The 40,428-nt window shown below is 25.7% G+C and carries 36 protein-coding genes and 1 riboswitch; of the genes, 4 read left to right on the forward strand and 32 right to left on the reverse strand.

Annotated features, from left to right (window positions below; genetic code table 11):
- The first annotated feature begins 684 nt into the window (after positions 1-684).
- Positions 685-2,142, forward strand: a complete 1,458-nt coding sequence (locus tag Q4E08_RS05625) for a cation:proton antiporter (protein WP_303129253.1) — start codon at positions 685-687, stop codon at positions 2,140-2,142.
- A 33-nt stretch (positions 2,143-2,175) separates the two neighbouring features.
- Here Q4E08_RS05625 and dhaM read toward each other — a convergent pair whose 3' ends face one another.
- The 18 genes from dhaM to Q4E08_RS05715 form a co-directional block, all read right to left on the reverse strand.
- Positions 2,176-2,568 (reverse strand): dihydroxyacetone kinase phosphoryl donor subunit DhaM, encoded by a 393-nt coding sequence (gene dhaM, locus Q4E08_RS05630; RefSeq protein ID WP_303129255.1) that lies wholly within the window; start codon positions 2,566-2,568, stop codon positions 2,176-2,178.
- A 71-nt stretch (positions 2,569-2,639) separates the two neighbouring features.
- A complete protein-coding gene (gene dhaL / locus Q4E08_RS05635) occupies positions 2,640-3,266 on the reverse strand; it encodes a dihydroxyacetone kinase subunit DhaL (RefSeq protein WP_303129310.1) in 627 nt (208 codons plus the stop codon).
- Positions 3,267-3,320: 54 nt separating this feature from the next.
- A complete protein-coding gene (gene dhaK, locus Q4E08_RS05640) occupies positions 3,321-4,319 on the reverse strand; it encodes a dihydroxyacetone kinase subunit DhaK (protein WP_303129256.1) in 999 nt (332 codons plus the stop codon).
- Between the two features lie 94 nt (positions 4,320-4,413).
- Positions 4,414-5,694, reverse strand: coding sequence for a serine dehydratase subunit alpha family protein (locus Q4E08_RS05645; RefSeq protein ID WP_303129259.1), 1,281 nt, complete (start codon positions 5,692-5,694; stop codon positions 4,414-4,416).
- A 154-nt stretch (positions 5,695-5,848) separates the two neighbouring features.
- On the reverse strand, positions 5,849-6,013 hold the full coding sequence (locus tag Q4E08_RS05650) for a hypothetical protein (protein WP_303129263.1): 165 nt from the start codon (positions 6,011-6,013) through the stop codon (positions 5,849-5,851).
- 218 nt (positions 6,014-6,231) lie between these two features.
- Positions 6,232-6,804 (reverse strand): hypothetical protein, encoded by a 573-nt coding sequence (locus tag Q4E08_RS05655; RefSeq protein WP_303129265.1) that lies wholly within the window; start codon positions 6,802-6,804, stop codon positions 6,232-6,234.
- 100 nt (positions 6,805-6,904) lie between these two features.
- A complete protein-coding gene (locus Q4E08_RS05660; protein ID WP_303129266.1) occupies positions 6,905-8,077 on the reverse strand; it encodes an SAM-dependent methyltransferase in 1,173 nt (390 codons plus the stop codon).
- A gap of 184 nt (positions 8,078-8,261) precedes the next feature.
- Positions 8,262-10,013: a GGDEF and EAL domain-containing protein gene (locus tag Q4E08_RS05665; protein ID WP_303129267.1), complete on the reverse strand. Its 1,752-nt coding sequence runs from the start codon at positions 10,011-10,013 to the stop codon at positions 8,262-8,264.
- A 338-nt stretch (positions 10,014-10,351) separates the two neighbouring features.
- A riboswitch (cyclic di-GMP riboswitch) is annotated at positions 10,352-10,443 on the reverse strand.
- Positions 10,444-10,500: 57 nt separating this feature from the next.
- Positions 10,501-11,748, reverse strand: coding sequence for a phosphoribosylamine--glycine ligase (gene purD / locus Q4E08_RS05670; RefSeq protein ID WP_303129268.1), 1,248 nt, complete (start codon positions 11,746-11,748; stop codon positions 10,501-10,503).
- A 39-nt stretch (positions 11,749-11,787) separates the two neighbouring features.
- Complete coding sequence (gene purH / locus Q4E08_RS05675) at positions 11,788-13,290, reverse strand: bifunctional phosphoribosylaminoimidazolecarboxamide formyltransferase/IMP cyclohydrolase (RefSeq protein WP_303129270.1); 1,503 nt, start codon at positions 13,288-13,290, stop codon at positions 11,788-11,790.
- A gap of 4 nt (positions 13,291-13,294) precedes the next feature.
- A complete protein-coding gene (gene purN, locus Q4E08_RS05680; protein WP_303129271.1) occupies positions 13,295-13,918 on the reverse strand; it encodes a phosphoribosylglycinamide formyltransferase in 624 nt (207 codons plus the stop codon).
- Positions 13,906-14,907, reverse strand: a complete 1,002-nt coding sequence (gene purM, locus Q4E08_RS05685) for a phosphoribosylformylglycinamidine cyclo-ligase (RefSeq protein ID WP_303129272.1) — start codon at positions 14,905-14,907, stop codon at positions 13,906-13,908. The genes purN and purM overlap by 13 nt, the downstream gene beginning before the upstream one ends.
- A 10-nt stretch (positions 14,908-14,917) precedes the next feature.
- Complete coding sequence (gene purF / locus Q4E08_RS05690; RefSeq protein ID WP_303129274.1) at positions 14,918-16,357, reverse strand: amidophosphoribosyltransferase; 1,440 nt, start codon at positions 16,355-16,357, stop codon at positions 14,918-14,920.
- A gap of 26 nt (positions 16,358-16,383) precedes the next feature.
- A complete protein-coding gene (purC, locus tag Q4E08_RS05695; protein WP_303129275.1) occupies positions 16,384-17,091 on the reverse strand; it encodes a phosphoribosylaminoimidazolesuccinocarboxamide synthase in 708 nt (235 codons plus the stop codon).
- Positions 17,091-17,570: a 5-(carboxyamino)imidazole ribonucleotide mutase gene (gene purE / locus Q4E08_RS05700; protein WP_303129276.1), complete on the reverse strand. Its 480-nt coding sequence runs from the start codon at positions 17,568-17,570 to the stop codon at positions 17,091-17,093. The genes purC and purE overlap by 1 nt, the downstream gene beginning before the upstream one ends.
- A gap of 16 nt (positions 17,571-17,586) precedes the next feature.
- A complete protein-coding gene (locus Q4E08_RS05705) occupies positions 17,587-21,345 on the reverse strand; it encodes a phosphoribosylformylglycinamidine synthase (RefSeq protein WP_303129277.1) in 3,759 nt (1,252 codons plus the stop codon).
- Between the two features lie 302 nt (positions 21,346-21,647).
- A complete protein-coding gene (locus Q4E08_RS05710; RefSeq protein WP_303129279.1) occupies positions 21,648-24,257 on the reverse strand; it encodes a hypothetical protein in 2,610 nt (869 codons plus the stop codon).
- A gap of 26 nt (positions 24,258-24,283) precedes the next feature.
- On the reverse strand, positions 24,284-26,344 hold the full coding sequence (locus Q4E08_RS05715; RefSeq protein WP_303129283.1) for an RND family transporter: 2,061 nt from the start codon (positions 26,342-26,344) through the stop codon (positions 24,284-24,286).
- 299 nt (positions 26,345-26,643) lie between these two features.
- Here Q4E08_RS05715 and Q4E08_RS05720 point away from each other — a divergent pair, with 299 nt between their 5' ends.
- The 3 genes from Q4E08_RS05720 to Q4E08_RS05730 are packed head-to-tail and all read left to right on the forward strand — an operon-like array spanning position 26,644 to position 28,681.
- Positions 26,644-27,543 carry a DUF5685 family protein gene (locus Q4E08_RS05720; RefSeq protein WP_303129285.1) on the forward strand — a complete coding sequence of 300 codons (900 nt, stop codon included), beginning with the start codon at positions 26,644-26,646 and terminating at the stop codon, positions 27,541-27,543.
- Entirely contained in the window at positions 27,544-28,158 is a 615-nt protein-coding gene (locus Q4E08_RS05725; protein ID WP_303129286.1) for a J domain-containing protein, read from the forward strand.
- 22 nt (positions 28,159-28,180) lie between these two features.
- Positions 28,181-28,681, forward strand: a complete 501-nt coding sequence (locus tag Q4E08_RS05730) for a hypothetical protein (RefSeq protein ID WP_303129288.1) — start codon at positions 28,181-28,183, stop codon at positions 28,679-28,681.
- Between the two features lie 78 nt (positions 28,682-28,759).
- Here Q4E08_RS05730 and Q4E08_RS05735 read toward each other — a convergent pair whose 3' ends face one another.
- The 14 genes from Q4E08_RS05735 to Q4E08_RS05800 all read right to left on the reverse strand — a co-directional run.
- Entirely contained in the window at positions 28,760-29,140 is a 381-nt protein-coding gene (locus tag Q4E08_RS05735; RefSeq protein ID WP_303129289.1) for a hypothetical protein, read from the reverse strand.
- A gap of 134 nt (positions 29,141-29,274) precedes the next feature.
- On the reverse strand, positions 29,275-30,099 hold the full coding sequence (locus Q4E08_RS05740; protein ID WP_303129291.1) for a pyridoxamine kinase: 825 nt from the start codon (positions 30,097-30,099) through the stop codon (positions 29,275-29,277).
- Positions 30,100-30,119: 20 nt separating this feature from the next.
- The gene (locus Q4E08_RS05745; protein WP_303129292.1) at positions 30,120-30,647 is read right to left on the reverse strand and encodes an ECF transporter S component; all 528 of its coding nucleotides are present in this window, start codon (positions 30,645-30,647) and stop codon (positions 30,120-30,122) included.
- 164 nt (positions 30,648-30,811) lie between these two features.
- Entirely contained in the window at positions 30,812-32,182 is a 1,371-nt protein-coding gene (locus Q4E08_RS05750) for a peptide MFS transporter (RefSeq protein WP_303129294.1), read from the reverse strand.
- Positions 32,183-32,745: 563 nt separating this feature from the next.
- Positions 32,746-33,519 (reverse strand): nuclease-related domain-containing protein, encoded by a 774-nt coding sequence (locus Q4E08_RS05755; RefSeq protein ID WP_303129295.1) that lies wholly within the window; start codon positions 33,517-33,519, stop codon positions 32,746-32,748.
- Between the two features lie 101 nt (positions 33,520-33,620).
- A complete protein-coding gene (locus Q4E08_RS05760; RefSeq protein ID WP_303129297.1) occupies positions 33,621-35,210 on the reverse strand; it encodes a ClC family H(+)/Cl(-) exchange transporter in 1,590 nt (529 codons plus the stop codon).
- Positions 35,211-35,481: 271 nt separating this feature from the next.
- Positions 35,482-36,117, reverse strand: coding sequence for a DUF3793 family protein (locus Q4E08_RS05765; protein WP_303129298.1), 636 nt, complete (start codon positions 36,115-36,117; stop codon positions 35,482-35,484).
- An 18-nt stretch (positions 36,118-36,135) separates the two neighbouring features.
- A complete protein-coding gene (locus Q4E08_RS05770; RefSeq protein ID WP_303129300.1) occupies positions 36,136-36,561 on the reverse strand; it encodes a flavodoxin in 426 nt (141 codons plus the stop codon).
- Between the two features lie 146 nt (positions 36,562-36,707).
- The gene (locus Q4E08_RS05775) at positions 36,708-37,133 is read right to left on the reverse strand and encodes a flavodoxin (protein ID WP_303129313.1); all 426 of its coding nucleotides are present in this window, start codon (positions 37,131-37,133) and stop codon (positions 36,708-36,710) included.
- 103 nt (positions 37,134-37,236) lie between these two features.
- Positions 37,237-37,899: an amino acid ABC transporter ATP-binding protein gene (locus Q4E08_RS05780; RefSeq protein ID WP_303129302.1), complete on the reverse strand. Its 663-nt coding sequence runs from the start codon at positions 37,897-37,899 to the stop codon at positions 37,237-37,239.
- Between the two features lie 12 nt (positions 37,900-37,911).
- Positions 37,912-38,550, reverse strand: a complete 639-nt coding sequence (locus Q4E08_RS05785; protein WP_303129304.1) for an amino acid ABC transporter permease — start codon at positions 38,548-38,550, stop codon at positions 37,912-37,914.
- A 1-nt stretch (position 38,551) separates the two neighbouring features.
- On the reverse strand, positions 38,552-39,361 hold the full coding sequence (locus Q4E08_RS05790; RefSeq protein WP_303129305.1) for an amino acid ABC transporter substrate-binding protein: 810 nt from the start codon (positions 39,359-39,361) through the stop codon (positions 38,552-38,554).
- Positions 39,362-39,459: 98 nt separating this feature from the next.
- Positions 39,460-39,792: a hypothetical protein gene (locus Q4E08_RS05795; RefSeq protein ID WP_303129306.1), complete on the reverse strand. Its 333-nt coding sequence runs from the start codon at positions 39,790-39,792 to the stop codon at positions 39,460-39,462.
- Positions 39,793-39,936: 144 nt separating this feature from the next.
- A partial coding sequence (locus tag Q4E08_RS05800) for an SPFH domain-containing protein (protein WP_303129307.1) occupies positions 39,937-40,428 on the reverse strand: 492 nt, incomplete at its 5' end.

A 40,428-nucleotide genomic window follows, 5' to 3' on the forward strand; every position in this document is an offset into this window, starting at 1 on the left:
CTGGAATAGCTATTAAATCTCTCAAAAACTTTGTCATTTGAGGTTCGTATTCCTTTGATAATTTTTTAATTCTTTCGAAATCCATAATTTCTCCCCCTTATTCGTAAAAATCTTTATCTTTTTTTCTCACTTATTTATATCAGCAATATCTGTGCCAAGTTTTTTATTATAAAAAAGATTATAGTATATGTTTTAACACAAATTTTTACCTATTTTTTATTAAATTTATATATTTTATTTATAAAAAAAATGAAGATTATCAAATTGATAATCTCTTTCTCAATTTGATAATCTTCAAAAATCATTTTATAAGCCACTTTTATGGAAAAAATCACTTTTTTATCATTTTGATAATTAAAATTTCTAGCATTTGCTTTAAATTTTTATGTTAAACCATTTAAAAATAATATATTTTAAAATTTATATTCACTTTTTATTCTATTAGTGGTAAAATAAACCTGTTGTTTGATTCTCATTATTTGAGGATTATTTTCATTTTTACATTCTTTTATTTTTGTTTTAGTTTTAAGGTAACCTAGAATATTCTTCTAGGTTACCTTTTAATTTTATTGAATATTTTTATATAATATTATTTTAATGTACTACTCTCCTTGATAAATTTATTTTTTATTATTAAAATTAAACAAAACAATATTATAAAACTTAGGAAAAGAGGACATTAAAATGGAAGAACATTTAATTAATTATGATTCTTTAATGATTCTAGCTATCGTAGCTTTCTTCACGCCATTTTTAGTGGCAAAATTAAAAAAACTAAAAGTTCCTTATCAAGTTGGCGAAATATTTATAGGTATAATACTTGGTAAAAGTTTTTTAAACATAATACATCCAGATGTATGGATTATATTTTTATCTGATTTAGGTCTTGCTTATTTAATGTTTTTAAGTGGACTTGAAATAAACTTTGATGACTTAAAATTGGTTGAAGGTGAAACTTTAAAAGATTCCAAAATTTTTGTAAGTATAAAAATGTTTGTAATTTCAATTGTTATATCATTTATTTTATGTTTTATATTAAGATTTGTTGGAATATCTAACGGAAGATTATTTTTCACCTTCTTATTTACAGCAGCAGCTCCTGGGCTACTTGTTCCAATTTTAAAAAATAAACAAATTATAAGTAGTGAATTTGGTCAATCTTTATTGATTTTTGGTATTATAGCTGAATTTGTATGTTTAATAGGAATTTCATTTATTTCTTCAGTTTCTATTTATGGATTATCTTTAAAAAGCTTTGAATTTTTAATAATATTTTTAGCAGCTATATTTATATATTTACTTACTAAATTTATATTTAAAAAAAGAGATATTTCTTTAGTAGCATTTAAAAATTTACATTTAAGTGTTAGAGGTGCCTTTGTACTTGTTTTAGTACTTGTTGCAATATCTCAAAAAGCTGGTAGTGAAATAATACTTGGTTCATTTTTAGCTGGAATAATATTTTCTCTTTTAGCTGGAAAAGCAAAAGAAGAAATTTCTCACCAATTAGATGTTATTGGTTACGGATTTTTAATTCCAATATTTTTTATAATGGTTGGTGTAAATATAGATTTACGTTCTATAATTGAAAACCCAAGTTCTATAGCTAAAATACCTGTATTTTTAATAATATTATTTTTAGTAAAATTAATACCTTCCTTATTACTTAAGAAAAAGTATGGTATAAGAAATGCTATAGCATCATCAATGATACTTACAGCACAACTTAGTTTAACTATAGTTGGATCTCAAATGGCTATGCAACTTGGTTATATTAATGAAGCAGATTATTCTGCATTTATAGTTACTACTGTTATTTCATGTATTATATTCCCTATATTATTTGAGAAACTTTTAATTTTAGATAAAAATACAGCTAAAACATCTGAAAAATCAGATAAAATAATAATACGTGAACTTGTTTTAAGTAGTGAATACTTTATAGGTAAGTCACTTAAAGAATGTAAATTACCTATAGGATGTAGAATATTTTCTATTGTTAGAAATAACGAAGAAATTATGCCAAATGCAGATACTATTCTAAAAAAAGATGATATTATCATAATAGCTGGAATTAAAAATTCTGTTGAAGATACTTTAAATATGCTTACTGTTTGTGATCTTCATTTGCCTGAAAATTAAAAGATAAGGAGTTTTTAAACTCCTTATCTTTTTTTATAAAATTTTATTTAAACTTAAATCCTTTAAAGCATTTTTTATATTTTCAATATTTTCTTCTAAACTACTTTGTACAGCTGCTGTTATAGCACCTTCAACAAGAGCACAATCTGTAATTTGAATTTTTTCTTTATCAAATTCTTCATCTAAAAAATCTATTGCCATTTCAGTATTCATATAAGCACTTCCTAAATCAAAAAGAATTAAAACACCATCTTCTGAATATACTTTTTTAATTCCTTCTGATATCTTTTCCATATCAGTACCTATTCTTCCATCAGAAGTACCACCAGCATCTATAATAGGAACATTAGGTGCCATTTGAGCAGCCATTTCTACTACCCCTTTTGCAATATTTTCACTATGTGATATTATAACTAATCCTACCATATATTATTAATCTTCCTCTCAAAACTTAATTTAAAATTTATAAAAAATTGTTTTGTAATTGTCTAATTCTCTTATATTTCTTCATATATAGTTTCTAATATATAATACATTGATGTTGCACCTGCATCTTGGTGTCCAATACTTCTATCGCCTAGATAACTTGCTCTTCCTTTTGTAGCTTTTATTTCCTTTGTAAATTCAACACCTTTTTTTGCAGCATTCTTACCTTTTTCTAAAACAATCTTTGGATTGTCAGAGTTTTTTAATTCTTCTTCCATAGCTTTTATTGCTGGTTCTAAAGCATCTATCATTGTTTTTTCGCCTTCTACTGCTTTACCTCTTTGTTTAATTCCATCAAGAGCTGCCTTAAGAACATTTATAAAATCATATATATCAATATTATCTTTATTATTAACCATCATGGAACCTTTCATAAATGCAGTTCCATAAAGTGGTCCTGATGCCCCTCCTACATTAGATACTAATGCCATTCCTGTCTTTTTAAATATATTGCCTATATTACTTCCATCATCATCTTTAAGTTTATCTACAACAGCATTAAATCCTTTACTCATATTTAATCCGTGATCACCATCTCCTATAGCTGCATCAAGTTCTGTAAGATATTCTTTTTTTAAATCTATTTTTTCGTTTATTTTTCCTATTACTTCTATAACCCTTTTACCATTCATTTTTATTCCTCCATAAAACCTTATATTATATATTTATCTTAAGTGTTTTTATAATATTTTTTAAAATACTTTAAATGCAGGTGTATCTGCTTTTGAATCTAAAAGTTCTTTTAATTCTTCATCAAGCTTTAATATTGATACTGAACATCCAGCCATTTCCAAAGAAGTCATATATTCACCTACAAGAGTTTTATAAACCTTAATTCCTTTTTCATTAAGCATTTCTCTAACTTTTTTATTAATTATATATAATTCCATAAGTGGTGTTCCAGAAAGTCCATTTACCATAACTGCAACTTCTGAATTTTTTTCTATAGGCATATCAGATAATATCTTATTTACTAACTGCTCAGCTATATTATCTGCTGATGAAATTTTTTCTCTATGTGTTCCTGGCTCACCATGAATACCCATTCCTATTTCAATTTCATCTTCTCCTAAAGTAAAATTTGCTTTTCCAGCAGCAGGAACTATACAAGATGTTAATGCCATTCCCATACTTCTTATATTTTTTATTACTTTCTCTGCAACATTTTTTACTTCCTTAAGACTTGCTCCCTTTTCAGCTTTTGCTCCAGCAATTTTATGAACAAAAATAGTTCCAGCAATTCCCCTTCTTCCTGCTGTGTAAAGACTATCTTCAACAGCAACATCATCATTTACAACAACATAATCAACATTTATTCCTTCCATTTCAGCCATTTCTTTTGCCATATCAAAATTCATAACATCACCAGTATAATTTTTTATTATAAGTAATGTTCCAGATCCATTATCTACAGCTTTTATAGCTTCATATACTTGATCTGGAGTTGGTGATGTAAATACAGCTCCACAAACTGCTGCATCAAGCATTCCATAACCTACATATCCCCCATGTGCAGGTTCATGACCACTTCCTCCTCCACTTACTAAAGCTACTTTTCCCTTGTCTTTAGAATTTTTTCTAACTAACACATCAAAACCATCTAATTTTTCTAAATAATCTTCATGCGCATAAACAATTCCTTGTAACATATCCTCTAAAACATTGCTTGGATCATTTATTAACTTTTTCATATATATTCTCCCCTTTTTATATATTATAAATTTTAATATTTAACTTTAAAAAATATTTTTAAATATAAAAACTATAAAATTTTTATTTTATCTATTAACCATTTTTCTTATTAAGCATTATATCTAATATTGTATTATCAACATTTTTAAGACCATTTTTTATTAACTTTTCTATACTCTCAATAGTTTTTTCTACATCTTGTGATACAATTCCATCATTTGATGTTGCAGTAATTCCATTCATAGCAAGATTTGCACATTGAATTGCTGCATTTGTACCAGTAGCTATTTTAAGAGCGCATGTTTGCTTAGCTCCATCACATATCATTCCTGAAACATCTGATAGCATATTATTTATACAATATTTTATATTTTGCAAGTTTCCTCCAAGTAAATATGTTATCCCACATGAAGCCCCTGTTGCACCTGCAATTCCTGCACCACAAAGTGGTGATAATCTTCCCATATGCTTTTTTATACGAATAGTTACTAAATTACTTAATACTAAAGCTCTTGCTAATTCTTCATCTGACTTTTTCAAAATATATGCCGTTTCTGCAACAGGCATAGAACAAGCTATTCCTTGATTTCCACTACCAGCTGTTGTCATAATAGGCATAGTACAACCATCCATTCTGGCATCTGATGCTGCTGCTGATGCTGCAATTATTTTATTTGATGCATCATTTGAAAATAAATTAAAATTTCCTTTTTCAATAATTTTATTTCCAACTTCTAACCCATATCCGCCTTTTAAACCTTCCGCTGAAACTTTACCATTCATCTTGGCACTTTCTAAAATAAATTTTATATCTTCAAAATTGCAATTTTTTGCAAAGTTATAAATTGACTCTATTTTAAATAAATTATAATCTTCATCTTCTTCATTATTTAAATTATCTATTTTCTTATCAAGTAATATTTCTTCATCTTTTTTTATTAAAGTTACATTTGTATGTATGTCCTCAATAACTACTACACACTTTGATTTTTCACCTATAACTTCTACTTCTATATAAAGACTTTTATCTGTATCTTTTTGTGTTATATTTATAATATTTTCTTTTACTATTTTATTAGCTTCTTCAAGCTCTTCTTTTTTAAAATTTGATAAAATAGTTAACTTTTTATAAGATTTTTTTATTACAACACCTAGTGCTGCTGCTATTTCTATACCAACTTGTCCAGTTCCAGGTATCCCAACTCCTAATGCATTTTTTATTACATTAGCACTTAATTTTATGTTTATAAATTTTATTTTTTCATCTAAATTTTCAGATGCTATAGAAGCTGCATAAGCTATAGCAATTGGTTCTGTACAACCTTCTGATGGTATAACTTCTCTCTTTAATGTTTTTATATATAGGTCTCTCATAAAATGCCCTCCAGTTAAAATTAGAAATTGGTCTTTTATATTTTTATTATATCATTATAATCTTAATTTTTGTAATCAATTACATTAATATTTTATTATAAACTTATAATATAAATAAAGTTTTACACCAAATTTTTTTATATTTATAATTATTTTAATCATCACTGCAAACACACATAGAATTCATAATTTCAATTATTTCTTCCTTTGATAATGATTTATAATACTTATCATAATGGTCTTCTGAACAAAAACTTCCTATTTTATTTTCATATCCATTATCTTTAATCTCTTTTTTACAATATAAACATCTTTTCATATTAAAGTCCTCCCTTTCATGATATTACTTTAACATTTTTTATTTTAATTAATATACTACTTTAAGATATTGTTTACAATCTTAATAAAAAAAATATTTTTATAACCTTTATAGAATTTTATTTTATTAAAAATATATTATTAAATAACCTTAATTATTTTTTATTACAAAAACTCTACTAATTATCATTAGTAGAGTTTAATTTAATCATATAAAAATTATTTAATTTTATCTAAAACATATTGTTTATATTCATTAAAAGTCATATTTTCTATAGTTGCACCTTTATTAACTTTTCCACTTACAAAGTTATATTCTGCAGAACCATAATTAAAAGATGGACTTAAAACAGAAATACTTGATTCTGTTGTTCTATAAGTTACCTTATAACTTAACACTTCTTCACAGAAATTAAGTATTTCTAAATAATTTTTTATATATCCTGCACTTATCATTTTAACAACAAAAGAAAATAAGTTATATCCTCCAAGTAATTGTTTCATATTTCCACCATGCATATTAAATACTTTATCTGTGCTATAAAAGTACTTCATATCTCCAAATGTAAGTGTTTTAAATTCATTATTTATTTCTAATCTATCATCTTTTATTTCTTCTAAATCTTTTTCTATAGTTTCCCAAGGAATTGATTTTAATATTGCATTATTATTTATTGTTTGTGTAAAATTATCTATTGCATTATCTATATATTTATTTACGCTTATTACTTTTTCATCTATATATAAAGTGTATTTTCCATTTTCATATACTAAACTTATTTTATTATCCATATATTACCCTCACTTCTTATGTTACTTAATAATAATTATTATATAATATTAAACTATTTTAGTCCATAATTTATTTTAATTAATACCTTACTAAAATTTATTATATTAACTTATCTTCTTTTAATAACTTATATAAAGTTGGATTTAAATTAAACTCTTTCATTAATTTTTCCACTTCATTTAATGACTTAAGCTTTTTATCTTTTGATATATTAGACTTTGATGCTCTAATTAAAATATTTTTTGGTGAATGTGCTATATCAATAAATTCTAAAAGCTGAGTTTTATAACCTAAAGTTTCTAAAAGATTTCCTCTTACTGCATCTGTCATAAGTGCAGCTACCCTCTCTTGTATTATTCCATACTTTGTTAATATTTTTAAATTATCTGTTTCTATTTGACTATTAAACTCATGTTGGCAGCAAGGAACTGAAAATATCATTTTAGTATTCCACTTTATTGCATTATAAAGTGCATAATCTGTAGCTGTATCACAAGCATGTAATGTAATTACCATATCAACTTTATTATTATATTTAAATCCATTTATATCACCAAGTTCAAAGTGCAAATTAGTATAATTATATTTTTTAGCTATATCATTACACTTTTTAATAACATCTTTTTTAAGGTCTAATCCTATCATTTTTACATTTATATTTTTAATTTTTACGAAATAATAATAAAGTACAAATGTTAAATATGATTTACCACAACCAAAATCTAATATTGTAAGATCCTTATATTCATTTTTCTTTATCTCATCATCAATTATTTCTATAAATCTATTTATTTGCTTATACTTATCATATTTTGATTTAACTACTTTTCCTTCTTTAGTGAATATACCTAAATCTATTAAAGGTTCTATTATCATTCCTTCTTTAAGAATATAATTTTTTTCTTTATTATGTGATTTATTACATGATTCACATAACTTTTTATTATCAACTTTTTTCTTTCCTAAAAATACTTTCCCCTTTTTAGAAATCTTAATATTTATATTACAATTTTCACTAAAAGCATCAACTTGCTTATAATTGTCTTCTATTATTTCTAAAAGCTTACCTTCAAACTTATCTTTCTCAATATTTTCATGAAAAACTTGTTTATCTGTATATTTTTCTATTTGATAATATTCTTTATTGTTTTTTTCTTTTAATTCAATATTTATCTTTTTATATTCTATTTCTTTGTTCATCTTATTACTTATAACTATTTTAAAAGCTTTTTCATTTGTAATTTCTTTTATAGCTCTTTTTAATTCTTCCATTAAGTTCACACCTTACTTTTTGTTTTCTCTCTAAAATAAATTATGTCTATACATAATTAAATTTATTATATTAAAATAATACAACACTCTAAGAAAAAAATATATAAAAATAAAGTCTTATTATAAAACAAAAGATGCTGCAAAAAATTTATAGCATCTTTTTTAAAATTTATATCCAAAGCTTTTATTTCAATTTATGAATTAATTTTTTAGCATCTTTTTCGCATAAAGGTTTTGAAAATAAATATCCTTGTATATATTCAACATTCATTTCTTTTAATATGTGAAGTTGCTTATATGTTTCAACTCCTTCTGCAACAACTTGAATTTCTAATGACTGTCCTATATCTACAGCTAACTTTACTAATTTTTTGTAATCATCACTTTTACTCATATTTTGTATAAATTCTTTATCTATTTTTATACCCGATATAGGTAATTTAATTAAATAATTTAATGATGAGTATCCTTTTCCAAAGTCATCTAAATAAACCTTAACTCCAAATTTTTTTAACTTTTTAAGTTTCTTTATATTAAACTTTATATTTTTAATTAAAGTGTTTTCTGTAATCTCTATACCTAAAAGATTTGGATTTATATTTATTTCTTTTAATAAATTTTCAATTATATCTGTAAAATTTTCATACATTATTTGTATTTCCGAAATATTTGCAGATACAATTATAGGATCTTCTCTATTTTTATTTATTTCCTTTGAAAATACTAATGCTTTTCTTAATATATATTTTCCAAATATATTTATCATATTAACTTGTTCTATATAACTGATTATTTTTTCAACAGGAACATTCTTAAATTTTTCATTATTCCATCTTAGTAAAGCTTCAAATCCTATTATTTTTTTATTATAAGTATATTGTGGCTGATAATATAATTCTAATTCATTATTTTTTAAAGCTCTTTTAAGTTCTCTCTCTATTTCTAATTTAAATAATCTTTCTTTCTCAAATTCTTTAGTGTAAAAGGCATATTGATTTTTACCTCTAATTTTAGCTTTATATAAAGCAAAATCTGCTTTTTTTAATAAATCTTCAATTTTATTATCTTTAATTTTATCCGTTAAAATTCCAAAGCTTGCTGATATTGAATTTATTTTTTCTCTTTTTCTAAACTGATAATTTAAAGTCTTTATAATTTCTTTAACCTTTTTTATTAAAAACTTTTCGTTAGTTACATCTTTATAAATAATTATAAATTCATCTCCACTAATTCGTGCTACAAAAGCATCATTACAAACCCGTTTAAATATATTAGAAATCAATACTAAAACTTTATCTCCCCAATAATGCCCAAAGGTATCGTTTACCTTTTTGAAATCATCAATATCTATGGAAATTAATGAAGCATACTCTGTATCTTTCTTAATTTTTTTTAAATATGTATATATACTTCGTCTATTATTTAATCCCGTAAGTGAATCAGTAAATATTAACTTTCTTAATTCATCACTATAACCTTCAAAATTAACTATATCCATGTAAATAACAACTATTCCTATAACATTATTTTTATTGTCCCAAACTGGAATTTTATGAACTTCTATTGTTCTCAATTCTCCATTTATTATTTTTTCTCTAATAAATTGAATATTATCCCTTTTATTAATAACCATTTTATCTTCTAATATTATTTTCTCTATGAGTTCTTTTTTAAATTCATATCTCCAATTTTGCCCAATAATATCCTCTCTTTTAATATTATAATAATTCAAAAAATTATCATTTACTTCAAGTATTGAACTATTATTATCTTTTAAGATAATAGCAAATGGTATATTTTTTATTATAATATTCAAATTATTTTTATCCTTTTTTACTTTATATAATTCTTGTAATATTTCAATATTTTCAATTCTCTCTAAATACTTTCTAGCCTCTTTAGAATTAATTATATTCTTTAGACTTTTTTTACTCATATACTAAATTTACATCTCCTTATTATATTTAATTAAATAATATTTTTAATTAAATAATAAAATATACAAAAATTACTAATCTATTTTATTTTCGTACTAATACATATATTAATCAAGTATATATTTTTAAATAATACATTAATAATAAAAGCGATAAAAACTATTAATATTAGTTTTATCGCTTTTATTAATTATATATAAATATTTAAATTGTTGGGCATATCTAAAAAATTATAAAAAAAAACCACTCAAAATAAGAGTAGCCAAAATCTAAACTAAAATAAATATATTGTGTATTTACATATATTCTGAATTAAAAACAAAAAGTATGTTTACTTTTTGGCAACTGGCTAACATAGTTTTTAAAATAAAAACCTTAGTCCCTATAGCTTTGCGTCCTTAAATTTCTCTAAGTTTGCCTATTTATTTTTACTATTAAATAGTACTATATTTTTATAAGCTTTTCAAGTATTTATTTTAACTAACATTATTTTATTATTCCTAAATCAGTTCTGAAATAAGCTCCTTTAAAAATTATATTTTCTACATTTTTGTAAGCTTTATATCTTGCTTCTTCAATATTATTTCCTATTCCTAAAACAGATAAAACTCTTCCACCACTTGTAACTAAGTTACCACTTTCAAGTTTAGCTCCTGCAATAAACACTTTATCATCAACATTTCCAATACTTATATTATATCCAGTTTCGTATTCTAAAGGATATCCTTCTGACGCCATAACTACATTTATACAAGTTTCATCTGAAAATTCTATATTTAAACTTTCTAAATTTTCATTCATAGCTGAATATATTATATCTAAAAAATCACTTTTCATAAGAGCTAAAACTGATTGTGTTTCAGGATCTCCCATTCTTACATTATATTCTAAAAGTTTTACACCATCATTAGTTATCATTACCCCAAAGAATATTATTCCTTTAAAATTAAATCCTTCTTCTTTTATTCCTTCTAGTGTTTTATCCATAATATTTTCTTTAAAATCTCTTAATACCTCATCTGTAACATATGGATTAGGACAAATAACTCCCATTCCACCTGTATTTGGACCTCTATTTTCATCATATATTTGTTTATGATCTTTAGCAGAGATAAATGGCACAATAGTATTACCATCAGTTATAGAAAGAATTGATGCTTCAATCCCTTCTAAAAATTCTTCTATTACTACTTTTTTACCTGCTCCATTGAATACATCTAATACCATAAAATCTTCAATTGACTTTAAAGCTTCACATTTATTGTTACATATAACAACACCTTTTCCAGCTGCAACTCCATCTGCCTTAATTACTACTGGATATTTACAATTATTTAAATATTCTTTTGCCTTATACACATCATAAAATACATTATATTCTGCTGTTTTCACTCCATATTTTTTCATAAAGTCCTTTGAAAAAGCTTTACTCCCCTCAAGCATTGCAGCAGCCTTATTAGGTCCAAAAATTTTTAATCCTTCTTCTTCAAATCTATCTACTATTCCATTTATAAGAGGCTCTTCTGGTCCAACTATAGTTAAATCTATATTATTTTCTTTTGAAAACTTTATTAGATTTTCTATATCAGTTATATTTACATTTTCACATTTATCCTCAATTGCAGTACCCCCATTACCTGGAGCTACATATATTTTATTTACCTTTTTATTTTTTGATATTTTCCATGCTATTGCATGTTCTCTTCCACCTGAACCAACTAAAAGTATATTCATATTTTAAAACCCCTTTTACTATATTCTAAAAAGCTTTAATTAATGTTTAAAATGCCTAATACCTGTAAACACCATTGATATACCATGTTCATTACATGCATCTATAGATTCTTGATCTCTTAAAGAACCTCCTGGTTGTATTATTGCTTTTATTCCATACTTAGCTGCTTTATCTACAACATCTCTAAAAGGGAAAAATGCATCTGATGCCAAAATTGTTGCTCCCTTTCCTCTTCTTAGAGCATCTTCTGTTGGCCAAATTCTATTAACTTGTCCTCCCCCAATACCTAATGCAATTCCATCATGTGCTACTACAATAGCATTTGATTTAACATATTTTACAACCTTCATTCCAAATATTAAATCATTCATTTCTTCTGAAGTTGGTTTTACTTGTGTAACAACTTTTAATTCATTAAAAAGATTTTTATCTTCTTCTTGTACTAATATTCCTCCATCAACTGTAACCATATACTTATCATCTTTTGGAAGATTTTTAAATTCAAGAACTCTTAAATTTTTCTTTTGCTTTAATATTTCTAATGCATCATCATCATATTCTGGTGCAGCAATAACTTCTAAGAAAATTTTAATCATCTCTTCAGCTGTTCTCTTATCAACTTTTTTATTAAAAGCTACTATTCCTCCAAATATTGATGTAGGATCAACTTCATAAGCTTTAATATAAGCTTCGTAAGTATCTTTTCCAACTGCCACTCCACATGGTGTATTATGCTTTAATGCACAACATGATGGTTCATCAAATTCATTAGCACATTTCCAAGCTATATCTACATCTTTAAAATTGTTGTATGAGAGTTCTTTTCCGTTTAAAACATTAAATGTATTCATAGCTCCATCTAGCATAGTTGATTCATAAAAAGCAGCACTTTGATGAGAATTTTCACCGTATCTTAATTGTTGTTTTTTTCTAAACGAAACTGAAAGATATTCCGGATATTCTATATCATCTAATAAAAAGTTTGAAATTGCAGCATCATAAGCGCTCATTAAATTAAATACTCTTCCTGCTAGTTTTTTTCTAAGTTTATAAGAAACATCATTATTTTTTTCCATTTCATCCATTACAATTTTATAATCATTTTTATCAGATATAACTACTACATCTTTAAAATTTTTAGCAGCAGCTCTAAGCATTGTTGGGCCACCAATATCAATAAATTCTACTTTTTCATCAAACTCTAAATTTTCACGAACTTTTTCAAAAAATGGATATAAATTTACAACAACATAATCTATTGTACTTATTTCTTTTTTGTTTAGCGTATTCATATGTTCTTCATTTTCTCTTATTGCTAATATACCTGCATGTATATTAGGATGTAATGTTTTAACTCTTCCATCTAACATTTCTGGAAAATCAGTAATTTCATTAACTTCAATTACTGAAATTCCATTTTCCTTTAAATACTTATATGTTCCACCAGTTGATATTATTTCAACATCTCTATTGATTAAAAACTTTGCAAATTCTAATATTCCCTCTTTATCAAACACGCTAATTAAAGCTCTCTTTTTCATTAAATTATTCCTCTCCTTTTAAAATATTTACTTTACCCTCTTTAATTTTCACTTTTCCTTCGCTTATATATTTAATAGCTAAAGGAAGTAATTTATGTTCTTTCTTCAAAACTCTATTTTGAAGTATTTCTGGAGTATCATTAAAATAAACTTTAACAGCTTCTTGTAATATTATTTCTCCACCATCTATCTCATTATTTACAAAATGGACTGTACATCCAGATATCTTTACTCCACTTTGTATAACTTTTTTATGAACATTTAATCCATACATTCTCTCACCACAAAATGAAGGAATTAATGATGGATGTATATTTATTATTTTGTCTTTATATTCTTCTAATAATTTTCCTTCCAATATAGAAAGATATCCTGCAAGAACTATTAAATCAATTTCTTTCTTTTTTACTAATTCTAATATTTTATAAGAAACTTTATCTCCAAATTCTTTTTTAGATACAATAAACGTATCTATATTATGTTTTTTAGCCCTTTCTATTGCATATATACCTTCACGACTTCCTATAACCATCTCTATTTTACAATTCAAAAAACCATTTTCCACACTATCTATTATTGATTGAAGATTACTTCCACTTCCTGATGCCAGTATTGCTATTTTAAACAAATCCCTTCACCTCCAGAAGTTATACTTCCTATTTCATAAGCAACTTCTCCCATCTCTAATAAATCTCTTAAAATATTTTCAGTATCCTCTTTATCAATACAAATTACAAAACCTATTCCCATATTAAAGGTATTGTACATATGACTTTTTTCTACTCCACGATTAATTATTTCCTCAAATATTTTAGGTAATGGATAACTGTCAGTTTTTATAACAGCAGTTAATTCTCTTCCATTAAACATTCTAGGAATATTTTCTATAAAGCCACCACCAGTTATATGTGCCATACCTTTTATTTCATATTTTTCAAGAAGAGAAAGTATTGGTCTTACATATATTTTTGTTGGTTTAAGTAAAGTTTTCCATATAGACTGTCCATCAAAATTTTCATCTAAATCTTTAAATAATTTTCTAACTAATGAATATCCATTAGAGTGTATTCCTGATGATGCAATTCCTATAAGACTGTCACCAGCTTTTATATTTTTTCCACTTATTATTTTGTCTTTCTCTACAATCCCAACAGCAAATCCTGCTATATCATATTCTCCATCTCTATAAAACCCTGGCATCTCAGCAGTTTCACCACCTATTAAAGAAGTATCAGATAACATACATCCTTCTGCAACTCCTTTTACTAAGTCAGATGAAACTCTAGAATCTAATTTTCCACAAGCAATATAATCTAAGAAAAATAATGGTTTTGCTCCATGACATAAAATATCATTTACACACATAGCTACACAGTCAATTCCAACAGTATCATATTTTTTAGTTTTAAAGGCTATATCAAGTTTAGTTCCAACTCCATCTGTTCCTGATACTAAAACAGGCTTTTTATATCCTTCAGGAAGTTCAAACATTCCAGCAAATGAACCTAAACCATTTAAAACTAATTCCCCCATAGTTTTATTTGCATATTCTTTTATAAGCTTAACTGATTTGTATCCTTCTTCAATATTTACTCCACTTTCTTTGTAAGTTATCATTGCTCAAACCCTACCTTTCAAGATTATCTTCTATATCTTCCATAGGTGCTGAAACTGGATAAATTCCATTAAAACATCCAACACAAAAATTTCTTCTTCCATTAAAACTATCATACATTCCTTCTAAACTTAAATATCCCAAATAATCACAACCAATATCATCTTTTATTTCTTCTAAAGATTTATTTGCGCCTATAAGTTCACTTCTATATGGAGTGTCTATTCCAAAATAACAAGGATATTTAACTACTGGTGAAGCAACTAAAAAATATACTTCCTTAGCTCCAGCCCTTCTTAATGATTCAATTAAATATTTTGATGTTGTTCCTCTAACTATAGAATCATCTATAAGAACAACTCTTTTTCCTTTAACATTTACTTTTAAAGGATTAAGTTTTACAGCAACAGCTCTTTCTCTCATTTCTTGTGAAGGAGTTATAAAAGTTCTTCCTATATATCTGTTTTTAACAAATCCAATATTATAAGGTATATTAGAAGCCTTTGCATACCCCATAGCTGCTGGTATTCCTGAATCAGGAACTGCAATAACAACATCAGCTTCTAATTGATGCTCCTTATAAAGTTTTTCTCCTTGCTTAACTCTACAACTATAAACATCAAGACCATCCATTGTAGAATCAGGTCTTGCAAAATATATATACTCAAATGAGCAAGTTTGACAAACAGTATTTTCTGAATATCTATAACTTTTAATTCCACTATTATCTATTATTATTATTTCACCTGGATTTACATCTCTTATAAATTCTGCCCCTACTGAATCTAATGCACAACTTTCTGAAGATAATATATAATTCTCTTTATATTTACCAATACATAAAGGCCTTATTCCATTTGGATCTCTAACTCCTATAAGCTTATCTTTTGTCATAATAACCATAGCGAAAGAACCTCTAACTGCTGATATAGCATTGATTACAGCTTTTTCTATACCTCTTTTTGCTCCTCTTGCTATAAGACTTGTAATAACTTCTGAATCTACTGAGGTATGAAAAACATGTCCACCATCTTCTAAAAGTTCTCTTATAACATTAGCATTTACTATATTTCCATTATGAGCTGTTGCTATTTGACCTAATTTTGTACTACTTAAAAGAGGCTGTGAATTTTCAATTGTTTTAGCTCCTGCAGTTGAATATCTAACATGACCTATTGCTATATTTCCTTTTTTTTCTCTTAAAAATTCTATATCATCATTTTTAAAAGCATCCGTGATTATTCCAAGCCCCTTATGTGCAATAATTTCCTCTCCATTTGCTACTGCAATTCCTGTGCTCTCTTGCCCTCTATGTTGAAGTGCATAAAGACCATAATAAGTTAATTCTGAAACATCTATCCCATCTTTTGAATAAACCCCAAATACTCCACACTCATCTTTAAATTTATCGTTTTGAGGATCTATAATATATTCTTCTCTAGAATTAATCATAAAATAATACCTCTCTTTTTTTAAAATTACCCTTTAATTCTATTTAATATTTCTTTGTATGCTTCCTCTACATTTCCTAAATCTCTTCTAAATCTATCTTTATCTAATTTTTCTCCTGTTGTTGCATCCCAAAATCTACATGTATCTGGTGAAATTTCATCAGCAAGTAAAATTTCTCCTTTTTCATCTCTTCCAAATTCTATTTTAAAATCTATTAAATTTATATTTTGTTTCTTAAAAAATTCTTTTAATAAGTCATTTATCTTATTTGTCATATCATAAATCTTATTAAGCTCTTCAAAAGTTGTAGCTCCAATTGCTACTGCATGATAATCATTTATAAGTGGATCTCCTAAAGAATCATCTTTATATGATAGTTCAAAAACTGTAGTTTTAAGATTAAATCCTTCTTCAATTCCTAATCTCTTTGCCATACTTCCAGCTGCCACATTTCTAACTATTACTTCAAGTGGAATTATAGAAACTTTTTTACAAAGCTGATCTCTATCATTTATTTTTTTTATAAAATGAGTCTTTATTCCAGATTCATTTAACATTTGAAAAATTGTTGATGTTATTGAATTATTTAAAATACCTTTGTTATTTATTTGAGATTTTTTTTCTCCATTAAAAGCTGTTGCATCATCTTTGTAATGAACTATAACTTCATTTTCATTTTTGCTTTTAAATATTTGTTTTGCCTTTCCTTCATATAACATTTCTAATTTTTCCATTATAAATCAACTCCTTTTGAATTTTCTTCTATAAACCTTTTTTTCATTCTTCTTCTAAAGTCAACTAAATCGTCTTTTATATTAGGATATTTAAGTGAAAGCATTTGTACAGCAAGCATTCCTGCATTATAACTATTATTTATACCAACTGTTGCAACCGGTATTCCCTTTGGCATTTGAACGATTGATAGAAGTGCATCCATCCCCTCAAGTGCTGCCTTAACCGGAACTCCAATAACTGGAATTGTTGTATGACTTGCAATAACTCCAGGAAGATGTGCCGCTAGACCTGCTCCCGCAATAATTATTTCACACCCTTTATCTTCTATTTCTTTTAATGTTTCAATTAACTTTTCTGGTACTCTATGTGCTGATAAAATAAACGCTTCATATTCAACATTAAATTCTTTTAAAGCATTGGCAGCTCCTCTCATAATCTCTATATCTGATTTACTCCCAAAAAATATAGCTACTTTCATTTATAAAACACCTCTTTTATTTAAAATAATTTACTCCTGCTTTAAATATTTTTTGATCAAAGTTTCCTAATATATTTTTATAAAGATTTTCCCCAACTCTTTCTGAGTGCCCCATCTTACCAAAGATTCTTCCATCTTTACTTGTTATACCTTCAATTGCAAAAACTGAACCATTTGGATTAAATGGCATATCCATTGTAGGTTCTCCATTTAAATCAACATACTGAGTTGCAACTTGTCCATTATCTACAAGTTCTTTTATAAGATTTTCATTTGCTACAAATTTACCTTCACCATGAGATATTGGAATTTGATGAATATCTGAAACTTCTACTTCACTAAGCCAAGGAGACTTATTTGAAACTATTTTTGTATTTACTATAGTTGACACATGCCTATTTATATCGTTATAAGTTAATGTTGCTGAATCTTCATCTATATCTCTTATCTCCCCATAAGGAAGTAATCCTAATTTTATAAGTGCTTGAAAGCCGTTACAAATCCCTAAAATTAATCCATCTCTATTATTTAAAAAATTCATAACACTATTCTTTATTTTTTCATTTCTAAATATAGTTGCTATAAATTTAGCTGATCCATCTGGTTCATCTCCAGCTGAAAAACCTCCTGGTATCATTATTATTTGAGCTTTATCAATTTCTTCTTTCAATTTATCAATGGATTCTAATAACATCTCTTTATTTAAATTTCTTATAAGTACTTCAGTAACAATTGCTCCTTCTTTTTCAAAAGCTTTTTTGCAATCATACTCGCAGTTTGTACCAGGAAATACTGGAATTACAACTTTAGGATTTTTAATTTTAACTTTTGATGATTTTATTTTAAAATTATTTTTTTCTTCTATTTTTATACCGCTTATATCGCTATTTTTACTATTTATTTTTGATTTAAATACATTTTCTAACTTTTCTTCATATACTTCTTGTAAATAATTCAAATTAAATTCTAAGTCATATTCGTTACATCTAATATAATTACTTTCTAATGTTTTACCTATTACTTTATAATTTGTTCCTTCAAAATCTTTCTCTATATTTATATCTTTTTTAACTTCTAAAATTAAACTTCCATAGTTAAAACCAAATAACTCATCTTTAGAAACATTACTAAATTCTACTCCAATTTTATTTCCTAATGCCATCTTTGTTATTCCTTCAGCCACTCCACCAAACTTAATTGAATATGCTGAAATTACTTTTTTATCACATATTAATTCATGTAATTTATTAAAATTATTTTTTAATGTATTTATATTTAATGTTCCGTCTTCTAATTTTTTAGATTTTAACATTATAATTGTTGAGTTCTTCTCCTTAAACTCTGGTGAAATAATATTTTTAGCTTTCTCAACAGTTACTGCAAATGAAATAAGACTTGGTGGAACATCAATATTTTTAAAAGTTCCTGACATAGAATCTTTTCCACCTATTGCTGGAATTTCTAAATCTTTTTGTGCTTTAAATGCCCCAAGTAATGCACTAAATGGCTTTCCCCATCTTTCTTCATTATTTCCTAACTTCTCAAAATATTCTTGAAGAGTTAACCTTATTTTTTTATAGTCTCCACCCATAGCTACAACCTTTGTAACTGATTCTATTACAGAATAATATGCCATATGAAACGGACTCCAAGTTCCAAGATAAGGATTAAATCCATATGTCATAATTGATGCATCTTTACTTTCTCCATTTAACACTGGAATTTTTGCTGCCATTCCTTCTGCTGGAGTAATTTGATACTTCCCTCCAAGTGGCATAAGAACTGTATTTCCACCAATAGTTGAATCAAATCTTTCTATAAGCCCCTTTTTGCTACATACATTTAAACTTTTTAATACATTAATCCATTTTTCTTTTATATCTACATTTTCTACATCATATGGATATTCTTCTATTTTATTAATCTTTATATTAGTTTCTTGAGTTTTTCCATTTGTATCCAAAAAACTTCTTTTTATATCAACTATTGTTTTACCTCTCCAAGTCATTTTAAGTCTTTCATCATCTGTAACTTCTGCAACAACTCTAGCTTCCAAATTTTCTTCTTCTGAAAGCTCTATAAACCTTTTAGCATTTTCCCTTTTTACTACAACAGCCATTCTTTCTTGTGATTCTGATATAGCAATTTCAGTTCCATCTAATCCTTCATATTTTTTTGTTACTTTATCTAAATCTATATTAATACCTCTACAAAGCTCCCCTATTGCAACCGATACTCCACCAGCTCCAAAATCATTACACCTTTTAATCATTTTAGAAACTTCTTTATTTCTAAATAATCTTTGTATTTTTCTTTCAATTACTGGATTTCCTTTTTGCACTTCAGCACCTGAAGTTTCTATTGAATCTTCTGTATGTTCCTTTGAAGAACCAGTCGCCCCACCAATTCCATCTCTTCCAGTTCTTCCACCAACAAGTATTACTACATCAGAAGCATTTGGCGTTTCTCTAACAACATTTTCTTTTGGAGCCGCTGCAATTACTGCTCCAATTTCCATTCTCTTTGCCACATAATTTGGATGATATACCTCATCAACTTGACCTGTTGCAAGTCCTATTTGATTTCCATAAGAACTATATCCATTAGCTGCCCCTAGTGTTATAGTTCTTTGTGGAAGTTTACCTTTTAAAGTTTCTTGTATGCTAACTGTAGGATCAGAAGCTCCTGTAATTCTCATTGCTTGATATACATACGTTCTTCCAGATAAAGGATCCCTTATAGCTCCTCCAAGGCAAGTTGCTGCTCCTCCAAAAGGTTCTATTTCCGTTGGATGATTATGTGTTTCATTTTTAAACATTAAAAGATATTCTTCTATACCTTTATCAGTTTCAACATTTACTTTTATTGAGCAAGCATTTATTTCATCTGATAAATCTAAATCATCAAGTAATCCCTTAAGCTTAAGCTCCTTCATTGATAAAGTTGCTATATCCATAAGGCTTATTTTTCTATTTGTATTTTCACCATATACAAATTCTCTTGATTTTATGTAATTTTCATATGATTTTTTTATTGGGTTTGTATATTTACTTTCTTCTATTTGGATTTTTTTGATAGATGTTTCAAAGGTAGTATGTCTACAGTGATCAGACCAATAAGTATCTATTACTTTAATTTCAGTAATACTAGGATTTCTATTTTCTTCTTTAAAATAATCTCTAATCATAATTAAATCTTCAAAACTCATTGCAAGTCCTTGAGTTTTATGAAAATTTTTCAATTCATTATCCTTTTTAGTTATAAAATCATTCAATATTTCAATATCTTTAGGAATAATTGTATTATTTACCAATTCATTTGAATATAAAGAAACTTCTCTAGAATCTACTGGATTTATATAATATTTTTTTATTTTTTCTATTTCATTCTTTGAAAGATTTCCTTTTAAAACAATAACTTTTGAAGATTTAACCTCTGAATTGTTATTAGATGTTAATAGCATTATACATTCTTTTGCAGAATCTGCACGTTGATCATATTGCCCTGGCAAATATTCAACACAAAAAGCAATCTCATCTTCTTTTAACTTTATAATATCTTCATAAACATTATCAACTGGTGGTTCTCTAAAAATAGTGTTTAATGCCTCTTTATAATAAATTTCTTCTAAATTTCCTATTACATATTTATTTAACACTCTTACATTAATTAAATTATCTACTTTTAAATTTTCCTTAAAATCTTTTAAAAGTATATTTGCCTCTATATCAAAGCCATCTTTTTTTTCAACAAATATTATTTTATTATTAACCATCTTATCCCTCCACCATATTTTTATTAATCCTTTTATAAATACCTCTTTTTGTAAATTCAGAATATCACTCCGCAGCAAAAAAGTCAACATTATTCATTTTATTTATTTTAATATTCGTATTATAATCCGTATATTAATTTAATATATTCTTTTTAAAATACGTATTTAATACATTTTTTATTTTAAAATAAAAAAAAGCTGGTGATATCACCAGCAAGTTTCAACCTACGTAACCTCCTCTTTATGTAGAAGGTCATTTTTATTATAAACAAATTTAAAATTATTTATGCTAATAAGATAATTTAAAATATATTTTTAATTATCTTTTTAATCCATGCAATAAATCCTGTTTCTTCTTCTTGATTATTTTCTTTAACTTCCTTTGTTTCTGGGGCCTTTATTTCATTTGTTTTCATAATGAATTTTACACTACCATCCATTTTATTATTTTTTCCTGTAAAAGTATCATATTCAGTAGATAATTTTACAAGCTCATCTTTAACTTCAATTACATCTTCAACCTTTTCTGTTGCCTCTTCTCCTTTATTACTTAAAGTTTTTATTCCCTTTTCATTAAATTCCTTCATACCATTATTTAATTTTTGACTTCCATCAGCAAGTTGATTTACTCCATCCTCTAATTGTGGTAAACTCTTTATTAACTCTCTTGCTCTTTGTACATTTCCTTTTTCTAATGATGATCTAGTTATTCGAAGTATATCTTCACTATCTTTTAAATCCTGTTGCATTGAAAGTAATTTATTACCCAAATATTTTACTTCCTTAATATTTAATTCTCCATTTCCACTACTTAATACAGCCTTAATACTATCTATTGTTTTTTGTGAAGAATCTAAATCATTATAAAATTTATTTATACTTTCTATTAAATTTTTATTTTCTTTTATTCCATTAATCATTTTATTTATTGATTCTATATTATTTTTATTTAATTTTATATCTTCTGATAATAAATTTAAGTTATTCTTTAATCCTTCTATAGCTTTTATATCATTTTCATTTAAACTTAAAATACTATCTCCAATTCCTTTTATTATTTTTTGATTATTATTGTCTTTATAGCTTGAATAAAATTTCGCTATATTAGCTCTTGAGCTTTCATTTGAAAGAACACTACTAGTTGAATTTAATATTGGATCTAATTCTTTTAAATCCTTTATACTTGCCATAATGCCTTTCATATTTTCTCCATATCCATTTATTTTTTTAGCATCTAATTGTATTTGATCTTTTGTAAAATCTTTTTCTGTTAGACTATTTATTACATTTTTTAATTGAGCCCCTTGACTTCCATAGACTCCATCAATATATTTATTCACCTTTGCTTTTGCTTCTGCTAATGGTATTTTATTTTGATTCATTTCACCAATAACCATTGATTTCATTATCAAATAACTTGATCCATAAACCTTCATATCTGATGCCATAGCATTCATATTTTTTAGATTTTCATTACTCAACATTTTTTGAGTATTTTTTATTTTTGAATTTATATAACCTAAAAAATTATTAGCCTTTTTATCTAAGCTTCCACCTGGTGTTGAATTTATAGCCCCATCTAATACTTTTTCCATTGGTTCAATTGAATTCTTTGCTTTCCTTGCTGAATTTATTAAATTTTGACCTCTTTTTAAGTTTTGTCCACTTACAATATTTGTCATATTATTTAATTTTTTTAAAGTTTCAGGATTTATATTTTCATATCCCTCTTTTAACTTCGTTATATCATTTAAAAGCTTATTAAAGTTGTCATCTTTTGAAAGCCCTCTAAAAGTATTAATTGAAGCTTCTAAAAGCTTTTGGTTTTGTAATATTCCTTCTCCATCTTTTATTAAAGTATTAACTTTATCAACATTATCCTCTGTAAATAAAGATAATACTTCTTTTGTTTTTTCTGTGTTTATATTTTTTGCAAAATAAGCATCATCTATTAATTTATTTGCTTTTGATACCTGTTTATCTGAATTTATAATTCCAAGAGCTTCTTTTAGATTATTGTTATTTAATTGTCCCTTTCCTTTATCTAATTCTTTTTTAGCTTTAAGTAACCCTTCACTTAAGGCATTAGTTCCTTTAAGCAATTCATCTGATGCATCATTTAATTTATTTAAAGAATCTTTTATTTCATCTATTGAATCAGCAGCTTTTAATTTACTTAAATCAGGCAACTGTGTTGTTGCAGTTATCATTATAGGTCCAAGTTCAAAATTCTCTACATATCCTTCTATTACTAACTTATCTTCAAGATTTATTTCTAAATCTTTATCATTTAAATTTAAACTTTCTTTAAGACCTGGAAATGCAGCAAAGGCTACAATATTATTATTTCCTTCTGATATAATTGTTCCTGAATTTACTTTTAAATCTTTAAATTTATCAATAGGAAGTTTAACTATAGTTGCTGTAGTTAATGGTGTATATATCTTTCTTGTTTTTCCATTAATATTTACATTTTTTGATGATTTATTTTTAAATTCTAATTCTATCCTTATTTTTCCTGACTTACCTGCAATCTCATTTTCCTTAACCTTTTCATCATTAATAAAATAATTTATTTTTACATCAAGTGGAATTTCTTTATCAGTATTTCCGCTATAATAAAGATCACTTCCATTTACCTTCCACTTAAGCTTATCTCCATCTTTAATTGGCTTGTCATCGCCTTTTATATTTTCTATATTTTTAAGACTTGTCTCATCTTCTATATCTAAATTTCCTGAATCTGTGTGTATCCAGTTAGTAACTGTTGTTTTCTCTACCTTACCATCAGAACTTAGATTTACATATACACTTTCATCTTTGTTTATTTCACTAGCTCCCGCAATTGTACTTGTAGCCATAGAACCTATTATTGCTAATGCTATTACTTTTTTAGACATTGATTTATACATAAATATCTCCCCCTGACTTATAAATTTTAACCACGCCATTTTAATGATGTTTTGTTTATTATTCCTTCTGAAACTAATAATAAAGATGGTAATATTAAAAGAATTACTGCCATACTAATTAAAGCTCCTCTAGAAATTAAAAAACAAAGACTTCTAATTAATGACATATCTGATACCATTGCTACAGCTCCTGTTGCTCCAAAAAAAGTAAGTCCAGATGTAACAATAGATTTTGCTGATCCTTTTACCGCTATAAGTATAGCTTCATGTTTTTCATATCCCTTTCTAAGTTCTTCTCTAAACCTAGATGTCATTAAAATTGCGTAATCAACTGTTGCTCCAAGTTGTATTGTTCCAATTACTATACTAGCTACAAAAGGAATTTCATTTCCAGTATAATAAGGAATACCCATATTTATAAAAATAGCAAATTCTATAGCAGAAACTAAAAGTATTGGTACTGATATTGATTTAAATACTATTAGTATTATCAAGAATATTGCTATTATTGAATATACTGATACCATTTTAAAATCTCTATCTGAAGTTGTTATTAAATCCTTTGTAAGAGGTCCCTCACCAGCAACTAAAGCGCCTTTATCATAACTTTTAACGATATCTATAATTTCATCAATTTGTTTATTTTCTTCATCTTTTGCTGCCTTATATTCTGAATTTGCAAGTATAAGATTATATCCACCACTTTTAAATATCTCCCTTATATTTTTAGGAATAAATTCTTCTGGAACTGCTGGACCTATTAATTTGTCATAAGATATTACTGATGTTATTCCTTTAACATCCTCTATTTTCTTTGTTATTTCTTTAACCTTATATGGTTTTACATTTTCATTAACTAAAATAAAATGTGTTGTCATCATATTAAACTTATCTTTTAATTTATTTGTTGCTACTATAGATGGCATATCCTTTGGCAAAGTTTCATCTAAATTATAATAAACCTTTGCATTATTTGAACCATATATAGCTGGAACTAAAAGTATAAAAAATATTGCTATAAAAACTTTATAGTGAGTTGTTACAACTTTTGATAAATTATCAAAATTAGGAATTATAGTTTTATGTTTATATTTGTGAATTAATTTATCAAAAGTAAGGATTAATGCAGGTAATACTGTTACTGAACATATAACTCCAATTACAACACCCTTAGCCATAACTAAACCAATATCTCTTCCAAGAGTTAAGTCCATAGCACATAAAGCTAAGAAACCAGCTATTGTAGTTAATGATGATCCTGATATTGAAAGCATTGTTGTTTGAATTGCTTCTGCCATAGCTTGCTTTCTATTCTCAAACCTTGTAAGTTCTTCTTCATACCTATGCATTAAAAATATTGAGTAATCCATAGTAACTCCAAGTTGAAGTACAGCCGCCAAAGCTTTAGTTATATAGGAAATTTCACCAAATATTATATTAGTACCAAGATTAAATAGTATTCCAATTCCTATTGATACTAAAAATATTATAGGTACAAATGTAGATTCCATAGAAATTAATAAAACTACTAAAGAAATTATTACTGCCAATATTACATAAAACGGTGTTTCTTTATCAGCCAAATCTTTTGTATCTTTAAGAATCGCTGACATACCACTTAAAAAGCACTGGTTATTTGTTACTGATTTTATTTTTTCAATTGCATTTAATGTATTTTCTGATGCAACTGAATCATTATATTTTATAATGACCATAGTTGAATCACCATTAAACATTTGTTTTTTAACATCATCTGGTAACATATCTTTAGGAACTGATATGTCTAGTGCATCATCTATCCAAATAGCATTTTCCACACCTTCAATATTTTTAATTTTTTCCTTAAGTTTTACTACATCCTTATTTGGCATGCCTTCAATTATAAGCATTGAAGTTGCAGCATCTGAATAAACATCATCAAGTACTTTTTGACCTTTTGTAGAATCTAAATTCTGTGGTAAGTAACTTAAAATATCATAATTTATTTTCGTATTTATAAAACCAAAAATAGCTGGAATTATTAATACTGCAGTTACTATTAAAACTGTTTTTGTGTGATTAGAAATCCACTTCCCAAAATTCTTCAATATTATCCCCCCTTATATGACTATTAGTCATTTATTTTTATTATACCATTATATGTATTAACATCCAAATATTTTGATTAAAATTTTATAAAGTTTTAAATAAACTTAAAATTTCAATTTAAATTTTCTGTGAATTATAAATACTGTTTTAAATATTAAACTTATTGTATAATAACTTTATAATATTAAATTTTAAGTTTAATATTTAACTTGAAGTATCTATATTAGCTATATTGCTTTATAAAATTTATAAATTAATAATAGTAAATATAATAAATATTTTTAAAGGAGCGTTTTTATTGTTTGGTTATGTAACTCCTCTAAAACCAGAATTAAAAATTAGAGAATATAATCAATTTAAAAGTTATTATTGCGGAGTTTGTTTAAGCATTAAAAATCTTTATGGAAACATTCCTAGAGTATCTTTAAATTATGATATGACTTTCTTGGCACTACTTTTAGATGGATTAATGAATGAAAAATTAGATTTAAAATTAAAAAGATGTATGGCTCATCCTACAAAAAAAAAGCCAATTTTATTAAATAATACTGCGTTAAACTATGCAGCTACTATGAATGTAGCTTTAGTTTATTATAAATTATTAGATGATGTTTATGATGATAATTCATTAAAGAGTAAATTTTTCCTTAATATTATGAAACCTTATCATAAAAAATTTACATCTTCTATAAAAAAAATAAACTTATCTATTGAGGAAAATTTAAAATACCTCACAAAACTTGAAAATGATAGAAACTTTGTTTCTATAGATGAAATATGTGACCCTTTCAGTAAAATTGTAGGTATTATTCTTAAAGAATTTCCTTATAAGTTTAAAGAAGATTCATTAACTTTAAGGGAAAATCTTTATACTTTTGGCTATTCTTTGGGTAAGTGGATATATTTAATAGATGCTTTAGATGATTTAGAAAAAGATATGAAAGATAAAAAATTTAATCCAATAAATTTTTTATACAACAAAACTAACTTAACTTATGATGAATTACTAAAAGAAATAAAAAAAAGAATTGAATTTAGTATTTTTAATTCAGCATATACTTGTAGAGAAATTTTATCTAAACTTCCTCTTAATAAAAATAGAGAGATTTTAGAAAATATAATTGACCTAGGTATGATGGATAAATACATTAATATAACAAATAAATGTAAGTGTAAAAAGAAAGGTAGTGAAATTTAAATGAATCCTTATGAAGTACTTGGCTTAAAAGAAGGAGCATCACAAGAGGAAATTAAAAGTGCATATAGAAAGCTTGTAAAACAATATCATCCAGATCAATATGGTGATAATCCCCTAAAAGATTTAGCACAAGAAAAGCTTACAGAAATAAATGCAGCTTATGATATGTTAACAAAAGGAAATAATAATTCAAGCTATAATACAAATAGTAATTATAGCAATTCATCTTATAATAATCAAAGTAACAATGATATATATACTTTTCAAGAAATTAGAAGACTTATACAAAGTAGAAACATACCTTTAGCTGAAAATAAATTAAATTCAATATCTAACAGAAATGCTGAATGGAACTTCTTAATGGGAGTGTGTCATCTTCAAAAAGGATGGTATGATTCAGCTGTTAATTATCTACAAACAGCTGTAAATATGGATCCTAATAACTTTGAATACAGGCAAGTATTAAATCAAATAAACATGAGAGCTAGTAATTATGGAAATCCATACAGAACATCTGGTGCAGGTAATGCAGATGCTTGCAATTGTTGTTTAAACCTTTGGTGTTTAGATAGTCTTTGTGAATGTTTTGGTGGCGATCTTATAGGTTGCTGTTAATAAGTTTTGGAGGCTTATTATTATGAAAAATTTAAAAGCTAAAGATTTAGCATTAGGTGGTATACTAACTTCATTAACTGTAATTGTATTATTTATTAATATTCTTATACCAATAAATACTTTTGCTATTCTTACAATTTCATCTTGTTTTGTTCCTATAGCAATTATTAGAAGTAATGTACGGGTTGGAATCTTTGTTTATATAGCTTCATCTATAATAGGGTTCTTTTTAGTTCCATTAGATATAATGATTCCTTTTATACTTTACTTTGGAATTTATGGTTTAGTTAAGTTTTATATTGAAAAGCTAAGAAATATGCCATTAGAAATATTATTAAAATTATCATTTTCAAATATAATGCTAATTTTAGGCTATATTTTATTCACAAAATTTATAGCACCTATAAATTTAAATATTCCTATATGGATTCTTATTATATTAGCTCAAATTGCATTTCTTATATTTGATTATGCCTTAACATTAATAATAACGTTTTATATTTCTAAATTTCATAATAAGTAAAAAAACAAAGCACTATTATTTTATAATAGTGCTTAATGTTATTCAAAAAATTTATATTTAATCATGTAAACTTCATTTTTAATTAATTGAATTTAATATTTTTTTAAGTATAATATCAATTACCTCTCCTAAAATTATTATTACAAATAATCTTGTATATACAAATAAAATATATGTTAAAATAACTAAACCGATTCCTGCATATCCAATTAATAAAATTGTGACTTTATTTAAAGAAATAGTACTATCCCTATTTAACTGATTTGATAAATTATCTATACTATCTATACATCCTTGAAATTTACCTTCAAAAAGAAATGCAATTACTCTATCAATAATAAATATACTCCAAAAAATAACGCTTAATTTATTTCTAAAAGCAAAAATATATATAAGTAACATAATTATACCTAATGTAGGTAATATATAATCCGCAACTATTTTTCTCAATTCTTCCATAATTAAATTCTCCTGTAACTTTAAATATTTTCGCTTATAATTATGATACCAATTATTTTGTATATATTGCAATAATTTAATCAAATATATAAAAAAAGATATACAATTTTGATTATTGTATATCTTTATAAAAATCATAATAACTTATAAAGCTGTTTTTCTAACAAAACACCTTCTTTAGCTTCATAGTCATATTTAATACTATATTCTATACACCCTTTTACAAAATCTGCTGAATTTTTAACTCCATCTTCTAATGTGTTTTTCTTTAGTAATTCAGTACATAAAGTTGCTGTAAATATGTCACCTGTTCCTGGATAAGATTTTTCTAATCTTTCATGCTTTATAATGCTTAAATTTTCTCCTTCTAAAATAGCAATTCCTATTTTATCATTGCAAGGAACCGAAGTTATAACTATATTTTTAGCTCCAATTTTTCTTAAATCTTTTAAAATATCCTTTATATCTTCTTCTTGAAAATTTAAAAAATCTTTTTCTTTTCTTCCCGTCAAATATAGTGCTTCTGTAAAATTTGGTGTAATTAAATCACTATATTTTAAAATCCTCTTTAGCTTTTCTACATAATCATTGTTAAACCCATTATAAAGAGTATTATTATCTCCAAATATAGTATCTAATATAACTAATCCATCCTTTTTTTCTTTTAAAAATAATTCTACTTGTTCTATTTTTTCTTTATTACCTAAATAACCTATTAAAGTTAAATCAAAATTTATTTTATTTTTATTCATGCTCTCTAGTGATTGCTTAATAAAATTTTTACTATCGATTTTTGCTATACTTTTAAAACCACCTGTATGGCTTGATAATACTACAGTCGGAATAGGACAAACCTCTATTCCCCTAATACTCATTATAGGTAATATGTTTGTAATAGATGCTTTGCCAATAGAACATAGGCTGTGTATTACTAAAGCTCTATTTATAGGTTTCTTCAAAATTTATCTCTCCGTTCCGATTAATTCATTTGCTTTATAAATATTTTACTAGCTGATTTTATAGCTATTGATAAAGGTATTGCAATAGCTACTCCTATGGTAGTTGTTGTTATTGATGTTAGAAGTGATGTTACAGCTCCTTGCCATCCCTTAAATATTATCCAATTAAAAATAAAATATCCAACTAATGATACTATACCTCCAGATATAAAACCAATCATATTTTGTACTATATTTTTCCCCTCTTTACCATTCATAAAACAAATCTTACCTGCAACATATCCTGTTAACCCTTTAATTATAAACGTAGGAATTGTCCAAAGTACAAATGCAGGATTTAATGCATCCATAAGTGCACTACCTATAGCTGCAGGAATAAAAGCTTTTTCTCCAATTAATACTGCAACTATAAATATAACTGTTGTTCCTAGATGTATCATTGACATCCCAGCACCTATTGGAATTTCAATATGAATATAAGTTCCTAAAAATACTAAAGCTGAAAACATTGATAACATAACAAGCTTTTTAGTGCTCATTTTTTTCATTTTAACTTCCCCCCATTTATTTTTTAATCTTCTTTTATGTTATGCTTTTAAAGTATCAACTGTCAAATGTACCGATACATTATAATAAATAAATATTATAATTACCTATAAACTTATTTATTTCAAAAAAAATAGGGCTGTAAAACAGCCCTTATATTTTAATATTATTTCATTAATTTTGTAATCTTCTTGCTAAGTAATAATAATACTATTCCAAGTACTATACATACTCCTGATATTGAACCAAATATTTCTAAAGGTCCTAATGTTTCTAATCTTGATGCTATAACACCAGCTAATAAATTTGCTACTCCTGTTGCAGCAAGCCATAATCCCATTAATAATGAAGCATACTTAATTGGTGCAAGTTTTGATACCATTGATAAACCAATTGGTGATAAACATAACTCTCCAACAGTATTACAGAAATATGTTAATACAACCCACCACATACTTGCTTTGGCTACTGGATTTTCAGCGCCTCCAATTGACATAACTGCTCCTACCATAAATAAGAAACCAATTCCTAATATTATCATACCCATTCCCATTTTAACTGGTATTGATAAATCACCTTTATCTCTATTTGCTAATCTAATCCATAACTTAGCTAATATTGGTGAAAGTATTAAAACAAAGATTGGGTTACATGATTGGAACCATGAAACTGGTATTGTCATTCCAAAAAGTTCTCTATTAGTTAATTTTTGAGTAAACATTGTTAATGAACTTCCTGCTTGCTCAAAGCCTGTCCAGAAGAAAATAACAAATGCTGCTAATATTATTATAGATAATACTCTTCTTTTTTCTTGCTTAGTTAAAGGCTCATTACTTGCCTTTTTATTTTCATTTTTAGCTTCTTCCTTATTAATTCCCCCAACATGAGATAAATATTTTGGTGAAAATACCATAAATATAATCGCACCTAGAACCATACCAATAGCAGCTGCTAAAAATCCATATTTAAATCCATAATGCATAACACCATTTGAAGTTGTTGCGAAGATATTTTCTGCTAATAATCCACATATTAAAGGTGCTATTAATGAACCTAAGTTTATTCCCATATAAAATATTGTAAATGCTGAATCCTTACGCTTATCACCTTTATCATAAAGTTGACCAACAACAGTTGATATATTAGGTTTAAAGAATCCATTACCAGCAATTAATAACGCTAATCCTATGTAAAGCCCTACTCTACTTCCATTAACAAATAATGAGAAGTTACCTATGGCCATAATAATTGCTCCAATTAATATAGCTTTCTTTTGTCCTAAGAAATTATCTGCAAGCCATCCTCCTATAATTGGAGTAAAATATGTGCATCCAGTATAAATAGCATATATAAAAGCCCCTGAACTTACACTATAACCTAAACCACCTTGTACAAGACTTACTGTTAAGTAAAGCATTAAAAGTGATCTTAATCCGTAATAACTAAATCTTTCCCACATTTCAGTTAGGAATAATAAGTAAAGACCTGCTGGATGTTTTAATCTACTTTTTGTAGCAGGTACATCTAATGTTGTCATAAAAATTCCCCTTTTCATTTATCTTTTGCTTCAATTTTGCAATTTGTTTTTGAAAACTTTCTTTAATCGATGATAAAATTATAGCATTTACAGAAAAATAATTCAAGTTATTTCTTCATTTTATTTAATTCAATTAACTTTTTTATAAAATTTATATATTTTATAAGGGTATTTTTTATTAATTTAATAATAAAATATCATTTTTTTAATTTTTCTTTATTAATCCTTTAATTTTTTTATTGTATTTCCATACAGTACATTTGATTTTTTATGTAATACACTTGCAAGTTATAATAATATAAGATTCATTTTAGAGTTGATAATTGACACTTTATTAATAATAAATAAAAATTCAAACATAAATTTAATTTAAATTCTTCTGTTATACCTGAAATTTTCTTAAAATAATAAAAATAATTATTTTAGAATATTTACAAAAGAATATATAATTTTGTATTAATAAATTTAATTGTCTTTTTAATAAAATATAAATTTATTTCAAATAAAAAATTACAAGTATAAACTATAAATTAGAATATACTTGTAATTTAATATTCGTAAAATCATTTTATTTTTGATACTATTCTTAAAATATCACTCAAACTTATTTTATGTTTTGAATTTGTCTTTTCTATATATTTTGTTAATTCTCCATCTGTATTTTTATTAAAGATTTTTATATCCTCATTATTTAATTTTATATTTAACTTTGTATCCTCAAAATAATAAATTATCCCCCTTATCTTAATATTATATCCTATTTCTTTTATGTACTCATTAATATTATTCATTTGCTTTTTTAATATAAATATAGGATTATTTATTTTTTTGAAACCAAATTTATTTTCTAGTTCCCACTTATTATCAAAATCATTTCCTCTTATAATTCCATTATCACTCCTACTATATATTATAAAAATCCCTTTATCATTTATACATAATGTATCAATATAATTTATTCCACTTTTTAAAGATATTTTTACATTATTTAATATATAATTCTTATTATCTAATCGCCTTAAAACAGCAGGTTCTATTTTAATATCTTTATTTTTCCGTTTATTTAAATCAATAAACCCATTTTTAAACTGTTGTTTTTTTAAATATTTATTTTTGGAATAACTATATGTTAATACTAAAGATATTAGTATTATAGTAAAATCATAATATTCATCTAAAATTTTATAAACATAAAAAAAGCTATCTATTACTTCAAATAATAATTTAACTATAAATATAAATATTATAAAAGTAATTATAATTGAAAATTTATTAAGTTCTACTTTTCTAACTAATTTTTCTTCTTTAATATTAGTAACATCTATTAGTATAGCCATTTATTTCACCTCATTACATAAATTAAAGGCTAGAAATTATTTCTAGCCCTTATTATTATGTACCAATATTAAAATTATTATATAAAATTATACTATTTTAATTATTCAACATGAGATGCTAAATCTTGAAGTTTTTCCAGTGCTAATGCTGCTCTTTCATCATCATCTACAAGAACAACTAAAAAATCTCCAGAAAGAATTTTTGTATTTCCTTTTGGTATAATTTCTTTTCCACCTCTCTTTATAGCAACTAAAAGACATCTATTTGGCCATTCTATATCTTTTATAAATTTACCTTCAACTTTACTTCCCATAAATACTGAAACCTCTAATAATGTTTTATTAACATAAGCCTTACATTCTTCACTATCACAATCTAAGTTACCACATTTTTTAAGTCGTCTTTCTAAAAGACTTTCATATATAGGTTCTGATTTTAATATATCAGAAGTAACATATGAAGCAATTACAACTACAGTAAGTGCTAATAAATGTTCAAATGATCCTGACATTTCAGTAATCAAAACAATTCCTGTTATAGGAGCTTTAACTATTGATGCAAAGTGTCCTGCCATAGCAAGTATTATAAAATTAATTATATATATTACCGGTATATTAGCTGCCTTACAAACAACTATTCCAAATATATTTCCAACTATTGCTCCTAATACTAACAATGGAAAGAATATTCCTCCAGGAGAATTAGAACCGAAACTTATAAATGTAAATAAGTATTTAACAATTAAAAATAAAAGTAACATCCAAATAGTGAATCCTCCATTTACAAGACTCATAATAAGAATATGTCCCCCACCTAAAAGAAGTGGTGCTGTAAGTCCAATTATTCCTGCACATATGAAAGGAATCATTACTTTTATTTGAACTGGAACATTTTTAAACTTACCATATATATCTTGTGTTTTAAGTATTCCTTTGCTAAAAATCGCACCAGTAATTCCTAATATAATTCCTAATAATATTAACGCCCAATAATATTTTAATGGAAATACTTTTACATCTGAAAAACCTAGAGCAGGTTCAATTCCTAAAAAATTTTTACACATAAAATCTGCTGCTATAGAGGCTGACATAGCTGAAAGTAAAACCAACGGAGAAAAATTTTTATGTACCTCTTCTAATGCAAATATAACTCCTGATAAAGGAGCATTAAAAGCTCCAGCAAGACCTGCACTTGCACCACTTGTTATTAAAAACTTATCTTCAATATTTATTCTTTTACATACCTTTGAGAAACCTTGCCCTATTGATGCCCCCATTTGAACTGATGGACCTTCACGACCTACTGATAATCCAGCAACTAATGCCATAGTTCCACCAACAAATTTAAAAACTAAAACTCTTAACCAATTAGCCTCAAGCCTTTTCATAAGTATGCCTTCTACCTGCGGTATACCACTACCTGATATCATAGGATCCTTTTTAACTAAACATCCAACTATAAATCCCATAATTCCTAAAACTACAAAAACTAAAATTATGTCTAATGGATTTCCTTTTGCATAAACGTAAAATTTAATTAGTAGAGGAGATAACTTTTCAACTAGCACTCTATTTGCAACAATTACTAATCCTGCAATTAATCCAATAAGTGCAGATTCCCATATTAATCTAATTTTCAAATTATTTCTATGGGGAAAAATTTCTTCTACTCCATCTTTATTTTTTTTCATTAATAATTCCCCCTTAAATACAGTCTATTTTTAATTATATATTTTATTTATAATAATAGAAAATTATATTAATCTCTTAAATTGCTACTTGGTATCATTTTATTTGATTTAATTTAATTAAATCTAAATTAACATATATTTCTTTAAATATCTCTTAATATCTATTATTATCCTCTAATTTCTAATATATATAATTTAATTTTTTGTAAACTAAAATATAAAGAGAGAGTATTTACCTCTCTCTTTATATTTTATAACCATTTTTTAAAATTTATATGGCTATTTCTTCTTTACTTTTAAGAATTTCTATTATCTTATTTGATTTCATTTCTAATATTCCACAATTCAAAACAATTTCTTTTGATTTATTATAATTATTAAAAATTTCTACTGCATTATCAAAATCATTAAAAACCTTCCAATAACCACATATTAAACATTTCTTTTTATTACATTCCATAAAATCAATAACATCATCTAATGGTATCCCTAAAAATATTCCAAGTTCATGAGGACAATGAATCTTTTCATATCTATAAACTAAAACATTTAATATATCTTTGATATTAAAATTTAAATTAATTGTATATCCTAATTTAATTAAAAACATTTTTATCTTTTTTGAACTTATAACTTTTTTTAATTTTTCCTCTGAATATATAAGTAATATAATAGCGTTTTCATCTTCTCTTAATACAATATAATCTAAGTCTATCTTATTCATAAAAGTTTTTTTATAATTTCTCCAAATTAAATATTCTTTACTTTTCTTTTTTAAAGTTATAGTTGAAGATGGCTTAAAGCCACTTACTACTGGTGCTAATAAAAATAACATATATTTATCAAAGTATTCAATATCACTAACATAATTTAATTTATCCATAAATAATTTAACTTTATTCTCCATCTTCAACTCTCCTTTTACTTACATTTTACCTATTCTTTTTCCAATTTCTATTAATTTATCCCTGTCGTCACCTTCTGGAAATTCTTTAACTATTACTTCTCTTTCTAATAACTCAGCTCCTGAACCTTCCATTCTTTCTTCCCAATTTGTCATAAACTCTCCATTTCCCCATCCGTATGAACCAAAAAGAACCATCTTCTTTCCTGATACTTCGCCTTCTATTGATTCTACAAATGGTTCCATTTCGCATTCTTCTATAACTTCAACTCCCATTGATGGTGAACCTAAAATTAAAACATCACAATTTTTAACATCATCTATTGATGCATTATCAACAGTTTTTAACTCTACACTTGCTCCTGAATCATTTAATCCTTCTGCAATTAATTTTGCCATTTCTTCTGTATTTCCTGTTCCTGACCAATAAATTATATTTGCTTTCATATAATTCTACCTCCTAATTGATATTGATTATCATTATTTAATGATATTTTATTCTATCCTTTATATATTGTCAATAGTTTAATTTTAAAAATAAAAAATCACTTCCATAAACATGAAAGTGATTTTTATATAAGTAATAATATTTATTATTTTGATATTCTTCTTCCTAACTCAACTAGCTTGTCTGAATCTTCTCCTTCTGGTTCTCCCTTTACAACTACACTTTTTTCTAAAAGTTCCGCTCCATTATCTTCCATTCTTTGTTCCCATTCATCCATGAAGGCTCCGCCTCCCCATCCATATGAACCAAAAAGAATCATTTTCTTTCCTGATACTTCTCCTTCTATTGATTCGATAAATGGTTCAACTTCTGTTTCTTCTAAATTTTCAGCTCCCATAGCTGGTGAGCCTAAAAGAACTATATCGCAATCTTTAATTTCATTTTCTGATGCAGAATCCATAGTAAATAAATTTACTTCTGCCCCATTTTCTTTTGCTCCACTAGCTATTAATTCAGCCATTTTCTTAGTGTTTCCTGTTGATGAATAATATATAACATTAATTTTCATAATATCTACCTCTTTCTAATTAATAATAATTATCTACTAATAATATACATTAATTATCTATTTCAGTCAATAGATTTTGGAAAATTTCTTATCATTTTACTCTGATTTATTTTAACTTACCATTTTCCATAATTAAAATCCTATCTGCAACGTTGTTTGCAAAATCAATATCATGTGTAATTATCATTATTGATATTCCATCTTCATTTAATTTTTTTATTATCTTAGATACTTCTATTGTTGTTTCAGGATCTAATGCAGATGTTGGCTCATCAAAGCATAATATTTTAGGGCTCATAGCTAATGCTCTTGCAATAGCAACTCTTTGTTTTTGTCCTCCTGAAAGTTCATTTGGATAACTATTTTCTTTTCCATTCATTGATAAATTATCAAGAAGTTTTAAAGCCATTGCTTTAGCTTTATCTTTGTCCATTTTTAAAACTTTAATAGGAGCTTCAATTATATTTTCAATAACAGTCATATGTGGAAATAGATTAAAATTTTGAAACACAACTCCTATGTCCTTTCTTATTTCTTTCAATAATTTACCTTCTGAATATTTTCCATCAGCAAAGAAAGTTTTATCATTTATAATAATTTTTCCATTATCACACTTTTCAAGACCTGTTACACATCTTAATAATGTTGTTTTTCCTTCTCCTGATTTTCCAACTACAACAACTGTTTCACCTTTTTTTATATGTAAGTCTAAATTTTCAAAAATATTATTATTTCCAAAGCTCTTTTTTATTCTTTCAACCTTTAACATAAAATCTTCTCCTTACTTATAATAATTGTACTTTTTTTCTAAAACTTTAAATATGTTAGTTAAGATTAAAACTAATAAAATATATACTATTCCTACAAGCAACAATGGTAATAATGATGCATATCTATTTGTAGCAATTTTTCCTACCATTAATATATCTTGAAGCCCTACTATATAAACTAATGATGTATCTTTTATAAGGGTTATAATTTCATTTCCTATGGCTGGAATAACCCTTTTAAATGCCTGTGGTAAAATTATTCTTTTATATATATTAAATTCTGAAAGTCCTAACATACTTGAAGCTTCAATTTGTCCTTCATCTATTGATTCAATTCCAGCTCTAAATATTTCTGCAAAATATGCTGCATAATTTAAAATAAAAGCAACTACTGCTGCATCAAATCTATTAAATTTTATTCCTATTAAAGGTAGTCCAAAAAATACAAATATAATCTGTAAAAGAAGTGGTGTTCCTCTCATAAGTAATATATAAGTATCTATAATACATCTACTAACTTTTGTTGCTTTCTCTCTAAAAATTGATATTAAAATACCAAAAGGAATCGAAATTAAAGCCGTTAAAATAAATATACTTAATGTAATTTTCAATCCATTTAATAACTGTGGTAATAATACTTCTATATTCATCTTAAAATTCTCCCTTTAATATAATATCTTTTCCAAACCATTTTTTTGATATTGTACTTGCTGTTCCATCTTTAATAACTTCTTTTAAACCTTTGTTTATTTCTTCTTTTAATTTTTCATCATTTTTCCTAATTCCAACAGCAAAATATTCTTCACCAAAATTTTCATTTAATACTCTATATTTATTTGCTCCTCTAGCATTAATATAATACCTAGCCAGAACCTCATCAGCAACTACAGCATCAATTCTCTTTGCATCTAAATCCATAAGCACATCATTATTAGATTGATATGCTATATAATTTTTTCTATTTAAACTATTTAAAAATTTCTTATCTTTTGATATTGCGTCTGCTGCACTTGAAGCTGATTGAACCCCAACATTTTTATCTTTTAAATCCTTTTTGTCTTCTATATTACTATTTTTTCTAACTATTATTACTTGTTTATCTGATATATAAGGAATGGAAAAATCAACTTGCTTTTCTCTTTCTTTAGTTATTGAATACCCACTCCATATTAAATCTATATCTTTATTTCTAAGTTCTGTTTCCTTAGTAGTCCAATCTATAGGTTGAAAGATTATTTGTTTATTTATTTTTTCTCCTACAGCTTTTGCAAGATCTATATCAAAACCAACAACTTTTCCACTATCATCTTTAAATCCCATTGGTACAAAAGTATCATCATATCCAATTATAATTTTGTTATTATATTCTGTTTTATCCTCTTTATTTAATAAGTTAACTATAAAAATTATACTTATAATTACTAATATCCAAATAAATATTTCTATAAAAAATTTCCTCATAAACTCCTCCTAAAACTTTTATTATTTAATACTTTATCACGCTAAATTATTAAAGTCAATATATAAAAATAAACTCCTAGAGTTATTTTTCTAGAAGTTTATTTATTAAGTAATTCTTTTAAAGTGCCACTAACTTGTTCCGTATGCCCAACAACTGTATCATTAACTTTTCTTTCTATATCTTTTGTATCTTTCTCTAATTCTTCTTTTATATCTTTATATTGAGTTGATACCTTTTTAGATTCATCTATTTTACTTTTAATTTCTAATGTTTCTGGTAATTCTAATTTTAAAGATATGTCTTTGCCTATTTCTTCTACGTTAATTTCTTCATTTTGAGCTACATCTGTTTTTATTTTATTATCTCCAGCACACCCTGCTAACATAAAAACAGATAATGTTAAGACCATAACTATTATAAATTTTTTCATTGTGTCCTCCTCGCTTAAGATGTTCTTAATTTGAGATATTTTAATTTTATGATTATATTTAATAAGTTTTCAATAACATTTAATTAAGTTTTACACAATGTTAATATAAAATCCCTAGAAATTCATATTTCTAGGGATTTTATTCTAATTATTACTATCTTTTAACATTTCTCCTATTGCAGCTATACTTCCAAGTGATGATAAAGTTTCATTTGGTAAAATAAGTTTATTAGCTGGATTATTAGCCATCTCTTTAAGAGCTTCAACTTGTTTTAAAGCAATTACTCTTTCATCAGTTCCTGACTCTATAATAGCAGAGTTTATTTTTCTAACAGCTTCTGATTCTGCCTTTGCTATTTCTTCTATTGCTTTTGCTTTACCTTCAGCTTCTAATAATTGAGATTCTTTTAAACCTTCTGCTCTTCTTATTTGAGCTTCCTTTTCAGCTTCAGCTTGTAATATTTTAGCTTGCTTTTCTCCTTCAGCCTTAGCAATCTGTGATTGTCTTAACCCTTCAGCTTGAAGTATCATAGCTCTCTTATCTCTTTCAGCCTTCATTTGTTTTTCCATAGCATTTTGAATTTCTGATGGTGGAATTATATTTTTTATTTCTACTGATAATATTTTAATACCATA

It is taken from the genome of Clostridium sp. (genome assembly GCF_030532265.1).
In the GTDB taxonomy this organism is placed as follows: Bacteria; Bacillota; Clostridia; order Clostridiales; family Clostridiaceae; genus Clostridium.

Coding starts and splice junctions, on each gene's coding strand:
- Q4E08_RS05625 (WP_303129253.1), top strand. CDS start 685: ATGGAAGAACATTTAATTAATTATGATTCTTTAATGATTCTAGCTATC.
- dhaM (WP_303129255.1), bottom strand. CDS start 2,568: ATGGTAGGATTAGTTATAATATCACATAGTGAAAATATTGCAAAAGGG.
- dhaK (WP_303129256.1), bottom strand. CDS start 4,319: ATGAAAAAGTTAATAAATGATCCAAGCAATGTTTTAGAGGATATGTTA.
- Q4E08_RS05645 (WP_303129259.1), bottom strand. CDS start 5,694: ATGAGAGACCTATATATAAAAACATTAAAGAGAGAAGTTATACCATCA.
- Q4E08_RS05650 (WP_303129263.1), bottom strand. CDS start 6,013: ATGAAAAGATGTTTATATTGTAAAAAAGAGATTAAAGATAATGGATAT.
- Q4E08_RS05655 (WP_303129265.1), bottom strand. CDS start 6,804: ATGGATAATAAAATAAGTTTAGTATATGAAAATGGAAAATACACTTTA.
- Q4E08_RS05660 (WP_303129266.1), bottom strand. CDS start 8,077: ATGGAAGAATTAAAAAGAGCTATAAAAGAAATTACAAATGAAAAAGCT.
- Q4E08_RS05665 (WP_303129267.1), bottom strand. CDS start 10,013: ATGAGTAAAAAAAGTCTAAAGAATATAATTAATTCTAAAGAGGCTAGA.
- purD (WP_303129268.1), bottom strand. CDS start 11,748: ATGAATATACTTTTAGTTGGTTCAGGTGGAAGAGAACATGCAATAGCA.
- purH (WP_303129270.1), bottom strand. CDS start 13,290: ATGAAAAAGAGAGCTTTAATTAGCGTGTTTGATAAAGAGGGAATATTA.
- purM (WP_303129272.1), bottom strand. CDS start 14,907: ATGATAACTTACAAAGAAAGTGGAGTAAATATTGAAGAAGGATACAAA.
- purF (WP_303129274.1), bottom strand. CDS start 16,357: ATGATTAATTCTAGAGAAGAATATATTATAGATCCTCAAAACGATAAA.
- purC (WP_303129275.1), bottom strand. CDS start 17,091: ATGGAAAAATTAGAAATGTTATATGAAGGAAAGGCAAAACAAATATTT.
- purE (WP_303129276.1), bottom strand. CDS start 17,570: ATGAAAGTAGCTATATTTTTTGGGAGTAAATCAGATATAGAGATTATG.
- Q4E08_RS05705 (WP_303129277.1), bottom strand. CDS start 21,345: ATGGTTAATAATAAAATAATATTTGTTGAAAAAAAAGATGGCTTTGAT.
- Q4E08_RS05710 (WP_303129279.1), bottom strand. CDS start 24,257: ATGTATAAATCAATGTCTAAAAAAGTAATAGCATTAGCAATAATAGGT.
- Q4E08_RS05725 (WP_303129286.1), top strand. CDS start 27,544: ATGAATCCTTATGAAGTACTTGGCTTAAAAGAAGGAGCATCACAAGAG.
- Q4E08_RS05730 (WP_303129288.1), top strand. CDS start 28,181: ATGAAAAATTTAAAAGCTAAAGATTTAGCATTAGGTGGTATACTAACT.
- Q4E08_RS05735 (WP_303129289.1), bottom strand. CDS start 29,140: ATGGAAGAATTGAGAAAAATAGTTGCGGATTATATATTACCTACATTA.
- Q4E08_RS05745 (WP_303129292.1), bottom strand. CDS start 30,647: ATGAAAAAAATGAGCACTAAAAAGCTTGTTATGTTATCAATGTTTTCA.
- Q4E08_RS05750 (WP_303129294.1), bottom strand. CDS start 32,182: ATGACAACATTAGATGTACCTGCTACAAAAAGTAGATTAAAACATCCA.
- Q4E08_RS05755 (WP_303129295.1), bottom strand. CDS start 33,519: ATGGCTATACTAATAGATGTTACTAATATTAAAGAAGAAAAATTAGTT.
- Q4E08_RS05760 (WP_303129297.1), bottom strand. CDS start 35,210: ATGAAAAAAAATAAAGATGGAGTAGAAGAAATTTTTCCCCATAGAAAT.
- Q4E08_RS05765 (WP_303129298.1), bottom strand. CDS start 36,117: ATGGAGAATAAAGTTAAATTATTTATGGATAAATTAAATTATGTTAGT.
- Q4E08_RS05770 (WP_303129300.1), bottom strand. CDS start 36,561: ATGAAAGCAAATATAATTTATTGGTCAGGAACAGGAAATACAGAAGAA.
- Q4E08_RS05780 (WP_303129302.1), bottom strand. CDS start 37,899: ATGTTAAAGGTTGAAAGAATAAAAAAGAGCTTTGGAAATAATAATATT.
- Q4E08_RS05785 (WP_303129304.1), bottom strand. CDS start 38,550: ATGAATATAGAAGTATTATTACCACAGTTATTAAATGGATTGAAAATT.
- Q4E08_RS05790 (WP_303129305.1), bottom strand. CDS start 39,361: ATGAGGAAATTTTTTATAGAAATATTTATTTGGATATTAGTAATTATA.
- Q4E08_RS05795 (WP_303129306.1), bottom strand. CDS start 39,792: ATGAAAAAATTTATAATAGTTATGGTCTTAACATTATCTGTTTTTATG.